This window comes from Tateyamaria pelophila (genome assembly GCF_019966495.1).
Taxonomy (GTDB): Bacteria; Pseudomonadota; Alphaproteobacteria; order Rhodobacterales; family Rhodobacteraceae; genus Tateyamaria; species Tateyamaria pelophila.
Genome location: NZ_JAIMIA010000005.1, coordinates 1 through 56,715 on the forward strand (window position 1 = coordinate 1; position 56,715 = coordinate 56,715).

Annotated in this window: 58 protein-coding genes and 1 tRNA gene (1 of these 59 only partly in view); 19 read left to right on the forward strand and 40 right to left on the reverse strand. The window is 56.8% G+C overall.

Annotation, left to right across the window (positions count from 1 at the left end; translation table 11 throughout):
• Positions 1 to 310: 310 nt before the first annotated feature.
• On the reverse strand, positions 311 to 949 hold the full coding sequence (locus LC354_RS02840) for a Crp/Fnr family transcriptional regulator (protein WP_223421329.1): 639 nt from the start codon (positions 947 to 949) through the stop codon (positions 311 to 313).
• Positions 950 to 1,191: 242 nt separating this feature from the next.
• On the opposite strand from LC354_RS02840, the gene LC354_RS02845 reads away from it, so the two are divergent.
• Positions 1,192 to 1,536: a phasin family protein gene (locus tag LC354_RS02845; RefSeq protein WP_223421330.1), complete on the forward strand. Its 345-nt coding sequence runs from the start codon at positions 1,192 to 1,194 to the stop codon at positions 1,534 to 1,536.
• 77 nt (positions 1,537 to 1,613) lie between these two features.
• Here the strand turns inward: LC354_RS02845 and LC354_RS02850 are convergent, their stop codons facing one another.
• From LC354_RS02850 to rpsL, 8 genes are all read right to left on the reverse strand, one after another.
• A complete protein-coding gene (locus LC354_RS02850; RefSeq protein WP_223421331.1) occupies positions 1,614 to 1,910 on the reverse strand; it encodes a 50S ribosomal protein L23 in 297 nt (98 codons plus the stop codon).
• Positions 1,907 to 2,524, reverse strand: a complete 618-nt coding sequence (gene rplD / locus LC354_RS02855; RefSeq protein ID WP_223421332.1) for a 50S ribosomal protein L4 — start codon at positions 2,522 to 2,524, stop codon at positions 1,907 to 1,909. The genes LC354_RS02850 and rplD overlap by 4 nt, the downstream gene beginning before the upstream one ends.
• Complete coding sequence (gene rplC, locus LC354_RS02860; RefSeq protein ID WP_223421333.1) at positions 2,521 to 3,384, reverse strand: 50S ribosomal protein L3; 864 nt, start codon at positions 3,382 to 3,384, stop codon at positions 2,521 to 2,523. Before rplC ends, rplD begins: the two co-directional genes overlap by 4 nt.
• 14 nt (positions 3,385 to 3,398) lie before the next feature.
• Positions 3,399 to 3,713 (reverse strand): 30S ribosomal protein S10, encoded by a 315-nt coding sequence (gene rpsJ, locus LC354_RS02865; protein ID WP_108838874.1) that lies wholly within the window; start codon positions 3,711 to 3,713, stop codon positions 3,399 to 3,401.
• Between the two features lie 155 nt (positions 3,714 to 3,868).
• Complete coding sequence (gene tuf, locus LC354_RS02870; protein ID WP_223421334.1) at positions 3,869 to 5,044, reverse strand: elongation factor Tu; 1,176 nt, start codon at positions 5,042 to 5,044, stop codon at positions 3,869 to 3,871.
• Between the two features lie 81 nt (positions 5,045 to 5,125).
• Entirely contained in the window at positions 5,126 to 7,246 is a 2,121-nt protein-coding gene (fusA, locus tag LC354_RS02875) for an elongation factor G (protein WP_223421335.1), read from the reverse strand.
• A gap of 26 nt (positions 7,247 to 7,272) precedes the next feature.
• Positions 7,273 to 7,743: a 30S ribosomal protein S7 gene (rpsG, locus tag LC354_RS02880; protein WP_223421336.1), complete on the reverse strand. Its 471-nt coding sequence runs from the start codon at positions 7,741 to 7,743 to the stop codon at positions 7,273 to 7,275.
• Between the two features lie 12 nt (positions 7,744 to 7,755).
• Complete coding sequence (gene rpsL, locus LC354_RS02885; RefSeq protein WP_024809820.1) at positions 7,756 to 8,127, reverse strand: 30S ribosomal protein S12; 372 nt, start codon at positions 8,125 to 8,127, stop codon at positions 7,756 to 7,758.
• Positions 8,128 to 8,460: 333 nt separating this feature from the next.
• On the opposite strand from rpsL, the gene LC354_RS02890 reads away from it, so the two are divergent.
• On the forward strand, positions 8,461 to 9,270 hold the full coding sequence (locus tag LC354_RS02890) for a putative rhamnosyl transferase (protein ID WP_223421337.1): 810 nt from the start codon (positions 8,461 to 8,463) through the stop codon (positions 9,268 to 9,270).
• On the opposite strand, the gene LC354_RS02895 is transcribed toward LC354_RS02890, so the two are convergent.
• From LC354_RS02895 to rplK, 8 genes are all read right to left on the reverse strand, one after another.
• The gene (locus tag LC354_RS02895; RefSeq protein ID WP_223421449.1) at positions 9,259 to 10,125 is read right to left on the reverse strand and encodes a DMT family transporter; all 867 of its coding nucleotides are present in this window, start codon (positions 10,123 to 10,125) and stop codon (positions 9,259 to 9,261) included. The two genes, LC354_RS02890 and LC354_RS02895, sit on opposite strands and share 12 nt — an antisense overlap.
• Positions 10,126 to 10,315: 190 nt before the next feature.
• Positions 10,316 to 14,560: a DNA-directed RNA polymerase subunit beta' gene (gene rpoC, locus LC354_RS02900; RefSeq protein WP_223421338.1), complete on the reverse strand. Its 4,245-nt coding sequence runs from the start codon at positions 14,558 to 14,560 to the stop codon at positions 10,316 to 10,318.
• 91 nt (positions 14,561 to 14,651) lie between these two features.
• Positions 14,652 to 18,788, reverse strand: coding sequence for a DNA-directed RNA polymerase subunit beta (rpoB, locus tag LC354_RS02905; protein ID WP_223421339.1), 4,137 nt, complete (start codon positions 18,786 to 18,788; stop codon positions 14,652 to 14,654).
• A 291-nt stretch (positions 18,789 to 19,079) separates the two neighbouring features.
• Positions 19,080 to 19,454 (reverse strand): 50S ribosomal protein L7/L12, encoded by a 375-nt coding sequence (gene rplL, locus LC354_RS02910; RefSeq protein WP_223421340.1) that lies wholly within the window; start codon positions 19,452 to 19,454, stop codon positions 19,080 to 19,082.
• Between the two features lie 75 nt (positions 19,455 to 19,529).
• Entirely contained in the window at positions 19,530 to 20,045 is a 516-nt protein-coding gene (rplJ, locus tag LC354_RS02915) for a 50S ribosomal protein L10 (protein WP_223421341.1), read from the reverse strand.
• A gap of 323 nt (positions 20,046 to 20,368) precedes the next feature.
• Positions 20,369 to 22,072, reverse strand: a complete 1,704-nt coding sequence (locus LC354_RS02920) for an AMP-binding protein (protein WP_223421342.1) — start codon at positions 22,070 to 22,072, stop codon at positions 20,369 to 20,371.
• 144 nt (positions 22,073 to 22,216) lie between these two features.
• Positions 22,217 to 22,915 (reverse strand): 50S ribosomal protein L1, encoded by a 699-nt coding sequence (rplA, locus tag LC354_RS02925; RefSeq protein WP_223421343.1) that lies wholly within the window; start codon positions 22,913 to 22,915, stop codon positions 22,217 to 22,219.
• A 1-nt stretch (position 22,916) separates the two neighbouring features.
• Complete coding sequence (gene rplK / locus LC354_RS02930) at positions 22,917 to 23,342, reverse strand: 50S ribosomal protein L11 (protein WP_223421344.1); 426 nt, start codon at positions 23,340 to 23,342, stop codon at positions 22,917 to 22,919.
• Positions 23,343 to 23,482: 140 nt separating this feature from the next.
• Here rplK and LC354_RS27650 point away from each other — a divergent pair, with 140 nt between their 5' ends.
• Entirely contained in the window at positions 23,483 to 23,611 is a 129-nt protein-coding gene (locus LC354_RS27650; RefSeq protein WP_263289300.1) for a hypothetical protein, read from the forward strand.
• Positions 23,612 to 23,688: 77 nt separating this feature from the next.
• Positions 23,689 to 24,255 carry a hypothetical protein gene (locus LC354_RS02935; RefSeq protein ID WP_223421345.1) on the forward strand — a complete coding sequence of 189 codons (567 nt, stop codon included), beginning with the start codon at positions 23,689 to 23,691 and terminating at the stop codon, positions 24,253 to 24,255.
• Positions 24,256 to 24,438: 183 nt separating this feature from the next.
• Here LC354_RS02935 and nusG read toward each other — a convergent pair whose 3' ends face one another.
• The 4 genes from nusG to LC354_RS02955 form a co-directional block, all read right to left on the reverse strand.
• Positions 24,439 to 24,972, reverse strand: a complete 534-nt coding sequence (gene nusG / locus LC354_RS02940) for a transcription termination/antitermination protein NusG (protein ID WP_223421346.1) — start codon at positions 24,970 to 24,972, stop codon at positions 24,439 to 24,441.
• 179 nt (positions 24,973 to 25,151) lie between these two features.
• Entirely contained in the window at positions 25,152 to 25,349 is a 198-nt protein-coding gene (secE, locus tag LC354_RS02945) for a preprotein translocase subunit SecE (protein ID WP_223421347.1), read from the reverse strand.
• Positions 25,350 to 25,493: 144 nt separating this feature from the next.
• Positions 25,494 to 25,569 (reverse strand) — tRNA-Trp (locus LC354_RS02950).
• Positions 25,570 to 25,804: 235 nt separating this feature from the next.
• Positions 25,805 to 26,200 carry a hypothetical protein gene (locus LC354_RS02955; RefSeq protein WP_223421348.1) on the reverse strand — a complete coding sequence of 132 codons (396 nt, stop codon included), beginning with the start codon at positions 26,198 to 26,200 and terminating at the stop codon, positions 25,805 to 25,807.
• A gap of 301 nt (positions 26,201 to 26,501) precedes the next feature.
• Here LC354_RS02955 and LC354_RS02960 point away from each other — a divergent pair, with 301 nt between their 5' ends.
• A complete protein-coding gene (locus LC354_RS02960; protein WP_223421349.1) occupies positions 26,502 to 27,869 on the forward strand; it encodes a cytochrome P450 in 1,368 nt (455 codons plus the stop codon).
• Between the two features lie 137 nt (positions 27,870 to 28,006).
• Complete coding sequence (locus LC354_RS02965; RefSeq protein ID WP_223421350.1) at positions 28,007 to 29,776, forward strand: adenylate/guanylate cyclase domain-containing protein; 1,770 nt, start codon at positions 28,007 to 28,009, stop codon at positions 29,774 to 29,776.
• 18 nt (positions 29,777 to 29,794) lie between these two features.
• Here LC354_RS02965 and LC354_RS02970 read toward each other — a convergent pair whose 3' ends face one another.
• Positions 29,795 to 32,089: a DNA topoisomerase IV subunit A gene (locus LC354_RS02970; RefSeq protein WP_223421351.1), complete on the reverse strand. Its 2,295-nt coding sequence runs from the start codon at positions 32,087 to 32,089 to the stop codon at positions 29,795 to 29,797.
• 209 nt (positions 32,090 to 32,298) lie between these two features.
• On the opposite strand from LC354_RS02970, the gene LC354_RS02975 reads away from it, so the two are divergent.
• The 6 genes from LC354_RS02975 to LC354_RS03000 all read left to right on the forward strand — a co-directional run bounded on the left by LC354_RS02975 (position 32,299) and on the right by LC354_RS03000 (position 36,617).
• Positions 32,299 to 32,958, forward strand: a complete 660-nt coding sequence (locus LC354_RS02975) for an SH3 domain-containing protein (protein ID WP_223421352.1) — start codon at positions 32,299 to 32,301, stop codon at positions 32,956 to 32,958.
• A gap of 56 nt (positions 32,959 to 33,014) precedes the next feature.
• Complete coding sequence (locus LC354_RS02980) at positions 33,015 to 33,842, forward strand: SDR family oxidoreductase (RefSeq protein ID WP_223421353.1); 828 nt, start codon at positions 33,015 to 33,017, stop codon at positions 33,840 to 33,842.
• A 75-nt stretch (positions 33,843 to 33,917) separates the two neighbouring features.
• Positions 33,918 to 34,127, forward strand: coding sequence for a twin transmembrane helix small protein (locus tag LC354_RS02985; RefSeq protein WP_223421354.1), 210 nt, complete (start codon positions 33,918 to 33,920; stop codon positions 34,125 to 34,127).
• A 3-nt stretch (positions 34,128 to 34,130) separates the two neighbouring features.
• Positions 34,131 to 34,706, forward strand: coding sequence for a cob(I)yrinic acid a,c-diamide adenosyltransferase (locus tag LC354_RS02990; RefSeq protein WP_223421355.1), 576 nt, complete (start codon positions 34,131 to 34,133; stop codon positions 34,704 to 34,706).
• Positions 34,707 to 34,932: 226 nt separating this feature from the next.
• Complete coding sequence (locus LC354_RS02995) at positions 34,933 to 35,691, forward strand: electron transfer flavoprotein subunit beta/FixA family protein (RefSeq protein WP_223421356.1); 759 nt, start codon at positions 34,933 to 34,935, stop codon at positions 35,689 to 35,691.
• Positions 35,691 to 36,617, forward strand: a complete 927-nt coding sequence (locus tag LC354_RS03000; protein WP_223421357.1) for an electron transfer flavoprotein subunit alpha/FixB family protein — start codon at positions 35,691 to 35,693, stop codon at positions 36,615 to 36,617. Before LC354_RS02995 ends, LC354_RS03000 begins: the two co-directional genes overlap by 1 nt.
• Before the next feature lie 56 nt (positions 36,618 to 36,673).
• On the opposite strand, the gene LC354_RS03005 is transcribed toward LC354_RS03000, so the two are convergent.
• A complete protein-coding gene (locus LC354_RS03005) occupies positions 36,674 to 37,495 on the reverse strand; it encodes a DUF6473 family protein (protein ID WP_223421358.1) in 822 nt (273 codons plus the stop codon).
• Between the two features lie 154 nt (positions 37,496 to 37,649).
• Between LC354_RS03005 and LC354_RS03010 the strand changes: the two genes are divergently transcribed.
• Positions 37,650 to 38,525, forward strand: a complete 876-nt coding sequence (locus tag LC354_RS03010; protein WP_223421359.1) for a 3-hydroxybutyryl-CoA dehydrogenase — start codon at positions 37,650 to 37,652, stop codon at positions 38,523 to 38,525.
• Positions 38,526 to 38,590: 65 nt separating this feature from the next.
• On the opposite strand, the gene LC354_RS03015 is transcribed toward LC354_RS03010, so the two are convergent.
• From LC354_RS03015 to LC354_RS03045, 7 genes are read right to left on the reverse strand one after another with little or no spacing between them, the layout of a single operon-like run.
• The gene (locus LC354_RS03015) at positions 38,591 to 39,469 is read right to left on the reverse strand and encodes a lysophospholipid acyltransferase family protein (RefSeq protein ID WP_263289301.1); all 879 of its coding nucleotides are present in this window, start codon (positions 39,467 to 39,469) and stop codon (positions 38,591 to 38,593) included.
• Positions 39,470 to 39,514: 45 nt separating this feature from the next.
• Complete coding sequence (locus LC354_RS03020; protein WP_223421360.1) at positions 39,515 to 39,784, reverse strand: HPr family phosphocarrier protein; 270 nt, start codon at positions 39,782 to 39,784, stop codon at positions 39,515 to 39,517.
• 5 nt (positions 39,785 to 39,789) lie between these two features.
• On the reverse strand, positions 39,790 to 40,185 hold the full coding sequence (locus LC354_RS03025) for a PTS sugar transporter subunit IIA (protein ID WP_223421361.1): 396 nt from the start codon (positions 40,183 to 40,185) through the stop codon (positions 39,790 to 39,792).
• On the reverse strand, positions 40,182 to 41,081 hold the full coding sequence (rapZ, locus tag LC354_RS03030) for an RNase adapter RapZ (RefSeq protein WP_223421362.1): 900 nt from the start codon (positions 41,079 to 41,081) through the stop codon (positions 40,182 to 40,184). Before rapZ ends, LC354_RS03025 begins: the two co-directional genes overlap by 4 nt.
• Positions 41,078 to 41,500, reverse strand: a complete 423-nt coding sequence (locus LC354_RS03035) for an HPr kinase/phosphorylase (RefSeq protein ID WP_223421363.1) — start codon at positions 41,498 to 41,500, stop codon at positions 41,078 to 41,080. The genes rapZ and LC354_RS03035 overlap by 4 nt, the downstream gene beginning before the upstream one ends.
• A 12-nt stretch (positions 41,501 to 41,512) precedes the next feature.
• The gene (locus tag LC354_RS03040) at positions 41,513 to 43,210 is read right to left on the reverse strand and encodes a sensor N-terminal transmembrane domain-containing protein (protein ID WP_223421364.1); all 1,698 of its coding nucleotides are present in this window, start codon (positions 43,208 to 43,210) and stop codon (positions 41,513 to 41,515) included.
• A gap of 35 nt (positions 43,211 to 43,245) precedes the next feature.
• Positions 43,246 to 43,947 carry a response regulator transcription factor gene (locus tag LC354_RS03045; RefSeq protein ID WP_223421365.1) on the reverse strand — a complete coding sequence of 234 codons (702 nt, stop codon included), beginning with the start codon at positions 43,945 to 43,947 and terminating at the stop codon, positions 43,246 to 43,248.
• Positions 43,948 to 44,294: 347 nt separating this feature from the next.
• On the opposite strand from LC354_RS03045, the gene LC354_RS03050 reads away from it, so the two are divergent.
• Positions 44,295 to 45,893 carry a phosphoenolpyruvate carboxykinase gene (locus LC354_RS03050; RefSeq protein WP_223421366.1) on the forward strand — a complete coding sequence of 533 codons (1,599 nt, stop codon included), beginning with the start codon at positions 44,295 to 44,297 and terminating at the stop codon, positions 45,891 to 45,893.
• A 23-nt stretch (positions 45,894 to 45,916) separates the two neighbouring features.
• On the opposite strand, the gene LC354_RS03055 is transcribed toward LC354_RS03050, so the two are convergent.
• Both LC354_RS03055 and LC354_RS03060 read right to left on the reverse strand, forming a co-directional pair.
• Complete coding sequence (locus LC354_RS03055; RefSeq protein ID WP_223421367.1) at positions 45,917 to 46,642, reverse strand: hypothetical protein; 726 nt, start codon at positions 46,640 to 46,642, stop codon at positions 45,917 to 45,919.
• 89 nt (positions 46,643 to 46,731) lie between these two features.
• Positions 46,732 to 47,568 carry a LysR family transcriptional regulator gene (locus LC354_RS03060; RefSeq protein WP_223421368.1) on the reverse strand — a complete coding sequence of 279 codons (837 nt, stop codon included), beginning with the start codon at positions 47,566 to 47,568 and terminating at the stop codon, positions 46,732 to 46,734.
• Positions 47,569 to 47,781: 213 nt separating this feature from the next.
• On the opposite strand from LC354_RS03060, the gene LC354_RS03065 reads away from it, so the two are divergent.
• Positions 47,782 to 48,141: a helix-turn-helix domain-containing protein gene (locus tag LC354_RS03065; protein ID WP_223421369.1), complete on the forward strand. Its 360-nt coding sequence runs from the start codon at positions 47,782 to 47,784 to the stop codon at positions 48,139 to 48,141.
• On the opposite strand, the gene LC354_RS03070 is transcribed toward LC354_RS03065, so the two are convergent.
• The gene (locus tag LC354_RS03070) at positions 48,138 to 48,905 is read right to left on the reverse strand and encodes a sulfite exporter TauE/SafE family protein (protein WP_223421370.1); all 768 of its coding nucleotides are present in this window, start codon (positions 48,903 to 48,905) and stop codon (positions 48,138 to 48,140) included. The two genes, LC354_RS03065 and LC354_RS03070, sit on opposite strands and share 4 nt — an antisense overlap.
• A 158-nt stretch (positions 48,906 to 49,063) precedes the next feature.
• Between LC354_RS03070 and LC354_RS03075 the strand changes: the two genes are divergently transcribed.
• The 4 genes from LC354_RS03075 to LC354_RS03090 all read left to right on the forward strand — a co-directional run bounded on the left by LC354_RS03075 (position 49,064) and on the right by LC354_RS03090 (position 52,541).
• Entirely contained in the window at positions 49,064 to 50,752 is a 1,689-nt protein-coding gene (locus LC354_RS03075) for an acyl-CoA dehydrogenase family protein (protein WP_223421371.1), read from the forward strand.
• A 92-nt stretch (positions 50,753 to 50,844) separates the two neighbouring features.
• Positions 50,845 to 51,444 carry a LysE family translocator gene (locus LC354_RS03080; RefSeq protein WP_223421372.1) on the forward strand — a complete coding sequence of 200 codons (600 nt, stop codon included), beginning with the start codon at positions 50,845 to 50,847 and terminating at the stop codon, positions 51,442 to 51,444.
• Between the two features lie 183 nt (positions 51,445 to 51,627).
• Positions 51,628 to 52,152, forward strand: a complete 525-nt coding sequence (locus LC354_RS03085) for a TetR/AcrR family transcriptional regulator (RefSeq protein WP_223421373.1) — start codon at positions 51,628 to 51,630, stop codon at positions 52,150 to 52,152.
• A complete protein-coding gene (locus tag LC354_RS03090; protein WP_223421374.1) occupies positions 52,149 to 52,541 on the forward strand; it encodes an META domain-containing protein in 393 nt (130 codons plus the stop codon). The genes LC354_RS03085 and LC354_RS03090 overlap by 4 nt, the downstream gene beginning before the upstream one ends.
• Here LC354_RS03090 and recO read toward each other — a convergent pair.
• The 7 genes from recO to LC354_RS03125 form a co-directional block, all read right to left on the reverse strand.
• Positions 52,525 to 53,250 (reverse strand): DNA repair protein RecO, encoded by a 726-nt coding sequence (gene recO / locus LC354_RS03095; RefSeq protein ID WP_223421375.1) that lies wholly within the window; start codon positions 53,248 to 53,250, stop codon positions 52,525 to 52,527. The two genes, LC354_RS03090 and recO, sit on opposite strands and share 17 nt — an antisense overlap.
• Before the next feature lies 1 nt (position 53,251).
• Positions 53,252 to 53,581 (reverse strand): DUF1491 family protein, encoded by a 330-nt coding sequence (locus LC354_RS03100; RefSeq protein ID WP_223421376.1) that lies wholly within the window; start codon positions 53,579 to 53,581, stop codon positions 53,252 to 53,254.
• Positions 53,582 to 53,641: 60 nt separating this feature from the next.
• Positions 53,642 to 54,550: a GTPase Era gene (era, locus tag LC354_RS03105; protein WP_223421377.1), complete on the reverse strand. Its 909-nt coding sequence runs from the start codon at positions 54,548 to 54,550 to the stop codon at positions 53,642 to 53,644.
• Positions 54,547 to 55,233 carry a ribonuclease III gene (rnc, locus tag LC354_RS03110; protein WP_223421378.1) on the reverse strand — a complete coding sequence of 229 codons (687 nt, stop codon included), beginning with the start codon at positions 55,231 to 55,233 and terminating at the stop codon, positions 54,547 to 54,549. The genes era and rnc overlap by 4 nt, the downstream gene beginning before the upstream one ends.
• Positions 55,230 to 56,054, reverse strand: coding sequence for a signal peptidase I (gene lepB / locus LC354_RS03115; RefSeq protein WP_223421379.1), 825 nt, complete (start codon positions 56,052 to 56,054; stop codon positions 55,230 to 55,232). Before lepB ends, rnc begins: the two co-directional genes overlap by 4 nt.
• Positions 56,055 to 56,154: 100 nt before the next feature.
• The gene (gene acpS, locus LC354_RS03120; protein ID WP_223421380.1) at positions 56,155 to 56,574 is read right to left on the reverse strand and encodes a holo-ACP synthase; all 420 of its coding nucleotides are present in this window, start codon (positions 56,572 to 56,574) and stop codon (positions 56,155 to 56,157) included.
• Positions 56,571 to 56,715, reverse strand: partial view of a Dabb family protein gene (locus LC354_RS03125; protein WP_223421381.1) — the end only. Its footprint extends 170 nt past the window's final position; the window shows 145 of its 315 coding nt (coding positions 171-315); the start codon falls outside the window, past its right edge; its stop codon occupies positions 56,571 to 56,573. Before LC354_RS03125 ends, acpS begins: the two co-directional genes overlap by 4 nt.

Here is a 56,715-nt window from a genome sequence, read left to right on the forward strand (position 1 = left end):
ACATCACGCAATTTCCTGTCGATGATCAAACTGGCATCCGTCAGGCTGTGGATCGAGTTTTATGAGTCCGCTGCCTAGTAAGACAGACCACCGCAGCGTAGACATTCGACATCAATTTCCGAACTGACCGCGATGGTCCTTGCCCCTTCCAATCTGGAGCGTCACATGGGACCAAAAAGTAAGTTGTCCCCCAAGACAACAAACACAAGAGTCCCAATTGGCCTCGATTCGACAGTCGCAGAAGTGCGGCACAAGTTCTGTGAACACGTTCACAGAGCATAAGATTTAGTTAATTTTAAATGTCGAGTTTCTAAATGTCGAGTTTCGAACTTAAGGCGTCTTTGTCCAACACCTCGATCAAACCGCGCGACACCGATACGATCTCTTCACGCCTCCATTCGGCCAGTGTCTTGGACACCATCTCGCGCGTTATGCCGACATAATCCGCCAATTGGGACTGCGACATCGCAATCTTTCCGCCCTCCCCTGCGAGAAAAAGCGTCTTGGCCGCCAGACGGGCGGTCGGCGCGAGAAAGGCTTGTTCCTCGACTTGCCGGGCCAGCCATCGCAGGCGTTTCCCGGCCAGGCTCAACAATTCCGCCGCCAGATGCGGTTGCACTTTGACAGCCTCCATCAGGCTGGATTGACGGATATAGCGCACGTGGCTTGCCTCGGTCGCTTCGATACGTGCTGTGCGTGGACCGGGATCAAAAAGCGCAATTTCGCCAAAAACACTTCTCGGGCGCAAGAGGTTTAATGAGAGTTTTCGACCTTCGACGGAAAACACACAGACTTCCAAAAGACCGGCTTCAAGGATGAACAGGCGATCATCGTGCTCACCCTGCTCACACACCACCTCGCCAGCTTGCAGATGCAAGGATACGAAGCCTTTGTCAAAAACACGGCGCAGCTCATTCGAGGTCTCCAGAAAAAGAGTCGTTTGGTCCATCAAAACACCGCCGCTTTTGCGTCTGTAGGTGCATCGGACAGACACGGTAGAATGCACATTGTCAAACGTTGGCCGCAATCAGAACGCGTACATGCAACCCCTGTTCGAACTTCCGTCTTGTCATTTCCCAAAAAAGTCACCTTAACGATTCAGATCAAAGCCGCGCATGCGCACAACCGTTAGACTCCGGACCATCTCCAGACCGTGCGATGATGGCACGCAAATCTAAAGAAAGGCTCAAAATGGCAAAGCACAAAGCCCCCTCCCTCGATCCCACTGCCTCTATGACCAGCGCCATGGTCACCTTTGGCCCGACCATGACCAAGGCTTGGTTCGGTCTTGCGAGCGAATGCGCACAATTCGCTGTAAATCGTCTGCAACAGGATCTTGAGGCGCAACGTTCCCTGCTATCGTGCAAGACTCCCATTGATCTGGTGCAGCGGCAGTTTGACTATTGTCAGGCCGTCTCACAACTCTGTGCGAACCAGTCTACCCGGATGTTTGAATTGATGACCGAAACGGTGCAACAAACGTCGGACGAGGCAAAACGGGACCATTCCCGTAAGTACGACGACATCCCACTCTGACGCGGTGTGCGAGCAAAAGAAAACCCCGGCTACTTTCGCAGCCGGGGTCAAAGTCTGATCGGCGTTGCGCCCGAACCTTACAGCCCGGTGCTCACGTCGATTGTGTTGCCTTCTTCAAGCGTCACATACGCCTTCTTGACGTCTTTGCGCTTGCCCAGTTGACCGCGGAACCGTTTGACTTTGCCTTTGGTTATGGTCGTGTTCACGGCCTTCACCTTGACACCAAAGAGCGCTTCGACAGCCTCCTTGATCATCGGCTTATTGCTGTCGATCGCCACTTCGAACACAACGGCGCCATTTTCGGACGTCATTGTCGCTTTCTCTGTGATGATCGGCTTGCGGATCACATCGTAGTGTTCTGCCTTGGCACTCATTTCAAGCGAGCCTCCAGTGCTTCGATACCCGCTTTGGTGATCACCAGAGTGTCACGCTTGAGGATATCGTATACGTTTGCGCCCATCGACGGCAGGATATCCAGACCTTCGATGTTGCGGGACGCGGCGAGGAAGTCTTCGTTCACAGATGCCCCGTCAATGACCAACGCGCGTTTCCAACCCAGATCCTTGACCTGTTTGGCCAAAGCTCCGGTTTTGCCGGATGTGGACGCGTCTTCGATCACCACCAACTCGCCTGCGGCCATTTTGGCGGACAGAGCGTGCTTGAGGCCCAGTTTACGGAACTTCTTGGTAAGGTCGTGGCCGTGCGAACGCACCACGGGACCCTTGTAGATACCACCACCGCGGAAGATCGGAGCAGACCGCGCGCCGTGGCGTGCGCCGCCGGTGCCCTTCTGACGATAGATCTTCTTGGTCGAATAGTTCACTTCGGACCGCGTCTTGACCTTGTGCGTACCAGCCTGCGCGTTGTTACGCTGCCAGCGAACGACGCGGTGCAGGATATCGGCGCGTGGTTCCAGACCAAACAGGTCTGCATCCAGCTCGATATCGCCCGCTTTGGCGCCGTCGAGTTTGATTACATCGAGTTTCATGCATCACCCTCTTTCTTCTGTGCTTCAGCAGCTTCTGCTTCGGCCACAGCATCCGTCTTTGCCTCTTCGGCCTCGGCGGCTTCCATTGCGGCTTGCTCTTCTGCGGCGGCTGCTGCGGCGGCTTCTTCGGCCTCTGCGGCGGCTGCGGCTGCAGCTTCTTCAGCGGCTTTGGCTGCTTCTTCGCGGGCAGATTTCAGAGCTGCGGGCAGGATTGCGTTTTCAGGGAACGGCTTTTTGACCGCGTCCTTGACGGTCACCCAACCACCTTTTGATCCGGGCACGGCGCCCTTGATCATGATCAGACCACGATCGGAGTCGGTGCGCACAACCTGAAGGTTCTGCGTTGTCACCTTGGCCGCACCCATGTGACCGGCCATTTTCTTGCCTTTGAAAACCTTACCGGGATCCTGACACTGACCTGTCGAGCCGTGCGAACGGTGCGAGATCGAAACACCGTGCGAAGCACGCAGTCCGCCGAAGTTGTGGCGTTTCATGGCGCCGGCAAAGCCTTTACCAATCGATGTGCCCGTGACGTCGACGAACTGACCTTCGAAATAGTGATCGGCGATGATTTCTTCACCAACACCGATCAGATTGTCTTCGGTCACGCGAAACTCGACCAACTTCCGCTTGGGCTCAACCTTTTGGGCGGCGAAGTGGCCGCGCATGGCTTTGCTCACGCGTTTCACTTTTGGCGACCCGGCGCCAAGTGTCACAGCGGTGTAGCCGTCCTTGTCCGATGTACGGTTGCCGACAACCTGAAGGCCGTCCATCTGAAGCACGGTCACAGGAATCTGTTTGCCATCTTCCATGAACAGGCGGGTCATGCCGACTTTTTTTGCGAGTATTCCAGAGCGCATATTCTATACCCCCCTTATGACTGCAATTTGATCTCGACATCCACACCAGCGGCGAGGTCGAGCTTCATCAGCGCGTCAACGGTCTGGGGGGTCGGATCAACGATGTCGAGCAGACGCTTGTGCGTCCGGATCTCGAACTGGTCACGGGATTTCTTGTCAACGTGGGGACCACGCAGAACGGTGAACTTTTCGATTTTGTTCGGCAGCGGGATCGGGCCGCGCACGGACGCACCGGTACGTTTGGCGGTGTTTACGATTTCCTGTGTGGACGCATCCAGCACACGGTAATCAAACGCCTTCAAACGGATGCGGATATTTTGGCTTTGCATTGCCATTATCGTGTTCCCTTATTCGGGTCTTTCAACGGAGAGGAGGAGCATCGCTCATCGGTGCCCCTCATCGCGTCTGTTTTTTGTAAAGGCGGACCACGGGTCCGCCTTGCATATCCGGGGTCGGGCGCACCTGAGGGCGCGCCCTGTCCGTTTTACTCGGTGATTTTGGAAACCACGCCGGCGCCGACGGTGCGGCCACCTTCGCGGATCGCAAAACGCAGGCCTTGCTCCATCGCGATTGGCGCGATCAGCTCAACACCAAAGGACACGTTGTCGCCCGGCATAACCATTTCCGTACCTTCGGCCAAGTTCACTGTGCCGGTCACGTCGGTGGTCCGGAAGTAGAACTGTGGACGATAGTTGGCGAAGAATGGCGTGTGACGGCCACCCTCTTCCTTGGTCAGGATATAGGCCTCTGCTTCGAACTTGGTGTGCGGCTTAACCGAACCTGGCTTACACAGGACCTGGCCACGCTCAACAGCTTCACGGTCGATACCGCGCAGCAGGGCGCCGATGTTGTCGCCCGCTTCACCGCGATCAAGCAGTTTGCGGAACATTTCAACACCAGTACACGTCGTGGTCTGGGTGTCTTTGATGCCAACGATTTCGATGTTGTCGCCGACATTGATCACGCCACGCTCAACACGGCCGGTCACAACTGTACCACGACCGGAGATCGAGAACACGTCTTCGACGGGCATCAGGAACGGCTGGTCAATCGCGCGCTCAGGCGTTGGGATGAAGTCATCCACGGCGGCCATCAGCTCACGGATCGAGTTTTCACCGATTTCTGGGTCGCGGCCTTCCATTGCGGCCAGGGCGGAACCCCGGATCACAGGAATATCGTCGCCAGGATACTCGTAGCTCGACAGAAGCTCGCGGATTTCCATTTCCACCAGTTCCAACAGCTCTTCGTCGTCAACCTGATCCACTTTGTTCATGTAGACAACCATTGTGGGGATACCCACCTGGCGGCCGAGCAGGATGTGCTCACGAGTCTGTGGCATCGGGCCGTCAGCAGCGTTCACAACCAGGATCGCGCCGTCCATCTGGGCAGCACCGGTGATCATGTTCTTGACGTAGTCGGCGTGGCCGGGGCAGTCAACGTGGGCATAGTGACGTGCGTCGGTTTCGTATTCGACGTGAGCAGTCGAAATGGTAATCCCACGCGCTTTTTCTTCGGGCGCGCCGTCGATCTGATCATAGGCTTGGAAATCGCCAAAATACTTCGTGATCGCAGCCGTCAGTGTCGTCTTGCCGTGGTCAACGTGACCAATCGTGCCGATGTTAACGTGCGGTTTGTTACGTTCAAACTTTGCCTTTGCCATGATGGCCTCCTTGAGTTGGATGGCGGAGCAAGCCCCGCCCTTACCGAGTTGTGGGTAGGGCGGGGTATTCCCGCCATCCCGTTATGCGTATTTCGACTGGATCTCTTCCGAGATGTTCGACGGAACCGGTTCGTAGTGGCTGAACTGCATCGTGAAGTTCGCACGACCCGACGACATCGACCGCAAGGTGTTGATGTAGCCGAACATGTTTGCCAGCGGCACCTGTGCGTCAATCGCGATGGCATTGCCACGTGTATCCTGACCCTGAACCTGACCGCGACGCGACGTCAGATCGCCGATGATGCCGCCTGTGTAGTCTTCAGGCGTCACAACTTCGACTTTCATGATCGGCTCGAGCAGTTTCGCGCCCGCTTTGCGCATGCCTTCACGCATGCCCATACGTGCAGCGATTTCAAAGGCCAGAACGGACGAGTCAACATCGTGGAACTTGCCGTCGATCAGGGCCACCTTGAAGTCGATCACCGGGAAACCGGCCAGAGGACCGCTGTCCATGACAGAATTGATGCCTTTTTCGACACCCGGAATGTATTCCTTGGGCACGGAACCACCGACGATGCGGGACTCGAACGAATAGCCTTCGCCTGGCTCTGTCGGCGAGATGATCAGTTTCACTTCGGCGAACTGCCCCGAACCACCCGATTGTTTCTTGTGGGTGTAGGTATGCTCGACCTCGTGGCCGATGGTCTCGCGGTAGGCCACTTGCGGGGCACCGATGTTGGCTTCGACCTTGAACTCGCGCTTGAGACGATCCACCAGAATATCGAGGTGAAGTTCGCCCATGCCTTTCATGATGGTCTGACCGGATTCCAGGTCAGTTTCCACGCGGAAGGATGGATCTTCGGCGGCCAGACGTTGAAGGCCCATCGACATTTTCTCTTGGTCAGCCTTGGTTTTGGGCTCAACGGCGATCTCGATCACTGGATCAGGGAACGTCATCGTTTCCAGAACCACAGGATCGTTGACGGCGCAAAGCGTGTCACCGGTTGTGGTGTCCTTCAAGCCGGCAAGCGCGATGATATCGCCCGAGAACGCTTCCGTGATTTCCTCACGGTCGTTCGAGTGCATCATCATCATACGGCCAACGCGCTCTTTACGCTGTTTGGTCGAGTTCAGAAGCGTATCACCCTTGTTCAGCACGCCCGAGTAGATTCGTGTGAATGTCAGCGTGCCAACGAACGGGTCGTTCATGATTTTGAACGCCAGACCAGAGAATGCCATGGTGTCATCCGCGCGGCGCGGAATGTTGCGTGTTTCTGTCTCGTCACCGGGTTTGAAACCCATGTAATCCACAACGTCCATCGGCGATGGCAGATAGTCGATCACGGCGTTGAGCAAAGGCTGCACACCCTTGTTCTTGAACGCCGAACCACACAGAACGGGAATGAATTTAATCGCAAGCGTACCGGCACGGATCAGACGGCGAAGTGTCGGGACGTCCGGCTCTTCGCCGTCCATCAGATACTTCTCCATCTCATCGTCGTCCATTTCGACAGCGACTTCGATCATCTTGGCGCGCCATTCGTCGGCTTGCGCTTTCAAGCTGTCACGGATCGGCTTTTTGACCCAGGACGCGCCCAGATCTTCGCCTTCCCAGACCCATTCTTCCATGGTGACCAGATCGACCATGCCTTCCAGCTCGGTCTCTGACCCAATCGGGATCTGGATCGGGCACGGTGTGGCACCTGTACGATCTTTGATCATATGAACGCAGTTGAAGAAATCAGCGCCGATCTTGTCCATCTTGTTGACGAACACGATACGCGGCACCTTGTAGCGGTCAGCTTGACGCCAAACGGTTTCAGTCTGAGGCTCAACACCGGCGTTGGCGTCCAGAACGGCAACTGCACCATCGAGAACCGCCAGCGAACGCTCAACTTCAATGGTGAAGTCCACGTGGCCGGGGGTGTCGATGATGTTCATACGGTGCTTGGGCGTGTCTGGCGTTTCACCGTCTTCGGTGCGCTCCCAGAAGGTTGTGGTCGCAGCCGAAGTGATCGTGATGCCACGCTCTTGTTCCTGCTCCATCCAGTCCATGGTGGCTGCACCATCGTGCACCTCACCGATATTGTGGGACTTGCCTGTATAAAACAGGATGCGTTCCGAACATGTGGTTTTGCCGGCATCAATGTGAGCCATGATGCCAAAGTTGCGGTAGCGGTCGAGCGGATAATCGCGTGCCATGGGGCTGCTTCCTCAGGAGATCAGTTTTACCAACGGTAATGGCTGAACGCTTTGTTGGCGTCGGCCATCTTGTGTGTGTCTTCGCGCTTCTTGACGGCGGAACCGCGGGATTGCACAGCATCCATCAGTTCGCCTGCAAGGCGTTCTTCCATCGTGTTTTCATTTCGACCACGGCTGGCATTGATCAGCCAGCGGATGGCAAGCGCCTGACGGCGCTCGGGGCGAACCTCGACGGGTACCTGGTAGGTGGCACCACCAACACGGCGCGAGCGAACTTCAACGGATGGCTGGATGTTTTCCAGCGCTTCGTGAAAGACTTCTACAGGCGCGCGTTTGATCTTGGCTTCGACCCGGTCGAACGCATTGTAAACAATGCTTTCTGCAGTCGACTTCTTACCATCGACCATCAGGTTGTTCATGAATTTTGTCAGAACCTTATCGCCATATTTGGCGTCCGGCAGGACTTCGCGTTTTTCAGCGGCGTGACGACGTGACATCTACTGCTCTCCTTATTTGGGACGCTTGGCGCCGTATTTCGAACGGCGTTGCTTACGGTCTTTGACGCCCTGGGTGTCGAGGACACCGCGCAGGATGTGGTAACGCACACCGGGAAGGTCTTTGACACGACCGCCGCGGATCAGAACAACGGAGTGTTCCTGCAAGTTGTGGCTCTCACCCGGAATGTAGCTGATAACCTCAAAACCATTGGTCAGGCGCACCTTGGCAACCTTACGCATGGCCGAGTTCGGCTTTTTGGGTGTCGTTGTATAAACGCGCGTGCACACACCCCGCTTTTGCGGGTTGCCTTCGAGGTGAAGGGACTTCGAGCGTTTTACTTTGGGCTGGCGCGGCTTGCGGATCAGCTGTTGGATCGTTGGCATTGCAGGTCTTTTCCCCGTCTCATCAACATATGTCGTGCGGGGCGGCCCCGCGGTTTCAATACATCGCTCCTGTGCGTCCACAAAAGCGCAAAAACCGCTATCGCTCCCATGAGGGGCGACGCGGTGGGTTTCCAGAGGATCGGGCCAATGCAAAGGCCGGATCGTGTCCACTTCGGTTCTGATTTCGGTCCTGAGGCGTTAACCCCTTCCCGAGATAGCGGGCGTATAGGGGGAGTCGGGGGTGGTGTCAACAGCCACACGCGGCTTGCGCATCCTTGTGACGCTGATGCAAACTCAACGGCGTAACTGGCTTGGAATACAGGGGCAATCAGGATGCAAGTAATCGGGTTGTGTCGATTTTCCTACCCCGCGATCGGCGGCTTTCAAATCGACTTCGACAGCTTCCAAAGTAAACTCGATTATCTGTACGCGCCTGCACGCCTGAATGAGCGTTTTGCGACGTTTGAAACGATCACCCTGCCCTCGTTGCGCGCCCAGACTGACCCGGACTTCACCCTTGTCGTGGTGATTGGCGAAACGTTGCCCGACACCTATCGCAACCGCCTGGAAAGCTTGCTGGAGGACGTCCCGCAAGCCGTGATCCAGACTCATGCCCCGGCCCAACATCGTCCGATCATGAAAAAGATCATCAACAGCGTGCGCACGGACCACAGCACGCCCTGCCTGCAATTTCGCATGGATGATGACGATGCCGTGGCCGTGGATTTTGTACAGCGGCTGCGGCATGTAGCACGGGATGTTCAAGCGCTCGTCGCACTCAAGGACCTGTTGGCCATTGACTTCAATCGCGGGTTCATCGTCCAGCCGGGGCCCAAAGGGATCGCTGCGGCGAAAACCACGATCCCCTATCAAACGGCCGGGCTCGCCATGATGGTGCCTCCGGCCTCGCGCTTGACGGTGATGAACTTTGCCCATCACAAACTCGCCGAGCGGATGACCACGGTCACTCTCACCGACAGTGTCATGATGCTGCGGGGGCACAATGCGTTCAACGATTCGCGTCAGGGCCGATCCGCAAGGCAGCATGAACTGACCCTCATGGATGAGACAGACGAAGCGCTGATGCGCGAACGCTTCAACATTGACTGTGACGCCGTACGCGCCGCATTTTCAGCGCTTTGAAAGAGCCCGCTCGCGGTACAGCGTAAACAGCCCGGTGGCGACCACGATCCCGGCCCCCAGCAAGGTCAGGGCACTTGGCCAGTCGTCGAACACCACCCAGCCCAGCACCAGCGCCCAGATCAGGCCAGTATAGCGAAAGGGGGCAATTAGTGTAATCTCGCCGATACGCATGACGCGCACCGAGAAGAAATACGCACCAATGATCAAGACAGATGCCCCACCGATCAACACCGCAAGACGCGGCGTAATCGGAACCCATTCCGTCGCCGTCGAGGCCACCCCGGCGAACAGCATGACCGTCACGGCAGCCACGAATGTGACAGTCATCGACGGCACACCCGGCGTGAGTTTGCGTGTCACCAGATCCCGGACCGTCACGCAGGCCACGGCAATCAACGCATAGAGTGACCAGATGCTGAATCCTTCCGCACCCGGCCGCACAATCAGCAGCATGCCGATGAAACCCAACAGAATCGCCGCCATGCGCCTCCATCCCAAGGGCTCCCCAAAGAACAAAGCTGCGCCAACGGCCACCGTCAGGGGCAGGACCTGAAGGATGGCAGTGACATTGGCCAGGGGCAGATTAAGAAGTGCCGTAATGAAGAAATAGGCTGCGCCGACCTCGGCCACCGACCGAATGCCGATCAGCACCCAATCCCTGCGGGCAATGTTGAAATGCAACGCGCGCAGATATCGCGCCAGCATCAGGATCAGCAACGATGACAGCACGCCCCGAAGGAACAAGAGCTGCATCAGCGGCACGGCACCGTCAGTCAATTTGATCAGCGTATCGTTCAGCGTGAAACACGCCATCGACGCTATCATCAGGACCACACCGGTCATATTCGGAGACATTGGCATGTCGGAGCGGTAGCACCGGTTTGCATATCGCGCCATGGAAATCGCGCGCCTGCTCCGCGCAGAATGCGGGCAAACGAAGCCGTCCAGATTTGCATCTTTCCGCTTTCCGTCTCGCAGACACTGCGCACAAAAAAAGCCCCCGCGCAGAACGCAGGGGCTTTTACTCAGTCTTTTTTAGCGCGACTTAATCGCGGCTGTCTTCCCCATGGTCAACAACCGTGTCGAACACATCACCACCAGCGATATCGTCAGACGTTGGCGCGGCCAGAGCGGCGGCGGCTGCAGCTTCCTCGCGGCGTGCTTCGATCACGACGTTGTCACGATCTGTCGCAATCTTGCGCATTTGCTGGGTTGCCCCGCCGGTGCCCGCCGGGATCAGGCGGCCCACGATGACGTTCTCTTTGAGGCCGACCAGTTTGTCACGTTTGCCCTGCACCGATGCTTCGGTCAGAACACGCGTGGTTTCCTGGAACGACGCCGCAGAAATGAAGCTGCGGGTCTGCAACGACGCCTTGGTGATACCCAAGAGAATTGGCTCACCTTTCGCAGGACGTCCATCCTTGGACACCGCCTTTTCGTTGGCCTGATCGAACTCTTGCTTGTCCACATGCTCGCCCTTGAGCAGCGTGGTGTCGCCGGAGTCCTGAATCTCCCATTTCTGAAGCATCTGACGCACGATGACCTCGATGTGCTTGTCGTTGATCTTCACGCCCTGAAGACGATAGACCTCCTGCACCTCGTTGATCATGTAATCCGCCAGCGCCTCTACACCCATGATCGCAAGGATGTCGTGGGGGGCCGGGTTGCCGTCCATGATGTAGTCGCCTTTCTGGACGAAATCGCCCTCGACAACAGGAATGTGCTTGCCCTTGGGCACCATGTACTCGACCTTTTCAATGGTCTCGTCCGCGGGCTCGATCGCGATGCGACGCTTGTTCTTGTAGTCCTTCCCGAAGCGCACATAGCCGTCGATTTCCGCGATGACGGCGTTGTCTTTGGGGCGACGTGCCTCAAAGAGTTCGGCCACACGTGGCAGACCACCGGTGATGTCCTTGGTTTTGGCGCCTTCGCGCGGAATTCGCGCAAGAACGTCACCCGCCTTGACTTCGTCGCCATCTTCGATCGACAGAACCGCGTCAACAGACATCGGATAGGTCACCGGGTTGCCAGCATCGTTGCGGACCGGTTCACCATCGGCATCCACCAGAATGATCTCAGGCTTGAGTTCGTTGCCTTTGGGGGCAGCGCGCCAGTCGATCACGATCTTCTGTGTCATACCCGTCGCGTCATCCGTCTCGTCACGCACGGCAATGCCGCCGACAAGATCGACATATTTCGACGTACCGGATTTTTCAGCGATGATCGGCAGAGTGTAGGGATCCCACTCAAACAGCTTCTCGCCACGAACCACTTTCTGACCTTCGGTCACGAACACCGTCGTACCGTAGCCCAGCTTGTGGTTTGCGCGCTCGTCGCCATTTTCGTCCTGAATGATCAGCTTCATGTTCCGGCCCATGACCAGAGTCTCGCCCGAAGAGTTCGCAATCGTTTGCGCGTTCTCAAAGACGATCGTGCCCTCTTGGCTGGCCTCGAGGAACGACTGCTGGCCACCTTGCGCAACGCCGCCAATGTGGAATGTCCGCATTGTCAGCTGTGTGCCCGGTTCACCGATGGATTGGGCGGCGATGATGCCAACCGCTTCGCCGGTGTTGACCATGGTACCGCGTGCAAGGTCACGGCCGTAGCACGTGGCGCAGACGCCTTCTTCGGCTTCACATGTCAAAGGCGACCGGATGCGCATCGATTGCACGCCCGCCTCGTCCACTGCATCTGCCATACGTTCGTCGATCAGCGTGCCATGCGCGATCAGCACTTCGTCCGTACCGGGGCGCAAGACGTCCTCGGCCGTAACACGGCCCAGAACACGTTCCGCCAGCGAGGAGACAACCTCACCATCATTCACCGCCGCTTCGGCGGTGATCGACGTTTCGGTGCCGCAGTCACGGCTGCGCACGATACAGTCTTGTGCTACGTCCACCAGACGACGGGTCAGGTAACCCGAGTTGGCCGTTTTCAGAGCTGTATCCGACAGACCCTTACGGGCACCGTGAGTCGAGTTGAAGTATTCAAGAACGGTCAGACCTTCCTTGAAGTTCGAGATGATCGGCGTTTCGATGATGTCGCCATTCGGCTTCGCCATCAAACCGCGCATCCCGCCCAGCTGTTTCATCTGCGTGACCGAACCACGCGCACCGGAGTGCGCCATCATGTAAACCGAGTTCGGTTCACGCTCAGAGCCATCCGCGTCGACTTGCGCCGCCGAGATCGAGCCCATCATGGCATCGGTGACCTTGTCGTTACACTTGGACCAAGCATCGACAACCTTGTTGTACTTTTCGCCCTGAGTGATCAGACCGTCCATGTACTGCTGTTCGAAGTCTTTCACCTGCTCACGGGTCTCATCAACGATGGGCCATTTCGTGTCCGGGATCAGCATGTCGTCCTTGCCGAACGAAATGCCTGCCTTGAAGGCGTGACGGAAACCCATAGTCATGATCTGGTCACAGAAGATGACCGACTCTTTCTGACCGCAATAGCGGTAGACGGTGTCGATGACCTGCTGCACTTCCTTCTTCCGCAGAAGACGGTTGACCAGCGAGAACGGCGCTTTGTTGTTCAGTGGCAGAAGAGCGCCCAAAAGAACCCGGCCCGGAGTCGTTTCGAACCGCTCCATCACTTCCAGACCTTCGGAATTGATCTGGGGGACCCGTGCGGTGATCTTGGAGTGCAAGTGCACGACATCACTGTCGAGCGCATGCTGCACTTCCTCGATCGAGCCAAAGACCATGCCTTCGCCCTTGAGGCCAGTCCGCTCCAGGGTCACATAGTATAGACCGAGGATCATATCCTGCGAAGGTACGATGATCGGCGCGCCGTTGGCGGGCGACAAGACGTTGTTTGTCGACATCATCAACACGCGGGCTTCAAGCTGTGCTTCAAGGCTCAAGGGAACGTGCACGGCCATTTGGTCACCGTCAAAGTCCGCGTTGAAGGCCGAACAGACCAGCGGGTGCAGCTGAATTGCCTTGCCTTCGATCAGGACCGGTTCGAACGCCTGAATGCCAAGACGGTGCAGCGTTGGCGCACGGTTCAGCATGACAGGGTGTTCGCGGATAACTTCATCAAGAATGTCCCAAACTTCGGGACGCTCCTTTTCCACCAGCTTTTTGGCTTGCTTGACGGTACTGGACAGACCCTTGGCCTCAAGCCGCGAGTAGATGAACGGTTTGAACAGCTCGAGCGCCATCTTTTTCGGCAGACCACATTGGTGCAGTTTCAGCTCCGGGCCGGTCACAATCACCGAACGACCGGAGAAATCGACGCGTTTGCCCAAAAGGTTCTGACGGAAGCGGCCTTGTTTGCCTTTCAACATGTCGGACAGCGATTTCAGCGGACGCTTGTTGGCCCCCGTGATCACACGGCCACGACGCCCGTTATCGAACAATGCATCAACGGATTCCTGCAACATCCGCTTTTCGTTGCGGACGATGATATCGGGTGCACGCAGTTCGATCAGACGCTTGAGGCGGTTGTTCCGGTTGATCACCCGACGATAAAGATCGTTCAGGTCGGATGTCGCGAAACGCCCTCCATCAAGCGGCACCAGCGGGCGCAGTTCCGGCGGGATCACGGGGATCACGGTCAGAACCATCCACTCAGGGCGGTTGCCGGATTCAAGGAACGATTCAACGACTTTCAAGCGTTTGATGATCTTCTTCGGCTTCAGCTCGCCCGTCGCCTCTTTGAGGTCGGCGCGCAACTGGTCCGCTTCGGCCTCAAGGTCGATCATGCTCAGCATTTCGCGGATTGCTTCGGCACCGATATTGGCGGTGAAAGCATCCATGCCAAACGCATCCTGCGCATCCATATACTCTTCTTCAGAGAGCATCTGGCCATAGCTAAGGTCCGTCAGACCAGGCTCGATCACAACGTAGTTCTCAAAGTACAGAACCCGCTCCAGATCACGCAGCGTCATGTCCAACATCAACCCAATGCGCGACGGCAGAGACTTGAGGAACCAGATGTGCGCGACGGGTGCAGCCAACTCGATGTGACCCATCCGCTCGCGGCGGACCTTTTGCAAGGTGACTTCAACGCCACACTTCTCGCAGACAACGCCGCGATACTTCATGCGTTTGTATTTGCCGCACAGACATTCGTAATCTTTGATCGGGCCAAAGATACGCGCACAGAACAAGCCATCACGCTCGGGCTTGAAGGTCCGATAGTTGATAGTCTCGGGCTTTTTGATCTCGCCAAAAGACCACGAGAGGATCCGTTCGGGCGACGCAAGCGATACCTTGATCTCGTCAAAGACCTTAGGCGGCGTCAGCGGGTTGAACGGGTTATTTGTAAGTTCCTGGTTCATTTTGTTACCTCAAATTTTGGGCAATGCGTTGGAAGCGGCGCCAAGATTTTTCGTACGAAAAATCTTGGCTGAGGAAATTCGAAGAATTTCCTTATTCGTCTTCCTCCGCATCCAGGAGTTCCATGTTGAGGCCCAAACCGCGGACCTCTTTGACGAGAACGTTGAACGATTCCGGCACGCCGGCTTCAAAGTTGTCCTCACCCTTGACGATGCTTTCATAGACCTTGGTCCGGCCTGCCACGTCATCCGATTTCACCGTCAGCATTTCCTGCAAGGTATAAGCGGCGCCGTAAGCTTCCAGAGCCCAGACTTCCATCTCACCAAAGCGCTGACCGCCGAACTGCGCCTTACCACCCAGCGGCTGCTGTGTGACAAGCGAGTACGGACCGGTTGAACGCGCGTGGATTTTGTCGTCCACAAGGTGGTGCAATTTCAGCAGGTACTTGATGCCCACGGTCACAGGACGAGCAAACTGCTCCCCTGTTCGGCCGTCAAACAGCACCGACTGACCCGAGGTCGAGAATCCCGCGCGCTTGAGTGCGTCGTTCACATCCGCCTCTTTCGCACCGTCAAAGACCGGCGTGGCGATCGGAACACCGCGCGTCACGTTACCCGCGGCTTCGATCAGGTCTTCTTCACTCATGCCAGTGATGCCTTCTTCGTAGACATCATCGCCATAGGCGAGGCTCATCGCTTCGCGGACAGGGGTCAGATCACCGGAGCGGCGATACTCTTGCAACGCCTCATCGATGTTCACTCCCAAACCGCGCGCGGCCCAACCCATGTGGGTTTCGAGAATCTGACCGACGTTCATGCGCGATGGTACGCCCAGTGGGTTCAGACAGAAATCGACCGGTGTCCCATCCGCGAGGAACGGCATGTCCTCCATCGGTACCACTTTCGAAATCACGCCCTTGTTGCCGTGACGACCCGCCATTTTGTCGCCCGGTTGCAGCTTGCGCTTCACCGCCACGAACACTTTGACCATTTTCATCACACCCGGGGGCAGATCGTCACCGCGGCGAACCTTCTCGACCTTGTCCTCGAAACGGGCATCCAAGGTGCGCTTTTGCGCCTCATATTGCTCGTTCAGCGCTTCGACCACTTGTGCGGACTGCTCGTCTTTCAGGGCAATCTGCCACCATGCGGACCGCGGATAGGCCTCCAGCATATCGGCATCGACGTTCGACCCAGCCTTGAGACCCTTCGGACCTTTGGCAATCTCTTTGCCCAGCAACATGTCGCCCAGACGAGCATAGATGTTACGGTCAAGAATGGCCAACTCGTCGTCCCGGTCACGGGCAAGACGTTCAACTTCTTCACGCTCGATCTGAAGCGCACGTTCGTCTTTTTCCACACCGTGGCGGTTAAAGACACGCACCTCAACAACCGTGCCGAAGTCACCCGGTTTCACACGCAATGATGTATCACGCACGTCCGAGGCCTTTTCACCAAAGATGGCACGGAGGAGTTTTTCCTCAGGTGTCATCGGGCTTTCGCCTTTTGGTGTGATCTTGCCGACCAGAATATCACCCGGCTCAACATCGGCACCGATATAGACGATGCCCGCTTCGTCGAGGTTGCGCAGGGCTTCCTCACCGACGTTGGGTATGTCGCGGGTGATCTCTTCCGGCCCGAGCTTGGTGTCACGGGCGGCGACTTCGAATTCCTCGATATGGATCGAAGTGAACACGTCATCACGGCTGATGCGTTCCGAGATCAGGATCGAGTCTTCGTAGTTGTAGCCATTCCACGGCATGAACGCGACGACCACGTTTTTGCCCAAGGCCAATTCGCCCATGTCGGTGGAGGGGCCATCTGCGATGACTTCACCTTTGACAACCGTGTCACCCACTTTGACCAACGGACGTTGGTTGATGCAGGTGTTCTGGTTCGAACGCTGGAACTTGCGCATACGGTAGATGTCGACGCCCGCATCGCCCAACTCAAGGTCGGACGTGGCACGGATCACGATCCGGGTCGCATCAACCTGGTCGATGATCCCTGCGCGTTTCGCCATGATGGCCGCACCAGAGTCGCGGGCCACAACTTCTTCGATACCGGTGCCCACGAGGGGGGCTTCGGCTTGCAGAAGTGGAACCGCCTGACGTTGCATGTTCGACCCCATCAAGGCCCGGTTGGCGTCGTCATTTTCAAGGAACGGGATCAACGATGCAGCGACTGATACCAACTGTTTTGGGCTCACGTCGATCAAGTCAACGCTGTCGACCGGCGACAGTGTATAGTCCCCCGATTTCCGCGTGTTGACCATTTCGTTAATGAACCTGCCACCTTCGTCCAGGGTCGCGTTGGCCTGCGCCACTGTGTGACGCATTTCTTCGGTCGCGGACATGTAGTGCACTTCGTCCGTCACCTGGCCTTTGTTCACTACACGGTAAGGCGTTTCGATGAAGCCGTACTTGTTCACGCGGGCGAATGTGGCCAACGAGTTGATCAGACCGATGTTCGGCCCTTCAGGCGTTTCGATCGGGCACATCCGACCGTAGTGGGTCGGGTGCACGTCGCGGACTTCAAAGCCTGCACGCTCGCGGGTCAAACCGCCAGGCCCAAGCGCCGACAGGCGACGCTTGTGCGTCACTTCGGAAAGCGGGTTGGTTTGGTCCATGAACTGCGACAATTGGCTTGAGCCAAAGAATTCGCGGACAGCAGCAGCAGCCGGTTTCGCGTTGATCAGATCCTGCGGCATGACGGTGTCGATCTCGACCGACGACATCCGCTCCTTGATCGCGCGCTCCATGCGCAGCAGACCAACACGGTATTGGTTCTCCATCAATTCGCCGACCGAACGCACACGCCGGTTGCCGAGGTGGTCAATGTCGTCGATGTCACCCTTTCCGTCGCGCAGGTCGACCAGCGCCTTGATACAGGCGACGATGTCTTCCTTGCGCAAGGTGCGCTGGGTGTCTTCGGCATCCAGGGCCAGGCGCATGTTCATCTTCACACGGCCCACAGCGGACAAATCATAGCGCTCGCTGTCAAAGAAGAGCGTGTCGAACAGATTCGACGCGGCCTCGACGGTGGGCGGCTCGCCCGGGCGCATGACACGGTAAATGTCCATGAGCGCGGTTTCGCGGTTCATGTTCTTGTCGTTCGCCATGGTGTTGCGCATGTACGGACCGACATTGACGTTATCGATATCGAGCACGGGGATTTCCGTGATGCCCGCATCGATCAGCTCTTTGGCCGTGCCGCCGATCAGCGTGTCTTCCTTGTCATATTCCAAGGTCAGTTCATCACCGGCTTCGACGTAAATTGCACCGTTTTCTTCGTTGATGATGTCCTTGGCGACAAACTTGCCGACAATATGCTCAAAAGGAACAAGCAATTCGGTGACAGCGCCTTCGTCGATCAGTTTTTTGACCGCGCGGGGAGTCACTTTCTTGCCTGCTTCAGCAATCACTTCGCCCGTTTTGGCATCAACCAGATCATAGGTCGGCCGGGTGCCGCGAACGCGATCGGGGAAGAACGGCGTGACCCAGCCTTTATTCTTCTCAAGCTTGTAGGTGACAGTGTTGTAGTACGCATCCATGATCGCCTCTTGGTCCAGACCAAGAGAGTAAAGCAGCGTCGTGACCGGCAACTTGCGACGACGGTCGATGCGAGCAAAAACGATGTCCTTTGCGTCGAATTCAAAATCCAGCCAGCTGCCGCGATAAGGAATGATGCGGCAGGCGAACAGGAGCTTGCCGGACGAATGCGTTTTACCTTTGTCGTGGTCAAAGAACACACCGGGCGACCGGTGCATCTGGCTGACGATCACGCGCTCGGTGCCGTTCACGATGAACGTCCCGTTGGGGGTCATCAGAGGCATGTCGCCCATGAAGACGTCTTGTTCCTTGATGTCCTTGACGGACTTGGCGCCGGTATCTTCGTCCACATCGAACACGATCAGACGCAGCGTCACCTTAAGCGGCGCGCTGTAGGTCATGTCGCGTTGCTGACATTCTTCTACGTCATATTTGGGCTTTTCCAGCTCATATTTGACGTATTCCAGAACGGATGTTTCGTTGAAGTCTTTGATCGGGAAAACCGATTGGAATACGCCTTGAATCCCATCACCGTCGGTGGGGGTTTCGGCGTCGCCGGAGTTCAGGAACAAGTCATAAGACGATTTCTGAACCTCGATGAGGTTTGGCATCTCCAGAACTTCACGGATTTTGCCATAATATTTACGAAGACGTTTCTGGCCAAGGAACGATTGCGCCATACTATAAGTCACCTTTCAGCGTTTCTCTGGGTGCGCGCGCCGTCGGGCCACGGTGCGCTGCCCCTTCGAGAGGATGGGTCCAGATCTATTCACAGCCACCGTCCCACCGATGGCCTCCCGATCTGTTGAACACATCTTGGAAAAGGCTTTGGATCAAAACCCTTGCCAAGACAGGTCAGGCCGGGCACGCGATATGCGCACCCAGCCCAATGATTTCAATGGGGGCACGGAATTTGATGCAAATTCCGGCCGTTTTCCGATCATCGGAAAACGCCCCCGTCCCAAAGGGACTTAGGCCAGTTCGACCTCGGCGCCAGCTGCTTCCAGCTTGGCTTTGACTTCTTCGGCTTCGGCCTTGTCCACGCCTTCCTTGATCTTGCCACCGGCTTCAACCAAGTCTTTCGCTTCTTTGAGGCCCAGGCCAGTCAGGCCACGGACTTCTTTGATGACGTTGATTTTCGAAGCACCTGGCGATTTCAGGATGACGTCGAATTCAGTCTTTTCTTCCTCAGCGGCACCAGCGCCGTCAGCAGGTCCAGCCATCATGACTGCGCCACCGGCTGCAGGCTCGATGCCGTACTCGTCTTTGAGGATTGTTTTCAGTTCTTGTGCTTCCAGCAGCGTCAGACCAACGATGTCTTCTGCCAGTTTTTTCAGATCAGCCATTTTATCAGCTCTTTCCGTTACGATATATGTGTTCCAACGCGATGATGTTCAACCATGCGCCGCTCAGACGTTTGCTTACGCGGCCGCCTTGTCCTCGATTGTGGACAAGATGGATGCGATGTTGCTTGCAGGTGCGCCAATGGCCCCGGCGATATTCGATGCAGGTGCGGCGATACAGCCAACGATCGACGCAATAAGCTCGTCGCGCGAAGGCATTTTCGACACAGCCAGAACACCGGCCCGGTCCAGAGCGTTCTCTCCCATTGCTCCGCCCAGGATCACGAACTTGTCGTTTTCCTTGGCAAAGTCCTCGGATACTTTGGCCGCGGCCACAGGATCTTCGGAGAAGGTCAGAACGGTCATACCCGTCAGATAGTCAGCGATGCTTGCGCAGGGCTTCCCGTCCAGGGCGATTTTGGCGAGCCTGTTTTTGGCAACACGAACGCTTGACCCATTGTCGCGTGCACGGGCACGCAGGTCTTGCATTTCGGCAACTGTCAGACCGGCGTAGTGGGCAACCACAACGACGCCAGAGCTTTCGAAGATCTGGCCGAGTTCGTCGACCAATTTCTCTTTCTGGGCTCTATCCACAGTTCTACTCCAGTTATTGGAGGGGCGGACCCCTCCGGCTCGTTTTTACCACGCAGCCATGCGCGGCAATCGGGTCCAAGCGGGTCGTCGCAGCCCTAAGCCTGGAACACACCAGGCCGGAATGTCTCTTCCCGTCTCAGGCAGGAATTATGATCAGAGGATACCGATCACCCACCGTCTCGGACGAAATAATAGGCCGCCAGCGAATCGCAGACGGCCCATTGCAGGTGACTTAGAGGTTTTGCATCCAAAGTCCAAGGGCGATTTCCCGAAAAATACCGCGGGGCGACACATATGAGGGCTCCGGTGAGGTCCGCCGAGGGTCAACCAAAGTGATCTTCGCGCAATTGGCGCCGCAGAACTTTACCCGACAAAGTCACCGGCACTTCCGCCACGAACCGGATTTCCTTCGGAATTTTGTAATTTGTCAGCTTCTCACGGCACACGCCAATAATCGTTTCGGCGGACAGGTCTTCGTCCGAGCGAACAATGAACGCAACCGGGGCTTCGCCGGTCTTTTCATCCTCAATTCCTATCACACCCACCTGGACAACACCCGGCAAGGTCGAAATCACATCCTCGATCTCATTCGGGGCCACGTTGAAACCGGACACGAGGATCATGTCTTTTTTGCGGTCTACAATCTCGACGAACCCGTCCTCATCCATCACACCAATGTCGCCGGAATAATACCAGCCGTCCTTGAGGACCTCATTGGTTGCCTCGGCATTGCCCCAATACCCCTTCATCATCGACGGGGTTTTTGCGATCACCTCGCCCGGCTGTCCGACCGGCACGTCATTGCCCGAGTCATCCACAATGCGCAGATCCGCGCCCGGCGTGGGAATACCCACCTTGCCAAGTTTGTTATGGCCGATAGGATTGAATGTCAGAAGGCCCGACACTTCGGTCATCCCATAGCCCTGCACAATATCGACGCCGGTCATATCCGCCCATTTTTGCGCAACCCCTGTTTGCTGCGCAGCGCCTCCAGAGGCACAAAGCTTGATATTCTCAAACAGTTTACGATCAAACCATGGCTCGACCATCAGCGCCGCAAAAAGCGTGTTGATCCCTGTGAACCAGGTAAACCGGTACTTCTCAAAGGCCGCTTTGAGGTTGGACGGGGGACGCGGGCTAGGAGCCAGAACCAAATGCGCCCCAACCCCAATGCCGGAAATGAACAGCAAAACAAAAGCTGTGATATGATACAATGGCAGCGCCACCAAAACGACTTCGCCAGTGTGATCCAAAAGCTCGGAGGTCATGGCCCTGGCTTGCTCCATATTCGCAATGACCGCCAGATGAGAAAGCTCGGCCCCCTTGCTGCGCCCGGTAGTGCCGCTTGTGTACTGATACAGCGCTGTCGCGTCGGGGGTCACATCGCTTGTGTAGTCCGACCCGGTGCGCGCGGTCGCGTGCCGCTGTCCGGCGGCCAGAGCTGCGGCAAAGGTCGTGTGCGGCACGACCATCTTCGGAATGACCTTGCGGATGTATTTGAGCACGAAGCCCATCACCGCCTTTTTGACCGGTGGAAAAAAATCGACAACCGAGAGCTTGATGACGTGTTTCACCGCAGTATTGGCGACAATTTCATCGAGCTTGTTGCCGAACACGTCGATGATCACGATCGCTTTTGCGTTGCTGTCGCTCAACTGATGCTCAAGTTCGTGCGGGGTATAAAGTGGATTGATGTTTGTGCCTGCACACCCGGCCAGCGCAATGCCCATAGACGCGACGCAAAAACCAATACAATTGGGGGCCATGATCGCCACGGTGTCGCCGACCTGCAACTTCAATTCTTCACGCAGATAGGCTGCAAAGGCGTCCGCATGCGCTTTGAGCTCGGTATAGGTCAGCGTCGCCTCGGCCCCGTTTGGTAGAATGGTTGTAACGGCCGGGCGGTCTCCAAACTGACTGACAACCTGCGCCGCCAGCGCGTGAAGCGTCTTGCTTTGCATTTTGTCCGGATCAAAGGCCTTTGCCTCATCCGAATAGTACTTCTCCCATGGCCGTGTGTTGCCCATTCCGTTCCTCCCAATCGGTATCCATCCAAATACGAGCCTACATGAATTTCACGATTGTGGAGAATATTCGCACGAGGGGGTCTGAAAACGAAAAAACCGGACTGCATGCGCAGCCCGGTTCTTAGAATTCGAAAGCGAATTCGTTTATTTGGTGATCGCGCTGTCCACGCTGACGCTGACGCCTGCGCCCATGGTCGAGCTGAGCGAGATCTTTTTCATGTAGGTCCCTTTGGATCCCGATGGCTTGGCCTTGGCCACGGCACCGACAAAGGCACGGACGTTCTCGATCAACTTGGATTCGTCGAAAGACGCTTTGCCAACGCCGGCGTGGATTACGCCAGCTTTTTCGACCTTGAACTGGACTTCGCCGCCCTTTGCCGCTTTCACAGCAGCGTCGACGTCCATGGTCACGGTGCCGACTTTCGGGTTCGGCATCAGGTTGCGGGGGCCAAGCACCTTACCCAGACGGCCGACAACCGGCATCATGTCAGGGGTTGCGATGCAGCGATCGAATTCGATCTTGCCGCCTTGCACGATTTCCATCAGGTCCTCTGCGCCGACGATGTCTGCACCGGCAGCTTGCGCTTCTTCGGCCTTTGCGCCGCGCGCGAACACAGCGACGCGCACGTCTTTGCCTGTTCCATTAGGCAGACCAACCACACCGCGGACCATTTGATCAGCGTGGCGGGGATCCACACCCAGATTCATCGCAATTTCGACAGTTTCGTCGAATTTGGCCGATGCATTGCCCTTGATCAGAGCCACGGCTTCTTCAACCGTCAGGTTGTCTTTGCCTGCGAATGCTTCGCGGATGGCTTTTGTACGTTTACCAAGCTTTGCCATATTACTTAACCTCGATACCCATGGAGCGGGCAGAGCCCAGGATGATCTGCATGGCACCTTCGATATCGTTGGCGTTCAGATCCTGCATTTTCGCTTCTGCGATTTCACGGACTTGTGCTGCGGTCACGTGGCCCACGACTTCCCGGCTTGGCGTCTTCGCGCCGGATTTCAGCTTGGCCGCTTTCTTGAGGTAATAGGACGCAGGGGGCGTCTTGATTTCCATCGAGAACGACTTGTCCTGGTAATACGTGATCACGGTCGGGCACGGCGCACCGGGCTCCAGATCTGCGGTCTTGGCGTTGAACGCCTTGCAGAATTCCATGATATTGATGCCGCGCTGACCCAGCGCCGGACCGACAGGCGGGGACGGGTTCGCCTGCCCAGCCTTAACTTGCAGCTTCATGCTGCCTACACGTTTCTTGGCCATTGGCCTTCTCCTTCTCAACTCCCGCCGGATCGCGATCCGTAGGATATGTGTGATGTGGTGCGGTGTGGATCACGCGTGACCCGAGCCTCCCACATGGGATTCTGCCGCAAATACGACAGAGGCGCCGGATACAAGGAGATATGAGGATTGGCAAGGGGTTTGGCGCTGCCGCGATCCGCCGGATGGATCAGGGTGAACTTCTCCACGAAATGGCGACGGGCCTGCACCCTTCAGCCACCCGGCCCGTCCTGACCAAGAAACGGCAATAAGTTGGCGCTTGGTTCTGTTACCGCAGTCGACTATCTGGTCGGATACGCCCCCGGATGCGCAAGGCCATAAACAAAGAATGACTGAAATCATCTTTTTCCTCTCGGTCGGCTTGGCCCACGCGATGACCAATTTCGACAACCTTGCCGTCATGCTCATTCTGGTGCCCGCACTGGGTGCAGCCCGGTGTGTCGTCGCCTATGTCAGCACCCAATTGGTCTGCTTTGCCATCGCCGGAGTTGCGGGTGCGACGGCCATCAGTCTGCTGGGCCCATGGGTCGGCTATGTCGGCCTGGTGCCCATCGGTCTTGGCCTGTTTGCGTTCTGGCAGCAGTCAAAGGGGGATAGCGGCGTCGCAAAAGCCCCACCCGGTTCAATGCTGGCGACGCTTGCCTTGTTTCTGGGGCTGGGGATCGACACGACATTGGTCTTGTCTGCGATCCTGGGGGATTCGTCAGACTTGTGGGACGGGCTGGTCTATCTCGGTGCGATCGCCTCTGTCGCCGTCCTGACCACAATATTCCTTTTGATGGCAAATGGACGGATTGGCGTTGGCGCAGTTGAACGGGTCGGCCGTTTCGCACCCTACGCGATGATAGCGGTCGGGCTCTATATTCTCAGCAACAGTTTCACCGATACCATCTAGGGCGAAGTTCAAAGCCCGCAGGCCTGACTGCGTCGCGCGGACCACACATCCTGGAGGGTGACGCGCTGATCCACCGGTGACGTGCTTGCGGGATTTGCTTTCTCACCTCAGGCAAGGGCCGATCCGCAAACAAAAAAGCCGCGCAGTGCGCGGCCCTTCACTATTTCGACACGGAAGATCGCTTCACACCTGTTTGGTCACCTGAGTGAATTCCAGTTCGACCGGTGTTTCGCGACCAAAGATCGAGACCATGACCTTGAGGCGCTGGCTGTCTTCGTCCACTTCCTCAACCATGCCGTCGAAATCTTCGAATGGACCTTCGTTGACTTTGACCCGCTCGCCAATCTCGAAGTGGATGAGCGTGCGCGGCGAATCTTCGCCTTCCTGTACGCGGTTCAGGATCTGGTTCACCTCGGCATCACGCATCGGCATGGGGCGACCTTGTGGCCCCAGAAACCCGGTGACGCGGTTGATCGAGTTGATCAGGTGATAGCCCTGGTCAGACATCTCCATGTGTACCAGCACATAGCCCGGCATGAAGCGGCGCTCGGTCGTGACTTTCTTGCCGCGGCGCACCTCGATGACCTCTTCGGTCGGCACCAGGACTTCGTCGATCTCGTCTTCCAGGCCGTTTTCCACGACGGAAGTCCGGATGGTTTCAGCAATCTTCTTTTCGAAGTTGGAAAGTACGCTGACGGAATACCACCGTTTTGCCATGATATGCTTGGCCCCTCGCCCGAAGTTTTTTAATACCGGAAGGTCAATCTTCCGCTGCCTGAATAAAAATCGGCGCGAGGCTCGAATCGCCGCGCGCCTATGATCAGGTCAGGGCTGCGGCATACTCTGCACATTTTCAAAGTGCAAGAGGCACCCCGACTTTCGCGATCCGAATTGGGTCAGCCAAAAAATGTCAGGATAAACTCGAGACCCCAGCGAATCAGGATATCGACAATCGCGAAAAAGATCGCCGTCAGCGCCGCCATGATGAAGACCATCACGGTGGTCAGCAAAACCTCACGCCGTGTGGGCCATACGACCTTGGACACTTCCGAGCGGACCTGCTGGATGAACTGGAGCGGATTGGTAGTGGCCATAGCGAATATCTGTCCCTGCTGGAGCGAGTGGATTGCATGTAACGGCACGTTTGCGCAAATTCAAGCCGAGAAAGCGGCCGCTCTCTGACCGTCTGATCTGCAAGACGCCGTTATGCCAAAAGGTCACGGCGGGAAAATCGGGAATGGCAGGGGCACCAGGGCTCGAACCCGGGACCTACGGTTTTGGAGACCGTCGCTCTACCAGCTGAGCTATACCCCTACGGTGGTGTGGTGATTACGCGGGGATGTTTGACAATGCAAGAGCCGAAATGGGCCGAAACGAAGCCTGCGTGCCCTTGGCCAGGCCCGGTCCCGACGGCCCCGCAGCCAGCTACAAATGCCGGTTGCCGGTGACCTGCTTGATCGATCCACACGGCGCTTTTCGCGGTGAAAATGCGCTGAACCATTGCAGGTCAGGGCGAAAAACGCGGGCACACCGGGTTTTAATGCGGTCCTTATCCGGCGACTTCGGGCACCGAGACCGCTTCCGTTTGGGGATCTGGAGTGAACCATCCTTGCTCAGCGCGCTGTTCGACCAGATACTTCTCGACCTCTTTGGCTGCATTCTGGCTCAGAATGACCAGTTGCTCATCGGCGGTCATCGTCAGGCCGGATCCAATAATCAAATCTGTACCAAATGTTTCAAACACGGTGATTTGACGTGGCTCGTCGTTCAGCTTCTTGCCTGCTTCATCATCCCAAACGGTAAGATTAATGATCAGCGCCGACTTTGGCGCGGCCACCACCGGAATGCCCGGAATTGCCAAGATGTAGCCCTCGATTGAAATTCCAAAGTGATAGCGGCTTGCCCCGTCATAGCGATCAAAGCGTTCGGCAATGGCAGCTTTCATCGTGTTCGCCAACATCTCTTCGGACGCTTTGCGGCTCAACGGGCCCTGAGTTGCCTTCGAGGCAACGACAATGTTGTGCTCCAGCCTGAAATCGCCCAACGGGACGGGCGCATCCTTCAGATCCGCACTTCCGCTACATGCCGCCACGACCGACAACATCAGTAACCCAGATACCCAACGCAGCATTATGCTTACTCTCCCCGTAGCATTCATGCACGTGCGATACCTCAGCTACACCCAAGGCGCAATTGTCCCGCGCATCCTTCGTGTTACATCTGCATCAGCCAAGGAGGGATCTTCCATGCCTGAAACTGCCCCCCATCCACGCCTGCCCGTCCGTGTGCCGTTGGTCAACGAAGACTGGGGCATCTGGAAGCGATTGCAGATGGTGCGGGCGAACGTGCTGCAAATGATCCCGGAACGGGCCACTTCAGAGCCCATCGCATCCGGCACCGTCGGCAAACGCTGGCACATGATCATGGACCCGGTCGGCGTGCGCGAAATCCTGCTTGACCGGTTGGATCAATATCCCAAATCCATCGTCACGAAAAATCTGCTGCGACCGGCCATCGGTGAATCGCTGTTCATCGCGGAAGGCGCCCATTGGCGCTGGCAACGTCGCACCGCCGCCCCCGTTTTCTCGCATCGTAATATGATGAACCTGGCCCCGATCATGACGCACGCCGCCGAACGCGCCTCTGAGCGTGTCGCCGCAACAGCCGGGTCCCGGGCCGTCAACATGCTGGACGAGATGATCACAACCACGTTCGATGTCATTGCCGATGTGGCATTTTCGGGCGACGAAACCTTTGACCGCGACGGCGTCCACAACGCCATCAACGACTACATCTCCGAGGTCGGCAAAATTTCCCTGTTCGACATACTGGGCGCGCCCGATTGGGTACCGCGGCCCAGCCGCGTCATGTCCGGCAAGGTGTTGCGCGACATGAAATCCGTCGCGGACAAAACCATCGCGGACCGGGCCGCACGCGACCGCGATGGGGTGCCTGATCTGCTTGATCTCTTGCTCAAGGGCGAAGACCCGAAATCCGGGCGCAAGATGACAACGCCGGAGTTGCGCGACAATCTGCTGACCTTCATCGTCGCGGGCCACGAAACAACTGCGCTGAGCCTTGCCTGGTCGTTATATCTGGTGGCCTTTGATCAGACGGTACAGGACCGCGCCCGTGCCGAGGCGCAGGGCGTCCTGAAAGGTCGCGCCGCGACCGGTGATGATGTGGCGAACCTGCCCTTCATCCGACAGATCATTGATGAAGCCTTGCGCCTCTATCCCCCCGCCGGGCTATTGTCGCGGACCGCTCTGGCAAACGATACGCTATGCGGGCGTGACATCCGCAAGGGCGATACCTGCATCGTTCCCATCTATGCGCTGCATCGCTCCAGGCTGTTGTGGGATGACCCCGATGCCTTCCGTCCCGAACGGTTCGAGGATCGCAAATCAGTGGACCGATATGCCTACCTGCCCTTTGGCGACGGGCCACGCATTTGCATCGGCGCATCTTTCGCATTGCAGGAGGCCGTCATTATCCTGGCCACATTGCTCAGTCGATTCAAATTCACACCGGTGACAGGCCGCGACCCGGAACCGGTCATGATCATAACCCTGCGGCCTCAGGGGGGTGTCTGGCTGATGGCCGAAGCGGCTTGAGGATCAGCGTGACGCGCGATCCGCGCGCGTAGGTCCGTATTGCGCAACAGGCACCGCAAGCTGGTGATCAGATACCAAAACTTGCAAAAAAAGACGTCTTGCAGCACTGCTAAGTGCATTGGCCAGGAGGAATCTACGTGCCACCAAAGACCGAACGACGTCTTGCGGCCATCGTGATGGCGGATGTGGTCGGGTATTCGGGCTATATCCAGCGTGATGAGGTCGGGACGCGACAACTCTTTCAAAAACTGGAAAAGAACTTCTTTCTGCCGCTGTCACGCATGCATGGTGGTCGGATCATCAAAACCATGGGCGACGCATTTCTGATGGAGTTTTCGTCCGTTCTCAATGCCGTCACCTGCGCCGTTGAGCTTCAAAAGCAAATGCACCTGCATGTGAGCGAAGCCGAAAGCCTCGATCTGCGCCGCCTTCAATTCCGCATTGCGGTCAATCTGGGTGATATCATTGTCGAAGATGACGATATCCACGGGGACGGTGTGAATGTGGTTGCCCGCCTGCAGGGGCAGGCCGACCCCGGCGGCGTCTGCATTTCGGACGCAGTCTTTGCCCAGATCAACGGCAAGACAGATATTCCGTTTGAAGATGGCGGTCTGGTCAGTTTGAAAGGGATCACGCCGAAGCAGCAAGTATACCAATGGTCGCCCGAACGCAGCGGGGCCAAATCCACCGCCCTCACCTTGCGCGAGCCGATCGCTCTTGAGGCCGCCCGTCAGGCCTCCATCGCCGTGCTGCCCTTCGAAAACCTGAGTGCGGACCCCGAGCAGGAGTACTTTTCTGACGGGATATCCGAAGACATCATTACAGAACTGAGCCGGTTTCGCGATCTGCATGTCAAGGCCCGCAACTCGTCCTTTGCGCTCAAAGGTCAGCGGATGGACACGGCAGAAGCAGGGGCAGCACTGGACGTCAAATACCTCGTCGAAGGCAGTGTGCGCAAAGCCGGGCAACGGGTCCGTGTCTCGGTGCAACTGATCGACGTGGCCGATGGCGGGCATATCTGGGCGGAACGCTATGACCGCAACCTTGAAGACGTTTTCGAGGTGCAGGACGAGATCACGCGCAGCATCGCATCCGTGCTACCCAACCGCCTGCGCAGCGCTTTGTCCGAACGGATACAACGTAAATCGACCACAAACTACTCGGCCTATGAACTGTTCTTGCAAGGCCGGTGGATTTTCCTCACCTCCGCGGGCGCGGATCCGCGTGCCGTCGAATTTCTGGAACGGGCATTGGCAATCGATCCGAACTATGCTCACGCCCATGCGGTGCTGGCCAATCTCTATGCCTATTCGCTTTTCAGTCTTGGCGTCTGGTACGGCGACCCCGAAGCACGCGCCCGCAGTGCCCTTGGAGAGGCGTTGAAAGCCGGACAGGCGGATCCGACGATCCTGACACTGGCGGCAGAAACACATTACTGGCTGGGCGAAAGTGATCGCGCGCGCCACAACATCGAAGCGGCGCTGCGCATCAATCCACATGATGTCCAATCCCGCGTCGTTTATGGATCCATTCTAAACGGAGCGGGACAGTCCGAAGACGGTCTGCGGGTCATGAAAGAGGCTCTCGAAATGGACGCTCAAATCCTGGATTTTACCAAGGAACCGATGGCCGAGTGCCTGTACATGCTGCGGCGCTACGAGGATTGCCTCGATGTCCTTTTGTCATGGCAAGATCCGCCGCCGCACACCTATGCTCAGATCGCGGCCTGTTACGCGCATCTGGGACAGATGGACAAGGCCAAGGCCGCCGCAGAGAAATTTCGCACCGCCAGCGCAGCGAGTTCGGATTTTGCGCGATATGCGATGTACCATGCCCGGATCTGCCAGTTGCCGGAAGACAAGGAGAACTGGTTGTCGGGCTACCGTATGGCTGGCCTGCTGGACTGACGTTCGCCTTGCGCAGGGTCAGTTGAACTTGTTGTCCCTTGGGAACCCGCGCGGGGCCATCCGGCCCGTGCCCGCACGCTTGCCGCCCCATTCCGCAAGCTCGCTTTCGGTGCGGGTGCGTCCCGCCGGGTCGAGCCAACTCAGCCCTTCGGTGCGTGTGAATGTGGTGGCATCGGACAGCCCGCCGTCCTTGTACTTTTGCAGGCGCACGCCCTTTCCCCGGCCCATTTCGGGCAATTCGTCGAGGTCGAAGACCAGCACCTTGCGGTTGTCACCGACCACGGCAACAGCGTCGCCCGTTACCGGCTTGCACACCGCCAGCTTGACGTCTCCGCGCACGTTCAAAACCTGTTTGCCGGTCCGTGTTTGTGCGATGACTTCGTCTTCGGGCACGACAAACCCGTCGCCCGCCGAAGACGCGACCAACAATTTACGGCCCGGTTTATGGGTCAGGATCTTGTGAATTTGCGCCTCATTCGGCAGATCGACCATCAAACGCAACGGCTCGCCCATCCCACGCCCACCCGGCAAGGTAGACGCCGAAAGCGTATAGAACCGCCCGTTTGATCCGACAATCACCAGGCGATCGGTGGTTTCCGCGTGGAAGATAAAGCTGGGTCCGTCGCCGTCCTTGAACTTCAATTCACGGGTCAGGTCGATATGGCCGGTCATGGCACGGATCCAACCCATCTCGCTGCACACCACCGTGATCGGTTCACGATCAATCATCGCTTCCAGCGGCACCTCTTCGACGGTGCCTGCCTCGGCGAATGTCGTGCGTCGGGCGCCGCCATGCCAATCCTTGCCAAACTGCTTTTTGGTAGCCCGCAACTGGTCCGAAATCGCGTTCCATTGCAGGTCTTCGCTTTCCAGCAAATCCTCAAGCCCGGCGCGTTCTTCCATCAGGGCGGCCTGTTCGCGCAGCAACTCGACCTCTTCGAGACGGCGCAAACTGCGCAGACGCATGTTCAGGATGGCTTCGGCCTGCACTTCGCTCAATTCGCCATCGCCCGGGAGCGGCGGGACATAGTCCGCCTCGTTCATCGCGCGCGGGTGGTCCTTGGACCAGTCTTCCATCATCAATGCGGCTTTTGGGTCATCGTCGTACCGAATAATATCGATCACGCGGTCAAGGTTCAGGAAGGCGACGATGAACCCTTCGAGCACTTCAAGACGGTGGTCGATCTTTTCCAACCGGTGCCGACTGCGGCGCTCAAGCACTTCACGTCGGAAATCAAGAAAGGCGCGCAGTACTTCCTTCATCGAACAGACCTTGGGCGTCACGCCGTCGATCAGCACGTTCATGTTCAGACTGAACCGTACCTCAAGATCGGAATTCCGGTACAGCATTCCCATCAGGACTTCCGGGTCCACGTTTTTGGAGCGCGGCTCGAGAATAAGACGAACGTCATCAGCAGACTCGTCGCGGACATCTCCAAAAATTGGAATCTTCTTGGTCTGGATCAGCTCTGCCAGCTTTTCGATCAGCTTGGACTTTTGAACTTGATAGGGAATTTCAGTCACGACGATCTGCCACTGGCCCCGGCCCAGATCTTCGACCTCGTAGCGGCAGCGCAGACGGAATCCACCCTTGCCAGTCCGGTAAGCCTGCGCAATCTGGTCCGCAGGCTCGACGATCACGCCGCCGGTGGGAAAATCCGGCCCCGGCACGTAATTCAGCAACGTATCATCGCGTGCATCCGGCGTTTTGATCAGATGCAGGCAGGCATCGCAAAGCTCGGCGATATTATGCGGCGGAATGTTCGTCGCCATTCCCACCGCAATCCCGCTCGATCCATTCGCCAGCAAATTCGGAAATTGCGCAGGCAACACAACAGGTTCAGTCAGCGTGCCATCGTAGTTATCGCGGAAATCCACCGCGTTTTCATTCAGACCCTCCAGCAATGCTTCGGCCACGGCCGTCATGCGGGCCTCGGTATAGCGTGCAGCGGCTGGGTTATCGCCGTCGATATTGCCAAAATTCCCCTGCCCGTCCACGAGCGGGAAACGGACGTTGAAATCCTGTGCCAATCGCGCCATCGCATCGTAAATTGCGGCGTCCCCATGCGGGTGATAATTGCCCATCACGTCGCCGGAAATCTTGGCCGACTTGCGGTATCCCCCGGTCGACGACAGACGCAATTCCCGCATCGCAAATAGAATTCGGCGGTGCACCGGCTTCAGCCCGTCGCGGGCGTCTGGCAGCGCCCGGTGCATGATCGTGGACAATGCATAGGTCAGATAACGATCGCCAAGCGCGCGGCGTAGCGGTTCCGTAAGGTCCATGTTGGGGGTATCGGCCTGATCTGACATAGATGCTGTGTAGCCAAGGGGCGGAGCAGGAACAAGCTTACATCGCATCAGACGCCAAAACGATGCTGTTGCAGGCGAATAAGGCGTTGCGAGCCCACAACAGCTTAGGTCTCGTCCATCATTTCGATTTTTTCAGTGTTGTGAATCGGTTGCTTTGATAAGATCAGAAAATGGATTGAGTTTTTTTGATTGAGCTGGGGGGCGATTTGGTGCGTTACGTAATTGCTGCATTCTTTTTTCTGGGGTTGGTGTTCTATGAAATGAGCGGCGGTGCCGATTTCGACGCCGACGCAACGCGACTGTCCCGAATCGAAGCGCCTCTGACTGATGAGCCAGAAAAACTGGAACAAGTGTTTGCAGGAACGGACTCCGCATTGACAGAGAATGTGACGCGAGCGGCACTCAACCTGAATACCGTACAAGATGTTGTGCGCCCGGTGCGCACAAATCGGACAACACTCGCCCCTGCACCATCCGCTCTGGACGTCCCCGGAGCTACGGTGAGCACAGCACCACCCGCTGAATTTTTTCCCAGCCTCGTGGGCGACAGTCTGGTGGATACGAACATCCTGATAGATCGCTCTGCAATTACTGTCGTTGATTTCAGCGACAACCGGCCTGCCCCATTGCAACCGCCTGCCCGGGCGCAGCCAGAAACCCTCGAAGTTGCGACAGATATCCGATCCGTCACCGGCGCTGCGGTCAATGTGCGGGGCGGTCCGGGAACCAATTTTTCGGTGGTCAATCGCCTCGTGCTTGGAGATGAGGTCGAAGTGCTTCAGGATCCCGGCGAGGGCTGGGTCCAATTGCGCCCGCTCAACGGAAGCCCGACCGGATGGATGGCATCCTACTTGCTGACCGATGGCTGATGTCATCCTGACTTTCGCGCAGCATGACTGACCTCGCAAAAGCAAAGGCGGGCGCCGTGCAACAATCCATCCTGATCACCGGATGCTCTTCGGGCATTGGATATGCTGCGGCGCATGGTCTGAGGAAACGGGGCTGGCGGGTTTTTGCATCCTGCCGTCAAGCTGATGATTGTACGCGTCTGCAAGCTGAGGGATTTGACAGCCCTCTGATCGACTACGCTGACCGGGCCTCGATCACACAAGGCCTGCAACACGTTCTGGCCGAAACCGGCGGAACGCTGGATGCCCTGTTCAACAACGGTGCCTATGCAATACCCGGCGCTGTCGAGGACCTTCCAACAGATGGATTGCGGGCAATTTTCGAAGCGAATTTTTTCGGGTGGCACGATCTGACCCGCCAGGTTCTGCCTGTCATGCGGGCGCAAGGCCATGGCCGGGTCGTGCAATGCTCGTCCGTGCTCGGCTTTGTCACGATGCCCTGGAGGGGTGCCTACAACTCGACCAAATTCGCGCTTGAAGGGCTGACAGACACGTTGCGCATTGAAATGCGGGGCACGCCGATCAAGATAATCCTCATTGAACCCGGCCCCGTAACAAGCCGCATTCGCGCCAATTCCATTCCGCATTTCGAAAAGTGGATCGATTGGGAAGCGTCACCGCGCGTCGCGCTATATCGCGACAAGCTGATCCATCGGCTCTATGATGACGCAGGGCCGGACACATTCGAATTACCCCCCGAAGCCGTTGTGAAAAAGCTGGTCCATGCCATCGAAAGCCCCAATCCGCGGCCGCGTTATTTCGTGACCACGCCGACCTACATCATGGCCACCCTGCGCCGCATTCTGCCAACGCGCCTGTTGGATGCCGTCCTGGCGCGCGCCTGAGGCAAGACAACCTTCGCTTTTTCCACGCGACCCGCTAGATGTGGCGTTAACAAACGAACACAAAGGACACGGCACATGCCCCAAGACCCACTTTTAATCCTCGTTGTGCTGGCCTGCCTCGCCGTCGTGGTGGTGCTGATGCTGGGTTTGGGCGGTTTTGCCAAAGGCTCCGGCTGGGCGCAAAAGAACTCGAACAAATTGATGCGGTATCGTCTTGGCGCCCAATTTATCGCGGTTTTGCTGATCGTCGCCTACGTGTTCCTGCGCCAGTCCGGAGGGGAATAAACGATGGTTGTGCTGAACAAGATCTACACCAAGACGGGCGATGCCGGCGAAACTGCCTTGGGCAATGGTGCGCGCGTGGCCAAGCATTCGATGCGCGTCACAGCCTATGGCACGTCAGACGAACTGAACGCATTTCTGGGCGTTGCCCGCCTTGAGGCCAAAGGAGAAATCGACATCGCGCTGAGCCGCATCCAGAATGATCTTTTTGATTTGGGCGCGGACATGTGCCGACCTGACATGGAAAAGGACGCGGAAAGCGAATATCCACCCCTGCGAATGACCGATGCACAAGTGACCCGGCTGGAATTCGAAATCGACGCAATGAACGCCAAGCTTGAGCCATTGCGCAGCTTTATCCTGCCCGGAGGATCGACGCTTTCTGCGCATTTGCATGTATGCCGCACTGTGGCGCGCCGTGCCGAACGGCTGGCGGTCGAACTGGCCACGATGGAAGCGGTCAACCCGTCTGCCGTCAAATACCTCAATCGCCTCAGCGATTGGTTTTTTGTCGCAGGTCGGATCGCCAATAATGACGGCAAGGACGACGTGCTGTGGGTTCCTGGCGCAAACCGCGATTAGGCTGAAGCTTCTTTGACGTGCTCGGGGGCTGCGCCGACACGTTCGCCAAGAATGCGTGCCAACGGGTCAGAAAGGAAACTTTTTCCCAAATCGGACGAAACGCGGCGTCCTTGGAATGTGACGTGACGATTTTGCCCTGTTTCCGTAACACCGGTTTAGGTAAACCGTCCCAGAGAACTGTCTCGCTCGTGCAAAACGAGTCGCTATTTAAAGGAGAGGAACGCTCATGAAGGTGCTGGTGCCTGTCAAACGCGTGATTGACTACAACGTAAAAGTACGCGTCAAAGCGGATGGATCGGGTGTTGATCTTGCCAATGTAAAAATGTCGATGAACCCGTTTGACGAAATTGCCGTCGAGCAGGCCATCCGCCTCAAAGAAGCAGGCCAGGCCGACGAAATCATCGCGATTTCCGTCGGCGTCAAGCAGGCACAGGAAACACTGCGCACCGCATTGGCGATGGGTGCGGACCGCGCGATCCTTGTGATCGCTGCTGACGATGTGCATTCCGATATTGAGCCTCTGACGGTCGCAAAAATCCTCAAGGCAGTCATCGATGAAGAGCAGCCGGGCCTCGTGCTCTGCGGCAAGCAGGCAATCGACAACGACATGAACGCGACGGGTCAGATGCTCGCGGCCCTGATGGGCTGGAGCCAGGCAACCTTTGCCTCGACAGTCGAAATCACAGGCGACAAGGCCCGCGTGACACGCGAAGTTGACGGTGGTTTGCAAACCATCGAGGTCAATATGCCAACGGTCATCACCGTTGATCTGCGCCTGAACGAGCCGCGTTATGCATCCCTGCCCAACATCATGAAGGCCAAACGCAAGCCATTGGATGAAAAAACTGCGGCGGACTACGGCGTCGATGCCGCACCGCGCCTCGAAGTCATAAAGACAACAGAGCCAGAAGCACGCGCCGCCGGCATCAAGGTCGGGTCCGTTGACGAACTTGTGGCAAAACTCAAAGAAGTGGGAGCAGTTTGATGGCAGTTCTTCTTTTGGCAGAAATCAATGACGGCGAGCTGGCGATGGACGCCACAGCAAAAGCTGTTACCGCTGCGGTGGCACTTGGGGAGGTCACTGTTCTGGCCGCTGGCGCCACGTGCGCCGCCGCCGCCGCAGAAGCGGCGACAATCGAAGGTGTTTCGAAAGTGCTGTGCGCCGAAGATGCGCTTTATGGCAAGCGTCTGGCCGAGCCGGTGGCAGACCTGATCGTTTCGCTGGCCAGTGATTACGAGCATATCGTGGCGCCCGCCACGACCGACGCCAAAAACGTCATGCCCCGCGTTGCGGCCTTGCTCGACGCGATGGTCATATCTGACGCGACCGCAGTGATCGATGGCAACACATTTGAGCGGCCGATCTATGCAGGCAACGCCATCCAGACTGTAAAATCCGCGGATGGCAAGAAAGTGATCACGTTCCGGGCCTCGACCTTCGATGCCGCAGGCACAGGTGGATCCGCCCCGGTTGAAAACATCGCAGCGGCTGCCGACCCGGCCTTGTCGTCCTGGATCGAAGACAAAGTGGCTGCCAGTGACCGTCCTGAGCTTACATCGGCAGGCGTCGTGGTATCCGGTGGACGCGGTGTCGGTTCGGAAGAAGATTTTGCGCTGATCGAATCGCTGGCTGACAAGCTTGGTGCAGCAGTTGGTGCCTCGCGCGCGGCGGTTGATTCCGGCTATGCACCAAACGACTGGCAAGTAGGTCAGACCGGCAAAGTCGTTGCCCCTGACCTCTATGTTGCCGTCGGGATTTCTGGCGCCATTCAGCACCTTGCAGGAATGAAAGATTCCAAGATCATCGTTGCGATCAACAAGGACGAAGAAGCGCCGATTTTCCAGGTTGCGGATTACGGACTTGTTGCAGACCTGTTCGATGCCGTACCGGAATTGGTCTCCAAGCTGTAAGGCTTTAAGACCAATCACATGAAAGCCCGCCGGTTATTCTGGTGGGCTTTTTCTTTTCAGATAAAATGCCTGAGCACAGGAACCAAAGCATTGGCCACTTCGCGGTGCAATTGCGGACCCAGCATGGTCTGAGCCGCGGCCTGATCCATGGTCGCAAAAACCATGCCTTCTGTTCCCGCAGCGAGTGCATCCGGCGACGCCACGACCTCGACGCAATCCGTTACGAACGGCCGCAACCCATCAATCATAGATCGGGTTAAGAAAGCGGGATCTGTATCAATTTCGAGGGCGGTTTCCGGAGGTTCATGAGCACTGGCCCAAAGCAATATCACTTTGCCTGGCATCTGGCTGAGAACGAGGCGCATGCGGGCGCTCCAGGCGGCTTGCAACTCATCCACGACGGTTTGAAACCGATCTGGCGATACCAGTTGCAGACGCTTCAGCATGTGGTTGACGAAGTTGAATTCGGCAAAATCCACGTCGCGATAAATGATCCGGAGCAACGCAGAGGCTTCGACAAATCGATCGTTGCGGCGAGGATGCACCCGATAGAACCGGTTGGATATATTGCGAGGGCTGGTAACTTGAAGGACGGTCACGCAAGCATTGTTGGCTAGATCCAGCAAGAACGGATCGGTCGCGTAAACATCAATCCCTGCATTCAAACACCCCAGATTTGGACAGGTTGTCTCGATTTCTGTTTCGATCAAATCCGAAAACGGTGATGCCACATATTTGCCATAAGTCGTTGTACCACCAAAGAAAGCCACATACGGCTTGTCCAAACTTCGGCGCGGCCCCCGAAAAAGGACTTTCGACCGGCCATATCTGCACGGCAGATAGTCGAGCCCACACGGACTCAACGCATCAAAGCTCATGATACCCACTCTCAAATTTTTACTCACCCACCTCTCGTATGACAGCAGAGCCTTGCGTTTTTGCTAACAGATCATGACATTTTCTGGGCCCGCCTGCCCTTGCCCCTGTCCCCGTGCACACCCTATGGTGCACCGGCGGATTAAGGGGATCGTGATGGACATCAAGACCATTGGAATTGTGGGTGCCGGACAGATGGGCAACGGTATTGCGCACGTCATGGCAGTCGCTGGATATGACGTTATGCTCACGGATATCTCCGGCGATGCGTTGCAGGCGGCTGTGGCGCTCATCGATCGCAATCTGGAGCGTCAGGTCAGCCGGGAAAAGATCAGCGCCGAGGACAAGGCCTTTGCGATGAAGCGGATTGCAACGACGCAAACCCTGACGGACTTGGGGCCAAGCGATCTCATCATTGAAGCAGCCACAGAACGCGAAACCGTCAAGCAGGCGATATTCGAAGACCTGTTGCCGCACCTGAAGCCTCATACCATCCTGACATCGAACACGTCATCCATTTCGATCACGCGGCTTGCCAGCCGCACGGACCGGCCGGAAAAGTTCATGGGCTTCCATTTCATGAACCCGGTACCAGTGATGCAATTGGTTGAACTGATCCGCGGGATCGCAACGGATGTCGAGACCTATGACGCGTGCAAGACCGTGGTTGATCGGCTGGGGAAGACCGCCGCGAGCGCCGAGGACTTTCCCGCCTTTATCGTCAATCGCATTCTGATGCCGATGATCAACGAGGCCGTCTATACCCTCTACGAGGGCGTGGGGTCCGTACAATCGATCGACTCGTCGCTGAAACTGGGGGCCAACCATCCGATGGGTCCGCTAGAGTTGGCAGACTTCATTGGGCTGGATACATGCCTCGCCATTATGAACGTTTTGCATGATGGGCTGGCGGACACCAAGTATCGTCCCTGTCCGCTGCTGACCAAATATGTTGAAGCTGGTTGGCTTGGGCGCAAATCAGAGCGCGGCTTTTACGACTACCGTGGAGATGTACCTGTCCCGACGCGGTAGCGCGTTTTCCGATACGGAAAACGGCCGGAAAATGCGTCATTTTCCGTTGCGCCAAGACCGATGCTTCAGTCTTTCAAGTCGAGAGTGTGCGTACGTAACCAAGCCATAAAGCCGCGCGGGTCGTCTTTGAACCCATCCACAAAGGAGCGATCCAATGGGTGACCCACAATTGGGGCTTGCGGTTTGTTCAGGGAATGAACGATTTCGTGCAACAACAGGCCCTGGCGGAGCATAGGCGATAGTTTGTTTGCGATCTGATAGGCACGGCTGTTTTGACCCGGAAAATACATCGGTACAACGGTAGCTCCGGAACGACGGATCAATTGCGCCGTAAACACATTCCACTCACCTTCGACGGCATCTCCCCACCATGTGTCAGACACTGCAACAACACCTGATGGAAACAGCGCCACGACGCCGCCCGCCTTCAAATGCGACATCGCCTTGGCACGCATTTCGACACCTTTGCGCTGTGCATCCTTGTCATGAGGAAACGGCACCGGGATCATGTAACTTCCGGCGACCTCGTCGATGGCCGTAAGCAACGAGCGTGTCAAAATGCGGTAGTCGGGCCGCACACGTCCGATCAGGTCCGCAAAAATCATACCATCCACCATCCCATGGGGATGATTGGCAACGATAATGACCGGGCCTTCCTTCGGGATACGGTCTAATTGCGACTGCGGGGTCGTCAGTTCGATCCCCATCACATCAAGACATGCGCGCCAGAACGCTTGCCCCTTCGGTGGGTTCTGGCGTTCAAATTTCCTAATCAGGCGCAGTATCGTCAATTTCCCGGTGAAGGCTTCCATGACGCGGATAAAGGCCGCTTTCCAGGGGTCTTCGAACGTGGACGCGTAAGACAGGCTACTGCGATCGTATTTCGCAAAGCTCACGGTCTCTGTTTCCTCTATTTCGGAAACGTTATGTGTACTATCCACCAAAAGGTCGGCACCTTCTTTTGACCTATGAAACAGCCTTTTTCCGGATCAGGCCTCTTCTCCAAACTTGTCTGCAACCAGCGCCGTCAGCGCCTCTGCCAGAGCCGCTGCATCTGGTCCTGAAGTTTCAACGTCAATAAAACTTCCGATCGGTGCTGCCAACATCAAAAGGCCCATAATGCTGTCACCTGATGCAGACATGCCATCTTTGCTGACCGTTGCGGTCGCATCAAATGCTTCAACCACTTCCACAAGTTTGGCAGATGCTCGGGCATGGAGACCTTTGATATTGACGATTTCAAGAGAGCATTGTCCCATTTGGCTTATGTATCCGCACTAATATTCTGACTATCGATGTACTTCTTACCAGCATCGAGAGCCGCACGCACGGCATCAGTGACGCTGCGGTGCCGGCTTTTCGCCAACTTGATCAGCATCGGTAAATTTGCACCGTACAGGATGCGGCGATTTTTTGGTTTGCACGCACGCAGGCTCAGGTTGGACGGTGATCCGCCAAAAAGATCCGTCACGACAACAACACCGTCGCCTACGTCAACTTCATCCGCCGCCCGGCAGATTTCGGCCTCTTTGTCGGCGCGGTCGTGGTCCGGTTCGATCATGATGGCACGCATACCGCGTTGCGAACCAACGACATGTTCGATGGCTTTGAGATATTCGCAGGCCAGGCCTCCGTGGGCCACGATCACGATCCCGATCAAGCTGATGCCTCTTCGCGTTTGCGACGGTCCAATTCGCGATGGCGAATAGACACCTGCCAGTCCGCCTGCGCAAGGGCTGCGGCCAAGCTTTCTGCCATGGCTACTGATCTGTGTTGCCCGCCCGTGCACCCAAACGCCACGGCAAGATGCGATTTCCCTTCCTCCAGATAGGCCGGAAGTAGCCAAAGAACCATATCCCGCACTTTCATCTCGAACTCCTGCGCCCGAGGATCGCCCTGAATATAGGCTTGAACCGCGTGATCCTGACCTGTGCCGGATCTCAAGGTAGAATCCCAATACGGATTCTTCAGAAAGCGGCAGTCAAACACCATATCAACGGATCGTGGCAGCCCGCGCTTATAGCTGAAGCTCTGCACGGAAACAGCCAACTGGCTTTGGTCCCCCGGTGAAAACCAGTGCTCAACCTCGGTTCGCAGCTCGTGCACGTTCAAATCCGATGTGTCGATCAGAATGTCAGCCCGCGCGCGCAAGGGAGCGAGCAATTCCAATTCTCTTTGAATGCCTGCTTCCACCCGATCTGCCGCCGCCAGTGGATGGCGTCGGCGCGTCTCGGAAAAGCGATTCAGCAACACGCTCGTACTGCAATCAAGATACAAAAGCTCGGGGACCACACCCGGCACTGCTGCAATCTGGCCCAAGGCATCCGTGATCGCGGTCACCGAAAAATCGCGGTTGCGCGGATCAATTCCCAAGGCCAGTGGCGTGTCTGTCACCGGATTGTCCAACAGCGCTCGCAAGAGTCGCAAAGGCATATTGTCGATGGCCTCGAAGCCCAGATCCTCCAATACCCGAATGGCGCTGGACCGACCGGCACCAGATGGGCCCGTGACCAGAACAAGTCGACGAAGCGGTGAGTGCGCGGCTGTTTCGGTCATTTCGGATCCCTTCGAGATCCCTTAAGATATTGCATTATCGACGCAGGCCAAGCTGGGTTGTCCACTTTGTGAAGGCACGGAAAGCTGTGGTTCAAAATGGTAACACTGTGATAAACAGGCAACCGGTCCATTTCCTGCTGATCAAGATCTATGACCAGCGAAATGGCCGCCTTGGCATGGGCTACGCGCAAAATCCCGACGCCGCGCGCCTCGATCAGGCCAGCGATGCTGGCTGGCGCTTCTGCCCACACTCTGCCGTTGTGCAAACTGAGTCTTGTTTGGTCATCGGCTACCAGCGTCGCACCTAAACTCATCAATTGCAGGCTCAGACTCGATTTTCCGCTGCCCGATGCCCCCCTGATCAAGACACCGCATGCGCCCACTGCTACCGTGTTGGCGTGGCACAGAATTTCCGGCATGTCAGACCACCTCTAAACCGGCAGACCCACAACAAAGCGCGCACCCAAGGGTTCGGACGTAATATCCGCATCTGTCGGACGAATATTCTCAGCCCAGATCACACCACCATGCGCCTCGATAATCTGCTTGGAAATGGCGAGACCAAGGCCCGAATTGTTGCCAAAATGCGCGTCAGGCCGCTGGGAGTAGAACCGTTTGAAGATTTTGGTGAGCGCCTGATCCGGGATACCGGGCCCTGTGTCTTCTACAACGATCAAGACGCGATTTTCCCGCTTGCGCGCCCAGACGCGAATGGCGTCCCCCTCGTCACAGAACGAAATTGCGTTGGTGATAAGATTCACGAAGACTTGCGCCAGACGCGCCTCCAATCCTTGCACCTCGATCGGTTGTGAAGGCAAATCCACTATGAATTCAACGCCCTTTGTGCGCGCGTCCTCGCCGAGATATTGCCCCAGATTTCCCAGCATACGGAGAAGATCGAACGGCTCTTCTTCTTCCTTGACCAATTCGCTGTCGAGCCGTGACGCATTTGAGATATCGCTGACCAAGCGATCCAGTCGACGGACGTCATGTTCGATCACATCAAGCAGTTTTTCACGCTGATCGTCCCGCTTGACCAATCGCAACGTGCCAACCGCGGAGCGCAGCGAGGCGAGGGGATTTTTGATCTCGTGCGCCACGTCTGCTGCGAATTGTTCATTCCCGTCGATCCGGTTGTAGAGAGCTGCAATCATGCCGCGAAGGGCGCCGGACAAGCGCCCAATCTCATCCGGTCGTGCGGTCAGATCCGGAATTCGAATCCGGCCTGGGTTCACCTTGCGCGCATTCTTGTCGCGCCCCAACTCCGCGGCTGCGGCGAGTTCAGATAGCGGATTTGCAATTGTCGAGGCCAGCACGAGGCTCAGGCCGATCGACACAAGCGTCGCGATAACGAACATTTGCAAAACGCGCTCGCGTTCGTCGCGCACGAGATTGTCAATCTCCCCGGATGCGTTGGTCAGGGCGACGACACCAACGGCCATGTCATTCTGGATGATTGGCGTCACGGCGCTGTGCAGTGTGCCACCGTCGGTGTCCAGTCCTTCACTGACTTGCGTTTCACCATCCAAAGACCGCGCGACCAGTTTGCGCAATTGATCCTCGACGGTAGCCAGCTCTGGCTCTTGCGCGGCAAAAGGCGCCGAAACAACGCGCCACACCCAGCTCAGACTATCCGTAAGCACGGCCCTGTCACTGCCTGGCGCGGTGTCGGCGCGTAAAGGCTCCAGATTACCCCGCGTCTGAGCGATCATTTTCTCTTCGGTATCAAAAACATAGATGTCGTGACCCACGCGGACATCCAGCCCGGCCAAAGTCGAAACAACATCGATCCCGTCACCCGTCGCGAGGTTTACCGGAACACCTGAGGGCAGTTGCGCCTCAAATGCATCGGCAATCAGTTCTGCCTGCGATACCAGCGTTGATATCCGCTGAACCGCCAAACTGTCACGCGTTGAATTGAGATACAGGATACCTGCAACAAGGACATTCAGGGCAATCAGGTTGAAGGTGATGATCTTGCGCGTCAGCGGCGACGCGCGCAGCGAAAACCGGCCGCGCCGCGCCCGGCTGTCACGCCTTTCGGACGAGACCACGCGATCAGGCGCGACCCAGTCCTCCCCGAGCACGACATCGACGTCATGCGATGGTGGGGTGTTCAAATCTCGCACGAATATCCTTTCCGCCAACGCCCCGTCGAATGCCCTTATTCTTCGTTATAGCGATATCCGATGCCATACAGTGTCTCAATCGCACAGAATTGCTGGTCTGCCGTGCGCATCTTCTTGCGCAAACGCTTGATGTGACTGTCGATCGTCCGATCATCCACATAGACTTGGTCGTCATAGGCCACGTCCATCAACTGATCGCGTGATTTCACAAAACCGGGGCGCTGTGCCAATGCCTGCAACAACAGAAACTCTGTGACGGTCAAGGATACGTCATTGCCCTTCCAGCTGACAGCATGGCGCAGCGGGTCCATTCGCAATTCACCACGTTCCATCACTTTCGTTTCTTCGGTCACGCCCACTTCGTCCGACGCGACAGCGTCCTGACGACGCAACAGCGCTCGAATACGTTCCACCAGCAAACGCTGCGAAAACGGCTTTTTCACATAGTCGTCTGCGCCCATACGCAAGCCGAGCACCTCGTCAATCTCGTCATCTTTCGATGTCAGGAAAATCACGGGCATTGCGGTTTTTTGGCGCAAGCGCTGCAACAGATCCATGCCATCCATGCGGGGCATTTTTATATCGAGCACCGCCATATCAGGCAGTCGCTTGTCGAATGCATCAAGGGCCGCCTGACCATCATTATATGTCTCAACCTCGAAACCTTCGGCTTCAAGCGTCATGGACACTGACGTCAGGATATTCCTGTCGTCGTCCACCAGTGCAATCTTGGACATCGCCTGCTTCCTTATACTGCTCATTTGCATTTATTTTTTCGTCATTGTTCCGGTTTTGGTCTCTCGAATCAATCTATAAGTGCGAATCGGCACTTGGGTACCGCTCCACATTCACCAGAATTTGGTTAGTAATGGTTAATTTGACGCAGATTCACGGTCACGGCCTGCCTGGCCTGCTATTGTTTGCGCAACCGTTTGCCATGATGGCGCTAACTGAGACAAAGCTCTCTGTTCATATCGTGAATCCACATGCTAAGACCGCTCTATCGGGCGGTGTTTCGCCGTTTTCGCAATGCTTTAGGGCATCCTCTGACACGAACGCCGCTCGGCGGCATCAGGAGAATCACATGACATTTGGACGGGTAAACCCGCAGTTTCAGCTTGAAGATCAAGGGATCACAGGGCTGGGGAATGTCTACTATAACCTGATCGAGCCCGCGCTCATCGAACAAGCTCTCGACCGAAAAGAAGGGACTTTGGGCAAAGGTGGCGCCTTCTTGGTGACGACGGGCAAGTTTACCGGTCGCTCGCCCAAGGACAAACATGTCGTCAAGACCGACAGCGTTGCGGACTCCATCTGGTGGGAAAACAACGCTGCAATGACACCCGAAGGGTTCGACGCGCTGCATGCAGACATGCTCGAGCACATGAAAGGCCGTGACTATTTCGTCCAGGATCTGACAGGCGGGGCCGACCCAAGCTATTCGATCAATGTACGCATGGTAACTGAAATGGCATGGCACGGCCTGTTTATCCGGCACATGTTGCGTCGCCCGGATGCCGACGATCTGGCAGATTTCATCGCGGATTTTACCGTCATCAATTGCCCGTCCTTTCAGGCCGATCCTGCCAAGCACAATTGTCGATCAGAGACTGTCATTGCGATGAACTTTGATAAAAAGCTGATCCTGATTGGCGGCACCGAGTATGCGGGTGAAAACAAGAAGTCGGTATTTACCCTGTTGAATTACCTGTTGCCGGAACGCGGCGTCATGCCGATGCACTGCTCTGCCAACCATGCGCACGGCAATCCGGTCGACACGGCGGTTTTCTTTGGCCTGTCCGGCACTGGCAAAACGACACTTTCGGCAGATCCTGGCCGTATCCTGATCGGCGACGACGAACATGGCTGGTCCGACCGCGGTACGTTCAACTTCGAGGGCGGTTGCTACGCCAAAACGATCAACCTGAGCGCCGAGGCGGAGCCAGAGATCTACGCGACAACCGAAAAGTTCGGGACTGTGATCGAGAATATGGTCTATGATCCCGATACCAAGGAACTGGATTTCGAGGATGACAGCCTGACAGCCAACATGCGCTGCGCCTACCCATTGCACTACATCTCCAACGCGAGCGCATCCGCATTGGGCGGTCATCCAAAGAACATCATCATGCTGACCTGTGATGCCTTCGGTGTGCTGCCCCCGATCGCCCGGCTGACGCCTGCACAGGCGATGTATCACTTCTTGTCGGGCTTTACGTCAAAAGTGGCCGGGACGGAGCGCGGCGTGACAGAGCCCGAGCCCACATTCTCGACCTGCTTTGGTGCGCCGTTCATGCCGCGTCGGCCCGAAACCTACGGCAAACTGTTGCAGGAAAAGATCGCAAAACACGGCGCGGCGTGCTGGTTGGTGAATACGGGCTGGACCGGCGGCGCATATGGCAGTGGCAGCCGGATGCCAATCCGTGCGACGCGCGCCCTGTTGACGGCGGCCATGGATGGCACCCTGGCTGCTGGTGAATTCCGCAAAGATGCCAACTTTGGTTTTGATGTGCCCGTATCCGTTCCGGGGGTGGCAGACATTCTGCTGGATCCCCGTCGCACCTGGGGCGATGCGGAAGCCTATGACCGTCAAGCGAAAAAACTGGTCGAAATGTTCTCGAACAACTTCGACCAGTACTTGCCCTACATCGACGACGACGTAAAAGCCGCCGCTATCGGATAGCGGCGGCACGGTCACTCTTATAATCAGGCTGCCTTGGCGTGCTCCACTTCGGGCTTCGCCAAGGGTAGATCGAGCAGAAATTCAATGTCGCCACGATGCAGGTAAGACATGACTGTTTCGATCGGCGGCTGGCCGTCACGTGGGTACCACTGTAGCGCGGCGGGATCCTGGTGCATCCAGCCGGTTCGTGATGCGAACCCTTTGTGAGCCACCGTGTTCAGCATGAATGAAAACATGTGGTCGGGATCCCAATGCTGGAGAGCCATCCAAAACCCATAGCGGCACAGGGCGGCTGAAAGGGCGCTGCCGCGGAATTGACCGGGTGCCCCACCAATCCAGAATTCGCCATGATATGCCATACGGCCCGTCATACGCTGTGCGCCCGGGCCAGCCTTGTAATTCGACCGTTCCAGATCAAGAGCAATCGTCGGCGGGGGAAAATCCGTGAAGTTCGCCTGAAGGTGCTCGGCCAGACTAATTCCAGTCAGGTTCAAAAGCCGCAGGGCCTGAGTGTGTACCAGTGTATCTTTCGAATCCGTAGCCACGATCCAGAACGCAGACCCATCACTGAAGCCATGCAGCTCCGGATCAAACGGCACACAGATTCTGTGACCGGGGCGCGCTGTTTTCAGCAACGACTCGTATTGGTCAAAATCGTATCCGACCCTCAACGTTAGGCCATAGGACGCCAACAGTCCCATACTGGACGCGACGAATTTTTCACCAAATTGCATATTGTGGAACGTCACCCGACTATCTCCTTCTCATGTTAGATGAGAGGAGTGTAGCGGAAGAATCCCGAAACGCCCAATAGTGGTTAATCGCTACTAAAACATTGTCATTCCAATTTAAAATTGATGCGCACGTCATCCGCCATTTCATCCAGGGCGGATTGATCAACCCCGTTGATCCGAATCACTTCAGGTCGATCGACCACAACCATCAGAGCAAAACTCCCATCCGGCATTTGGCATCCCAGCAATAGGCGCTCGAATATACAGTGCTCTGGTGGGCCGTCCTTGCTTCGGGCGACGAAGGTTGCAACCTGATCTATGCGCATACCGTGGGTGGCCTGCACCTCGCGCAGCGGCACGTCCAGAACGCGTGCCATTTCCGGCCCAAAAGGAAAGTTATCGAGAGAACGCCCGACGCTGCTTCGCGCCTTGGCCCACCCCCACCATTGTGAATAGAATGCGTTTTCTCCAAGTTCGGTACAAATCCAACCCGCTGCCGTGTCGCGATAGATCAGGACGTATGGCCTGATCAGGTTCATCCTGGGATGCTCCAACGCGCCATCGGATTCTGCCCAGCAGCGAATTGCGGTGCGTAGAAGCGGTGACTTATTCGTCCAGGCGATATTTATGGGTTGCTGCTGCTGGTAGTAGTACCGGCCTTTCCCGTCCGCAAAGGACGTGCCCATCAGTCCGTCCACGTCTTTGATTTGACCTTGCAACCACAAGCGCCCGTGACCCAGCAAAGACAAGGCAGATGGCAGCGCTTCCCGGCCCGCTTCGGTCAGTTCATATCGGCGATTGACGACGTCAAATAATTGAACGCCCCTCAATTCTTCCAGCTGGGAGATATGCCGACGCACGGTTTGACGCGTACTGTTGAGCTCGGTCACAGCATGAGAAAGGTTCAACGTCCGCGCCAGTGTCGTAAATGACCGAATCATTTCAAACAGCAGCGGCTGGTTAACTTCCTGAAATTGTGTGACTGGAGCGTTCAACTTGATTCTCTAATGTATGATCAATAATACCATAGGGTAAAATATATCATACATCAATGCACTATTTACGTGTGCAAAATGTACAAAACTACTCAGTTGAACCGAGTCGCCTGATAGCGGATCACTGCTGTAGGAAATCAACCGGAGGTAAATGGTACAATGGCTCACGCAGTAGATGTTCACGTTGGTAAGCGGCTCAAGCAAATTCGGACCTTGCGCCGTATGTCGCAAACAGATGTCGCCAAGCGTCTGAATCTGTCATTTCAGCAAATTCAGAAATACGAAATCGGTTCAAATCGGGTTGCCGCCAGTCGCCTGTTTGAACTGTCCCGCATCTTTGACGTACCAACCTCCTACTTTTTTGAAGGTTTGACAGAAACCGATCCGGCGCCCCGCCGTGATAACGGCCTCGATATCGTGAACGCCCTCGCGTCGATCGAAGACGAAAAGATCAAGACACGGATCGTCACCTTTATCGAAGACGTATCAGGCCTGACAGTTGCGCGCCGCGCGTCTTAAGCCATAACGGCTCTCCGGATCAGATTCAGGCCCGCGACAAGCAGCACCAATAAGGTCACCCGCTTGAACGCGACCTGATCGATCCGGTCCAGGACCTTGCTCCCAAACCACTGTCCAAGCAAGGCAGGAGCGATCAATGCGGCGCTGAGCGGCACGGTTTCAGCCCGCAATACACCAGATCCTACATGCGATGCCAATAACGCCACCGAGCCAAGGCCATAGATCACGCCCTGCGTTCGCATCTGTTCTGTTTTTTCGGTGCCCAAAGCCGTCAGATACATCACGGTCGGCAGACCCCAAACACCTGAGATGCCCCCCATGAAACCGGCAATCATGCCGAAGCCGGCTTCGACACCGGACCTCTGGCGCGCAAGTGTCAGCCCCCACCCAACCAGCTGTACCAACACAAAAACCGTCACAACGGTCCCGATAAGTCCGAACAAGACAGAAATCGGCAGAATACGAACCAATTGCGCACTGGCAACCAGCACCACACCTCCAACTGTCAGATAGACCCAGAACCGACGCGCAGAGGCCAGCGCCGGGAGAAACCCTTGCCGAAAAGCCTGCGAAACATTGGCAACAAGCGTGGGGAGGATCAGCCCCGCCAGCGCCAGTTCGGGTTCGATAAACGATGTCAGGCCTGAGATCAGAACCATTGGCATGGCAAAACCGACAACGCCTTTGACGAAGCCGGCCAACATCGCGATACTGAGTGCCGCGATCCATAAACCCGGCGGTAGAAGGCTAAACAGCATATCCATGCAGTCCTCATATCCCCGTGCGCCGCACCATGCCAGCGCTGCTGCGCAGAATCACGTTACGCAATAATAGACCAAAGCCACGCAGCGAAACGAATATTTGTTGCGCTGCACCTGCAAAATAGAATAGGACAGCGGGGACATTTATGAGGAGTGGAACGATGGCACATGACGGACAGGACTTGAGCAGCGTAGCACCGATTTTGCTCGACGATCTTTTGACCCTCACGGCAGCAGCAATTGCGCCAGTGGACGCAATCGTTTCGATCGCAACAGACCGTTTGCGTGCAGAGTTGAGCATCGATGGACGCATCTCAAACGACCTGGTCGAACAGCATCAAACGGCTGCACACGGGCTTGCATGGCTCTCTACATACGCCGAATCGCTTCGACAGATGCAAAAATGGGCGGAAGCCCTGACCGCTCAATCCAAATTTGGCGAAGTCGAAGCGTTGATCCATCAAATCGCTTTTGGCGAGTACCTCTGGCAGATTTACGGCGGCATTCAGATGAACCAGGGTGAAATCCTGCGTTTGCAGGACATGGGACTCACCCAGGACGATATGCGGAAGATGATGGTGCCGGAAGTCCAGACCCTGACGCAAAGCGGTAACACCCAAGCTGCCCGTGTGCGTTTGGTCGCTCTGATGCAAGAGCGCAGCGCCGAAGTCACGGTGGGCGCGTCCGGCCTCGATGACGAGTTGGAGATGATCCGAGAACAGTTTCGTCGCTACGCCGTGGAGAAAGTCGAACCCTTTGCGCATGACTGGCACCTGAATGACGAACTGATTCCGATGGAGGTCATTGATGAACTGGCCGAAATGGGCGTGTTTGGCCTGACCATCCCCGAAGAATACGGCGGTTTTGGGCTCTCCAAGGCATCCATGTGCGTGGTCAGCGAAGAATTGTCTCGCGGTTATATCGGTGTGGGCTCTTTGGGCACACGCTCCGAGATCGCTGCCGAACTGATCATTGCAGGCGGCACCGAGGCGCAAAAGCTAAAGTGGCTGCCCCAGCTGGCGAGTGCCGAAACCCTGCCAACGGCCGTTTTTACGGAGCCCAATACCGGCTCTGATCTCGGCTCTTTGCGGACCCGTGCCGTCAAAGGTGATGATGGAGATTACAAAATCACGGGCAACAAGACATGGATCACCCATGCCACACGGACGCAAGTGATGACCTTACTCGCCAGGACAGATCCAAACACGACCGATTACAAAGGTCTGTCTATGTTCTTGGCGGAAAAGATACCCGGCACGGATGAAACCCCCTTCCCGACAGAGGGCATGACAGGCGGCGAAATCGAAGTTTTGGGCTATCGCGGCATGAAGGAATACGAACTGGCCTTCGATAACTTCAACATCAAGGGCGAGAACCTTTTGGGCGGCGAAGAGGGCAAAGGTTTCAAACAGCTGATGGAGACGTTCGAGTCGGCTCGCATCCAAACTGCTGCCCGTGCAATCGGTGTGGCGCAATCCGCACTGGACCTGTCTATGCAATACGCCCAAGACCGAAAGCAGTTTGGCAAAGCGCTGATCAATTTCCCCCGCGTGGCGAACAAACTGGCCATGATGGCGGTTGAGATCATGGTCGCACGGCAACTCACGTACTTCTCGGCTTTTGAAAAGGATGAGGGGCGGCGTTGCGATGTAGAAGCTGGCATGGCCAAACTGTTAGGCGCCCGAGTGGCCTGGGCCGCTGCGGATAATGGATTGCAGATACATGGCGGCAACGGGTTTGCGCTGGAGTACAAGATCAGTCGCGTATTGTGCGATGCGCGGATCCTCAACATCTTTGAGGGTGCGGCTGAAATCCAAGCCCAGGTGATCGCGCGCCGCCTTTTGGGCTAAGGGCGCGATTTCCGACACGGAAATCGGCCGGAAACCGTGCCGGTTTCCGCTCTGTCAATTGACCGTCAGCACAAAACAGTCACTGTGGCGGCATGCTTACATTTGCCGCCGCCGTATTCTTTCTGATTATCACCCCCGGACCGGGCGTTTTATCTGCAGCAGGTGTCGGGGCCGCTTACGGTATGCGGGCAGGCCTGCGCTACGTCCTTGGCCTTTTCATTGGCAACAATCTTGTCATTCTTGCCGTCGTCTCAGGCCTCGCTGCTTTGGTCCTAACGACATCATGGGTCCGCACAGCTCTCTTCGTACTTTCAACAGCCTACTTACTCTATCTCGCCCTTCGCATTGCCTTTGCGGGATCAAAACTCGCGTTTGCACCCGCTACATCTCAGCCAGGCGTAGTGGCAGGCATCCTGCTACAGCCCATCAACCCAAAGGCTTATGCCGTCAATGCGGCCCTGTTTTCGGGGTTCACCATCCTTCCTGACGCCTTGGTCGCCGAGGCGAGCCTGAAGTTGCTGATCGTAAACGTGATCTGGGTTCCAATCCATGTGCTCTGGGTTTGGTTCGGTGCCAAGCTCAAGGAAATGAACTTGGCACCAACACGTCAAAGGATGGTGAACATGGCGATGGCGGCTTCAATGCTCCTGGTCGTTGCACTCGCCCTCTTCTCGGCGCTCAATGACACATAGCGTCGGCGCGTCGGTGCCGCCTCCAATTTAAGTGCGCAACCTTCACGGTAATGCGACACCACCTGCGATACATGCTCAATTTCTGCGCACCACACACCCATGCATGTGCGGCATAACGCCGATGCCCCGCGATCAGGCGGCTTTCACTTGTATCATGAAATACGCAGGCGTATTGCATGGAGCATGGCAAAACCTCCTCTTTCCCCCGCCGCCTGGATTGATGCCGGGCTTGAGCAATTAACATCCCTCGGGCAGTCCGCACTGCGCGCGGAACCCTTGTCACGCCACCTCAAGACCTCAAAAGGTTCGTTCTATTGGCACTTCAAAGATGTGCCGGCATTTCAGTCTGCCCTTCTTGAAGAATGGAAATCCCGTGCCTTGGCCACGCTGAGCGAAAACGCCGCGGCCGACGGGTCCTCCACGGATAAACTGATAAGATTCGGTCAAAGCGTTCAGGGCGACATCTCTAGCCCGGCACTGCGTGCCTGGGCTCTTGAGAATGCCGAAGTGGCGTCCGCCCTTGCCGAAGTCGACGCTGCCAGAATGGATCAGCTTATCGGTATCTTGACCGAAATTGGCGTGACGAACGACGACTTCGCCAAGGCGGCTTATGGCTCGCTCGTCGGGTTGCAACAGATGAACGTCGATAGTGGAGACGCTCTTGTGGCTTATGCTACACTGGTCGATCTGGCTCTCGCCTTGGAATGAAAAGACTCGGCGCGCTGGCCCTGGTTGCTTTGCTATCAGCGTGCCAAGGCGATGAAACGGTTGCAGCCTATGGTGCGGCTGGCAAGACGTGGCATTTGACGGAACTGGGCGGTGTACGCTTCACCGCGCGCGCAACGGTTAGGTTTCCCGAATTTGGAAAAATCGCGGGGGACGGGCCGTGTAACCGCTACTCCACCTCAATGACAGTGCCTTATCCTTGGTTCGAAGCCGGGACCATCCAGTCAACAGATATGGCCTGCCCCGATCTGGATGCTGAACACGCGTTTTTTGCAGCGCTCGCATCCATGTCACAATCTGAAGTCTGGGGCGATACCATGATCCTGCGCACCGAAGACGGACAGGAAATGGTATTCAAAGCGTCCGGCTAAATGCCGCCACAAAACGAGCGCGGGCGTCGGGCAATGGCCTTGAACCCAAATCCGGCGCCATGCGCGACGCTAAAAAATAACCCGTTGTTTCAAGTGCTTGAACGATATCCATATCGCTGGCTTGTCCATCTCCGCGCAGAACAGGTGGCAAGGGCAACATCCGGTCCGCCCAGGCGCCCGCCCCTTTGGCGGACACCGCCCTGCCCGACTTGGGCGAGACATAGATCAAATCCTCTGCGCTGCCCGTTACTGCACAGGAACTCAGGTCCAGACCAAATCCCATTTCGTTCAACAGGGCGACCTCCCATTGCAGGTAAGCCAGCGGCCACACCGCGTCCTGGCCCAGCAGGTCCAGAAGTTGCTCGGATCGGCGGTACAAGACTGGATGGGGTTCCCGCTCGGGCAGGCAAAAACTCAGCAAAGCTGTGACCGTATTCAATCCGGCCAATGCCAAACGGCTGTCCATGACCAAAGCCGCCCGGCTGCGCACCGGCTCCACGGCAAAGGTTCCAATCTGGTCTTCAAGCCGCGCGCGCCAAGCGACGTCCAACTGCGCACCTGGTTGCAAAATGGGCGCGATCTTGCGGCTGGTGCCGCCGCGCACCACGCCTGCATGACGCCCTTTGTCTTCGGTAAAGACCTCAATGATCGCACTGGTTTCCCCGTGGCGGCGCACGTTCAGCAATATGCCTGCGCCACGCCATTCCACGTCAGGAAAGTCCCTCTTGATCGAGCAAATGGCGCCCCCGCCGATCTTCGATCTCGATCACCCACACATCCGGATCAAATCCGCGTTGACGGGCCACCGCTGCATCCACATCCGCTTCTGGCCCACTGGCCAGTTCAGACCAGACCCGCGCATCTGACATCAGGTCAAAACTGCGCTGAAACAATACGGCCTGCCCATCCAGCGTGTTCAGCTTCACCAGAACAGCACCCCCGGTATCATCCCCATGGGCCACAACAAACCCGGGCACATCCGCAAAACGCAACCGCGCCAGATACGCATCCACCCAAAACCGGGACGTCAGGCGGGGCACGGCATCCCTCGCTTCTCTGTTCCTGAAAAATCCTCCCCGAAGGGTCGGCTTGCAATCGGATCAGAGGTTTCCATCTTTGAAGTCCAGACCCATCTCGGAATAACGTTCCGCTTCTTCCTGCCATTTCTCTCGCACTTTAACCTGCAAAAACAAATGCACCTTGCGGCCCAAAAACTCTGTCAGTTCCGCACGCGAAGCCTGGCTGACCGATTTGATCGTCTCGCCCTTGTTGCCCAAGACGATCCCCTTGTGACCATCCCGGCTCACATAGATAATCTGATCCACACGGGCCGACCCGTCCTTGCGCTCTTCCCAGTTCTCGGTTTCGACAGTCAACTGATAGGGCAACTCCTGATGCAAACGCAGGGTCAGTTTTTCGCGGGTCATCTCGGCAGCGATCATGCGCATTGGCAGGTCCGCTATCTGATCTTCCGGGTAAAGCCACGGACCTTCCGGCACCTGACCCGCCAACCACTGCCGCAAGGTGTCAACACCGTGCCCCTTTTCAGCAGAGATCATGAAGGTCTCGGCGAAATCATAGCGCTCATTCAAATCCTGCGTCAGGCTCAGCAACGCAGGCGCTTCCACCCGGTCAATCTTGTTGATCGCCAGCGCCACGGTGCGACCCTTGCCGATCTCGGCCAGGCCCTCGAGGATCCGCTCGACACCTTCTGTCACACGACGGTGCGCTTCGATCATCAAAACAACGACATCCGCGTCCGCAGCCCCGCCCCAGGCGGCGGCAACCATGGCCCGGTCCAAACGGCGGCGTGGTTTGAACAGGCCCGGCGTGTCAACGAAAACGATCTGGCTGTCGCCCTCCATCGCAACGCCGCGAATACGCGCCCGCGTCGTTTGCACCTTGTGCGTCACGATCGAAACCTTTGCCCCGACCATGCGATTGAGCAGCGTGGATTTTCCCGCGTTGGGTTCTCCGATCAGGGCAACAAATCCGGCACGGGTGGTCATATCTCTTGCTCCAATTTGGCCAGTAGGGACTTGGCAGCAGCCTGTTGCGCCTCGCGTTTCGATCCGGCAGTGGCACGTGCTTCAGCACCCGTGCTCAGTTGCGCGGAGATTGTGAACACCGGCGCATGATCCGGACCGGTACGGTCCATCTCGACATATTCCGGCGGCGTCAGGCCGCGCGCCTGCGCCCATTCCTGCAAAGCGGTCTTGGCATCGCGGGCATCGGCCTCAACGGTCGTGATCCGATCAGCCCACAGGCGCAGGATCATATCACGGGCCGCGTCAAATCCTGCATCCAGATAGACGGCAGCAATGACGGCCTCGACCGCATCCCCCAACAGGGCCAGTTTGCGCCGCCCCCCCGATACCATCTCGGACCGCCCCAAACGCACAACGGCACCCAAATCGATTTCACGGGCGACGTCGGCACATGTTTCCTTGCGCACCAGTGCGTTGAAGCGCGGCGCGAGTGTTCCCTCGGACGCATCCGGGTCCGCTTCGATCAGCGCCTGAGCCATCACGAGGCCCAAAACCCTGTCTCCCAAAAACTCCAGCCGCTGGTTGTCACTGCGCGTGGGCGACGACATCGACGCATGTGTCACCGCCTCGATCAAAAGGTCGGGTGCCGCGAAACTATGCCCGATCCGGCCTTCGAAGGCCCTGAGGTCCGCGCCCAGCTTCACTCGATTCCCTTAAAGAACCGATCCCCGCGCCAGGTCCAGAAATAGAGCATGGACCGGCCCGCCGACGAGAACATGATGCGGTCCGCGCGGCCAATCAGGTTTTCGAAAGGAACGTAACCCACGCCACCCGCGACCTGCGCGATGCGGCTGTCGGACGAGTTGTCGCGATTGTCGCCCATGAAAAAGAAGTGTCCATCCGGCACGCGGAAAACAGGAGTGTTGTCGGACTGCTGATTGCCGATGTTCAAAATCACATGTTCATTGCCATTGGGGAACGTCTCGATAAAGCGGGATTTGACACATTCGCCGCCCAGCCCGACCGACCCGTTTTCACAACGCGGCAACAGGCCTTGCGGACCTTGGCGTTCGAACAATTCGACAAACTGGCCGTCGGGCTGTTGCGGGACGGGTGTGCCGTTCAATATCAGGATGCCGTCCTGGACCTGAATCGTGTCTCCCGGCAGGCCGACCAGCCGTTTGATATAGTCCGAACCGGAAACCGGATGGCGGAACACGACGACGTCGCCCCGCTCAGGCTCACCTGCGAAAATGCGCGTGTTGTCCCCGTCGATAAATCCACACAGCTTCTTGGCATCAAGGCCGATGATCGGAATGGACGGACAGGACGCGTAGGAATAGCCGTAAACCATTTTATTCACGAATAAAAAGTCGCCGATCAGCAGCGTTTCTTTCATCGACCCGGACGGAATCCAGAAGGGCTGAAAAAACAACGTGCGGAACACACCGGCAATCAGCAGCGCATAGACGATGGTTTTGATCGTCTCCACTATGCCGTTTTCTGCTTTTTCCTTGGCTGCCATTGGGCGCTCCTGCTCGGATCATCGGGGTCGTGGCTACATGCGGGCACCATGCTTGACTGTCAAGGCAACGCGACGGCAGTTTGACGCCTTCAGCCTACCCCTATGACATGCCTTGGGCCGCTGCAACGGGCCGCGCTTCGATCACAACAAAAGCCTGCGCCCATGGGTGATCATCCGTCAGCGTCACATGGATGATGGCCTCGTGCCCGTCCGGCGTCATCTTGGCCAGCCGATCCGCCGCCCATCCGGTCACGGCCATTACGGGTTGGCCGGTCGGCAGGTTGCTGACAGCCATGTCCTTCCAGGAAATACCCATGCGCAAACCGGTCCCGAGCGCTTTGGAACAAGCCTCTTTGGCAGCCCACCGCTTGGCATAGGTGCCCGCGACATCAGTGCGACGTTCCGCCTTGCGCTGCTCGACTTCGGTAAAGACCCGATTGCGAAACCGATCCCCAAAGCGATCAAGCGTATTTTGAATTCGTTCGATATTGGCCAGGTCGGTTCCAATCCCCAGAATCACCGGGGCACCTCGATGTCAAATACAAGGATGCCGTCGCCACCGCCGTGACAGAGGTCAACAAGCTGCGCGCCCAATGCCTTATGTTCAGGATCGACGGCATAAGCCGCCAAGGCTTTGGCGTTGCGCGCATCCAGCGTGAAG

Bases quoted from the DNA above. Each gene is read 5' to 3' on its own strand.
- LC354_RS02840 (WP_223421329.1), bottom strand. From the start codon at position 949: ATGGACCAAACGACTCTTTTTCTGGAGACCTCGAATGAGCTGCGCCGT.
- LC354_RS02845 (WP_223421330.1), top strand. From the start codon at position 1,192: ATGGCAAAGCACAAAGCCCCCTCCCTCGATCCCACTGCCTCTATGACC.
- LC354_RS02850 (WP_223421331.1), bottom strand. From the start codon at position 1,910: ATGAGTGCCAAGGCAGAACACTACGATGTGATCCGCAAGCCGATCATC.
- rplD (WP_223421332.1), bottom strand. From the start codon at position 2,524: ATGAAACTCGATGTAATCAAACTCGACGGCGCCAAAGCGGGCGATATC.
- rplC (WP_223421333.1), bottom strand. From the start codon at position 3,384: ATGCGCTCTGGAATACTCGCAAAAAAAGTCGGCATGACCCGCCTGTTC.
- rpsJ (WP_108838874.1), bottom strand. From the start codon at position 3,713: ATGCAAAGCCAAAATATCCGCATCCGTTTGAAGGCGTTTGATTACCGT.
- tuf (WP_223421334.1), bottom strand. From the start codon at position 5,044: ATGGCAAAGGCAAAGTTTGAACGTAACAAACCGCACGTTAACATCGGC.
- fusA (WP_223421335.1), bottom strand. From the start codon at position 7,246: ATGGCACGCGATTATCCGCTCGACCGCTACCGCAACTTTGGCATCATG.
- rpsG (WP_223421336.1), bottom strand. From the start codon at position 7,743: ATGTCACGTCGTCACGCCGCTGAAAAACGCGAAGTCCTGCCGGACGCC.
- rpsL (WP_024809820.1), bottom strand. From the start codon at position 8,127: ATGCCAACGATCCAACAGCTGATCCGCAAGCCGCGCCAGCCCAAAGTA.
- LC354_RS02890 (WP_223421337.1), top strand. From the start codon at position 8,461: ATGCAAGTAATCGGGTTGTGTCGATTTTCCTACCCCGCGATCGGCGGC.
- LC354_RS02895 (WP_223421449.1), bottom strand. From the start codon at position 10,125: ATGTCTCCGAATATGACCGGTGTGGTCCTGATGATAGCGTCGATGGCG.
- rpoC (WP_223421338.1), bottom strand. From the start codon at position 14,560: ATGAACCAGGAACTTACAAATAACCCGTTCAACCCGCTGACGCCGCCT.
- rpoB (WP_223421339.1), bottom strand. From the start codon at position 18,788: ATGGCGCAATCGTTCCTTGGCCAGAAACGTCTTCGTAAATATTATGGC.
- rplL (WP_223421340.1), bottom strand. From the start codon at position 19,454: ATGGCTGATCTGAAAAAACTGGCAGAAGACATCGTTGGTCTGACGCTG.
- LC354_RS02920 (WP_223421342.1), bottom strand. From the start codon at position 22,072: ATGGGCAACACACGGCCATGGGAGAAGTACTATTCGGATGAGGCAAAG.
- rplA (WP_223421343.1), bottom strand. From the start codon at position 22,915: ATGGCAAAGCTTGGTAAACGTACAAAAGCCATCCGCGAAGCATTCGCA.
- rplK (WP_223421344.1), bottom strand. From the start codon at position 23,342: ATGGCCAAGAAACGTGTAGGCAGCATGAAGCTGCAAGTTAAGGCTGGG.
- LC354_RS27650 (WP_263289300.1), top strand. From the start codon at position 23,483: ATGAGGATTGGCAAGGGGTTTGGCGCTGCCGCGATCCGCCGGATGGAT.
- LC354_RS02935 (WP_223421345.1), top strand. From the start codon at position 23,689: ATGACTGAAATCATCTTTTTCCTCTCGGTCGGCTTGGCCCACGCGATG.
- nusG (WP_223421346.1), bottom strand. From the start codon at position 24,972: ATGGCAAAACGGTGGTATTCCGTCAGCGTACTTTCCAACTTCGAAAAG.
- secE (WP_223421347.1), bottom strand. From the start codon at position 25,349: ATGGCCACTACCAATCCGCTCCAGTTCATCCAGCAGGTCCGCTCGGAA.
- LC354_RS02955 (WP_223421348.1), bottom strand. From the start codon at position 26,200: ATGAAAGCTGCCATTGCCGAACGCTTTGATCGCTATGACGGGGCAAGC.
- LC354_RS02960 (WP_223421349.1), top strand. From the start codon at position 26,502: ATGCCTGAAACTGCCCCCCATCCACGCCTGCCCGTCCGTGTGCCGTTG.
- LC354_RS02970 (WP_223421351.1), bottom strand. From the start codon at position 32,089: ATGTCAGATCAGGCCGATACCCCCAACATGGACCTTACGGAACCGCTA.
- LC354_RS02985 (WP_223421354.1), top strand. From the start codon at position 33,918: ATGCCCCAAGACCCACTTTTAATCCTCGTTGTGCTGGCCTGCCTCGCC.
- LC354_RS02990 (WP_223421355.1), top strand. From the start codon at position 34,131: ATGGTTGTGCTGAACAAGATCTACACCAAGACGGGCGATGCCGGCGAA.
- LC354_RS02995 (WP_223421356.1), top strand. From the start codon at position 34,933: ATGAAGGTGCTGGTGCCTGTCAAACGCGTGATTGACTACAACGTAAAA.
- LC354_RS03000 (WP_223421357.1), top strand. From the start codon at position 35,691: ATGGCAGTTCTTCTTTTGGCAGAAATCAATGACGGCGAGCTGGCGATG.
- LC354_RS03005 (WP_223421358.1), bottom strand. From the start codon at position 37,495: ATGAGCTTTGATGCGTTGAGTCCGTGTGGGCTCGACTATCTGCCGTGC.
- LC354_RS03010 (WP_223421359.1), top strand. From the start codon at position 37,650: ATGGACATCAAGACCATTGGAATTGTGGGTGCCGGACAGATGGGCAAC.
- LC354_RS03020 (WP_223421360.1), bottom strand. From the start codon at position 39,784: ATGGGACAATGCTCTCTTGAAATCGTCAATATCAAAGGTCTCCATGCC.
- rapZ (WP_223421362.1), bottom strand. From the start codon at position 41,081: ATGACCGAAACAGCCGCGCACTCACCGCTTCGTCGACTTGTTCTGGTC.
- LC354_RS03035 (WP_223421363.1), bottom strand. From the start codon at position 41,500: ATGCCGGAAATTCTGTGCCACGCCAACACGGTAGCAGTGGGCGCATGC.
- LC354_RS03045 (WP_223421365.1), bottom strand. From the start codon at position 43,947: ATGTCCAAGATTGCACTGGTGGACGACGACAGGAATATCCTGACGTCA.
- LC354_RS03050 (WP_223421366.1), top strand. From the start codon at position 44,295: ATGACATTTGGACGGGTAAACCCGCAGTTTCAGCTTGAAGATCAAGGG.
- LC354_RS03060 (WP_223421368.1), bottom strand. From the start codon at position 47,568: ATGATTCGGTCATTTACGACACTGGCGCGGACGTTGAACCTTTCTCAT.
- LC354_RS03065 (WP_223421369.1), top strand. From the start codon at position 47,782: ATGGCTCACGCAGTAGATGTTCACGTTGGTAAGCGGCTCAAGCAAATT.
- LC354_RS03070 (WP_223421370.1), bottom strand. From the start codon at position 48,905: ATGGATATGCTGTTTAGCCTTCTACCGCCGGGTTTATGGATCGCGGCA.
- LC354_RS03075 (WP_223421371.1), top strand. From the start codon at position 49,064: ATGGCACATGACGGACAGGACTTGAGCAGCGTAGCACCGATTTTGCTC.
- LC354_RS03080 (WP_223421372.1), top strand. From the start codon at position 50,845: ATGCTTACATTTGCCGCCGCCGTATTCTTTCTGATTATCACCCCCGGA.
- LC354_RS03085 (WP_223421373.1), top strand. From the start codon at position 51,628: ATGGCAAAACCTCCTCTTTCCCCCGCCGCCTGGATTGATGCCGGGCTT.
- LC354_RS03090 (WP_223421374.1), top strand. From the start codon at position 52,149: ATGAAAAGACTCGGCGCGCTGGCCCTGGTTGCTTTGCTATCAGCGTGC.
- era (WP_223421377.1), bottom strand. From the start codon at position 54,550: ATGACCACCCGTGCCGGATTTGTTGCCCTGATCGGAGAACCCAACGCG.
- lepB (WP_223421379.1), bottom strand. From the start codon at position 56,054: ATGGCAGCCAAGGAAAAAGCAGAAAACGGCATAGTGGAGACGATCAAA.